The 57,671-nt window shown below is 40.1% G+C and carries 44 protein-coding genes and 2 pseudogenes (1 of these 46 running past the window's edge); 27 read left to right on the plus strand and 19 right to left on the minus strand.

Going from position 1 to position 57,671, the window contains the following annotated elements; translation table 11 throughout:
- Positions 1 to 28 precede the first annotated feature (28 nt).
- The 4 genes from H6G08_RS06525 to H6G08_RS38080 all read right to left on the minus strand — a co-directional run bounded on the left by H6G08_RS06525 (position 29) and on the right by H6G08_RS38080 (position 8,077).
- Entirely contained in the window at positions 29 to 403 is a 375-nt protein-coding gene (locus H6G08_RS06525; RefSeq protein WP_096647245.1) for a response regulator, read from the minus strand.
- The gene (locus H6G08_RS06530; RefSeq protein WP_190539805.1) at positions 375 to 5,777 is read right to left on the minus strand and encodes a response regulator; all 5,403 of its coding nucleotides are present in this window, start codon (positions 5,775 to 5,777) and stop codon (positions 375 to 377) included. The genes H6G08_RS06525 and H6G08_RS06530 overlap by 29 nt, the downstream gene beginning before the upstream one ends.
- Before the next feature lie 482 nt (positions 5,778 to 6,259).
- Positions 6,260 to 7,306 (minus strand): 1-acyl-sn-glycerol-3-phosphate acyltransferase, encoded by a 1,047-nt coding sequence (locus H6G08_RS06535; RefSeq protein WP_190539807.1) that lies wholly within the window; start codon positions 7,304 to 7,306, stop codon positions 6,260 to 6,262.
- A 648-nt stretch (positions 7,307 to 7,954) separates the two neighbouring features.
- Complete coding sequence (locus H6G08_RS38080; RefSeq protein ID WP_277878925.1) at positions 7,955 to 8,077, minus strand: hypothetical protein; 123 nt, start codon at positions 8,075 to 8,077, stop codon at positions 7,955 to 7,957.
- Between the two features lie 179 nt (positions 8,078 to 8,256).
- Between H6G08_RS38080 and H6G08_RS06540 the strand changes: the two genes are divergently transcribed.
- From H6G08_RS06540 to dcuC, 3 genes are all read left to right on the plus strand, one after another.
- Positions 8,257 to 8,763: a tetratricopeptide repeat protein gene (locus tag H6G08_RS06540; RefSeq protein WP_190538719.1), complete on the plus strand. Its 507-nt coding sequence runs from the start codon at positions 8,257 to 8,259 to the stop codon at positions 8,761 to 8,763.
- Positions 8,764 to 8,839: 76 nt separating this feature from the next.
- Positions 8,840 to 11,581 (plus strand): CHAT domain-containing tetratricopeptide repeat protein, encoded by a 2,742-nt coding sequence (locus H6G08_RS06545; RefSeq protein WP_190538720.1) that lies wholly within the window; start codon positions 8,840 to 8,842, stop codon positions 11,579 to 11,581.
- A gap of 79 nt (positions 11,582 to 11,660) precedes the next feature.
- On the plus strand, positions 11,661 to 12,968 hold the full coding sequence (gene dcuC, locus H6G08_RS06550; protein ID WP_190538721.1) for a C4-dicarboxylate transporter DcuC: 1,308 nt from the start codon (positions 11,661 to 11,663) through the stop codon (positions 12,966 to 12,968).
- 306 nt (positions 12,969 to 13,274) lie between these two features.
- Here dcuC and H6G08_RS06555 read toward each other — a convergent pair whose 3' ends face one another.
- Both H6G08_RS06555 and H6G08_RS06560 read right to left on the minus strand, forming a co-directional pair.
- Positions 13,275 to 13,478: a ChaB family protein gene (locus tag H6G08_RS06555; protein ID WP_190539810.1), complete on the minus strand. Its 204-nt coding sequence runs from the start codon at positions 13,476 to 13,478 to the stop codon at positions 13,275 to 13,277.
- 40 nt (positions 13,479 to 13,518) lie between these two features.
- On the minus strand, positions 13,519 to 13,962 hold the full coding sequence (locus H6G08_RS06560; protein WP_190539812.1) for a pyridoxamine 5'-phosphate oxidase family protein: 444 nt from the start codon (positions 13,960 to 13,962) through the stop codon (positions 13,519 to 13,521).
- A gap of 277 nt (positions 13,963 to 14,239) precedes the next feature.
- Between H6G08_RS06560 and H6G08_RS06565 the strand changes: the two genes are divergently transcribed.
- Positions 14,240 to 14,635 carry a CAAD domain-containing protein gene (locus tag H6G08_RS06565; protein WP_190539814.1) on the plus strand — a complete coding sequence of 132 codons (396 nt, stop codon included), beginning with the start codon at positions 14,240 to 14,242 and terminating at the stop codon, positions 14,633 to 14,635.
- A 266-nt stretch (positions 14,636 to 14,901) separates the two neighbouring features.
- Positions 14,902 to 15,093 carry a hypothetical protein gene (locus H6G08_RS06570; RefSeq protein WP_190539816.1) on the plus strand — a complete coding sequence of 64 codons (192 nt, stop codon included), beginning with the start codon at positions 14,902 to 14,904 and terminating at the stop codon, positions 15,091 to 15,093.
- Positions 15,094 to 15,158: 65 nt separating this feature from the next.
- Here the strand turns inward: H6G08_RS06570 and H6G08_RS06575 are convergent, their stop codons facing one another.
- Both H6G08_RS06575 and H6G08_RS38650 read right to left on the minus strand, forming a co-directional pair.
- Entirely contained in the window at positions 15,159 to 15,578 is a 420-nt protein-coding gene (locus tag H6G08_RS06575; protein WP_190539818.1) for a hypothetical protein, read from the minus strand.
- A 66-nt stretch (positions 15,579 to 15,644) separates the two neighbouring features.
- Positions 15,645 to 15,806, minus strand: a pseudogene (locus tag H6G08_RS38650) (tyrosine-type recombinase/integrase); the annotation flags it as partial.
- Positions 15,807 to 15,931: 125 nt separating this feature from the next.
- Here H6G08_RS38650 and H6G08_RS06580 point away from each other — a divergent pair.
- Both H6G08_RS06580 and H6G08_RS06585 read left to right on the plus strand, forming a co-directional pair.
- Entirely contained in the window at positions 15,932 to 16,609 is a 678-nt protein-coding gene (locus tag H6G08_RS06580) for a hypothetical protein (RefSeq protein ID WP_190539819.1), read from the plus strand.
- A gap of 250 nt (positions 16,610 to 16,859) precedes the next feature.
- Positions 16,860 to 16,994: pseudogene (locus H6G08_RS06585) on the plus strand (adenine deaminase C-terminal domain-containing protein); the annotation flags it as partial.
- Between the two features lie 3 nt (positions 16,995 to 16,997).
- Here H6G08_RS06585 and blaOXA read toward each other — a convergent pair.
- Both blaOXA and H6G08_RS06595 read right to left on the minus strand, forming a co-directional pair.
- A complete protein-coding gene (gene blaOXA, locus H6G08_RS06590; protein ID WP_199322407.1) occupies positions 16,998 to 17,858 on the minus strand; it encodes a class D beta-lactamase in 861 nt (286 codons plus the stop codon).
- A gap of 27 nt (positions 17,859 to 17,885) precedes the next feature.
- Complete coding sequence (locus H6G08_RS06595; protein ID WP_190539823.1) at positions 17,886 to 18,653, minus strand: nucleoside phosphorylase; 768 nt, start codon at positions 18,651 to 18,653, stop codon at positions 17,886 to 17,888.
- Between the two features lie 357 nt (positions 18,654 to 19,010).
- On the opposite strand from H6G08_RS06595, the gene H6G08_RS06600 reads away from it, so the two are divergent.
- Positions 19,011 to 19,244 (plus strand): Nif11-like leader peptide family natural product precursor, encoded by a 234-nt coding sequence (locus tag H6G08_RS06600; protein WP_190539824.1) that lies wholly within the window; start codon positions 19,011 to 19,013, stop codon positions 19,242 to 19,244.
- 476 nt (positions 19,245 to 19,720) lie between these two features.
- Here H6G08_RS06600 and H6G08_RS06605 read toward each other — a convergent pair whose 3' ends face one another.
- Positions 19,721 to 20,104, minus strand: coding sequence for a hypothetical protein (locus tag H6G08_RS06605; protein ID WP_190539825.1), 384 nt, complete (start codon positions 20,102 to 20,104; stop codon positions 19,721 to 19,723).
- A gap of 538 nt (positions 20,105 to 20,642) precedes the next feature.
- Between H6G08_RS06605 and H6G08_RS06610 the strand changes: the two genes are divergently transcribed.
- Together H6G08_RS06610 and H6G08_RS06615 are read left to right on the plus strand one after the other, a co-directional pair.
- The gene (locus H6G08_RS06610) at positions 20,643 to 21,344 is read left to right on the plus strand and encodes a M23 family metallopeptidase (RefSeq protein ID WP_190539827.1); all 702 of its coding nucleotides are present in this window, start codon (positions 20,643 to 20,645) and stop codon (positions 21,342 to 21,344) included.
- A gap of 480 nt (positions 21,345 to 21,824) precedes the next feature.
- Positions 21,825 to 22,412 carry an ankyrin repeat domain-containing protein gene (locus H6G08_RS06615; RefSeq protein WP_190539829.1) on the plus strand — a complete coding sequence of 196 codons (588 nt, stop codon included), beginning with the start codon at positions 21,825 to 21,827 and terminating at the stop codon, positions 22,410 to 22,412.
- Positions 22,413 to 22,657: 245 nt separating this feature from the next.
- On the opposite strand, the gene H6G08_RS06620 is transcribed toward H6G08_RS06615, so the two are convergent.
- Positions 22,658 to 23,173 (minus strand): hypothetical protein, encoded by a 516-nt coding sequence (locus H6G08_RS06620; protein ID WP_190539830.1) that lies wholly within the window; start codon positions 23,171 to 23,173, stop codon positions 22,658 to 22,660.
- An 843-nt stretch (positions 23,174 to 24,016) separates the two neighbouring features.
- Between H6G08_RS06620 and H6G08_RS06625 the strand changes: the two genes are divergently transcribed.
- Complete coding sequence (locus H6G08_RS06625; protein WP_277877819.1) at positions 24,017 to 25,060, plus strand: glutathione S-transferase family protein; 1,044 nt, start codon at positions 24,017 to 24,019, stop codon at positions 25,058 to 25,060.
- Between the two features lie 90 nt (positions 25,061 to 25,150).
- Here the strand turns inward: H6G08_RS06625 and H6G08_RS06630 are convergent, their stop codons facing one another.
- A complete protein-coding gene (locus H6G08_RS06630) occupies positions 25,151 to 25,732 on the minus strand; it encodes an HdeD family acid-resistance protein (protein ID WP_190539832.1) in 582 nt (193 codons plus the stop codon).
- A 641-nt stretch (positions 25,733 to 26,373) separates the two neighbouring features.
- On the opposite strand from H6G08_RS06630, the gene H6G08_RS06635 reads away from it, so the two are divergent.
- Positions 26,374 to 27,153 (plus strand): Uma2 family endonuclease, encoded by a 780-nt coding sequence (locus tag H6G08_RS06635; RefSeq protein ID WP_190539834.1) that lies wholly within the window; start codon positions 26,374 to 26,376, stop codon positions 27,151 to 27,153.
- A 297-nt stretch (positions 27,154 to 27,450) separates the two neighbouring features.
- On the opposite strand, the gene crtA is transcribed toward H6G08_RS06635, so the two are convergent.
- Positions 27,451 to 28,302 (minus strand): cyanoexosortase A, encoded by an 852-nt coding sequence (gene crtA / locus H6G08_RS06640; RefSeq protein ID WP_190539836.1) that lies wholly within the window; start codon positions 28,300 to 28,302, stop codon positions 27,451 to 27,453.
- 489 nt (positions 28,303 to 28,791) lie between these two features.
- Here crtA and H6G08_RS06645 point away from each other — a divergent pair, with 489 nt between their 5' ends.
- Complete coding sequence (locus H6G08_RS06645; protein ID WP_190539838.1) at positions 28,792 to 28,968, plus strand: hypothetical protein; 177 nt, start codon at positions 28,792 to 28,794, stop codon at positions 28,966 to 28,968.
- A gap of 377 nt (positions 28,969 to 29,345) precedes the next feature.
- Here H6G08_RS06645 and H6G08_RS06650 read toward each other — a convergent pair whose 3' ends face one another.
- Positions 29,346 to 31,523 (minus strand): recombinase family protein, encoded by a 2,178-nt coding sequence (locus H6G08_RS06650; protein ID WP_190539840.1) that lies wholly within the window; start codon positions 31,521 to 31,523, stop codon positions 29,346 to 29,348.
- Between the two features lie 78 nt (positions 31,524 to 31,601).
- Between H6G08_RS06650 and H6G08_RS06655 the strand changes: the two genes are divergently transcribed.
- The 4 genes from H6G08_RS06655 (at position 31,602) to H6G08_RS06670 (ending at position 38,606) form a co-directional block, all read left to right on the plus strand.
- The gene (locus tag H6G08_RS06655; RefSeq protein ID WP_190539842.1) at positions 31,602 to 32,921 is read left to right on the plus strand and encodes a proton extrusion protein PcxA; all 1,320 of its coding nucleotides are present in this window, start codon (positions 31,602 to 31,604) and stop codon (positions 32,919 to 32,921) included.
- 150 nt (positions 32,922 to 33,071) lie between these two features.
- Complete coding sequence (gene mltA, locus H6G08_RS06660) at positions 33,072 to 34,337, plus strand: murein transglycosylase A (RefSeq protein ID WP_190539844.1); 1,266 nt, start codon at positions 33,072 to 33,074, stop codon at positions 34,335 to 34,337.
- A gap of 443 nt (positions 34,338 to 34,780) precedes the next feature.
- Positions 34,781 to 35,236 carry a PIN domain-containing protein gene (locus H6G08_RS06665; protein ID WP_190539846.1) on the plus strand — a complete coding sequence of 152 codons (456 nt, stop codon included), beginning with the start codon at positions 34,781 to 34,783 and terminating at the stop codon, positions 35,234 to 35,236.
- A gap of 856 nt (positions 35,237 to 36,092) precedes the next feature.
- Positions 36,093 to 38,606 (plus strand): alkaline phosphatase D family protein, encoded by a 2,514-nt coding sequence (locus tag H6G08_RS06670; RefSeq protein WP_190539848.1) that lies wholly within the window; start codon positions 36,093 to 36,095, stop codon positions 38,604 to 38,606.
- Positions 38,607 to 38,614: 8 nt separating this feature from the next.
- Here the strand turns inward: H6G08_RS06670 and H6G08_RS06675 are convergent, their stop codons facing one another.
- The gene (locus H6G08_RS06675; protein WP_190539850.1) at positions 38,615 to 39,334 is read right to left on the minus strand and encodes a lipoate--protein ligase family protein; all 720 of its coding nucleotides are present in this window, start codon (positions 39,332 to 39,334) and stop codon (positions 38,615 to 38,617) included.
- 9 nt (positions 39,335 to 39,343) lie between these two features.
- Positions 39,344 to 39,820 (minus strand): YbjN domain-containing protein, encoded by a 477-nt coding sequence (locus H6G08_RS06680; RefSeq protein WP_190539852.1) that lies wholly within the window; start codon positions 39,818 to 39,820, stop codon positions 39,344 to 39,346.
- 143 nt (positions 39,821 to 39,963) lie between these two features.
- Here H6G08_RS06680 and H6G08_RS06685 point away from each other — a divergent pair, with 143 nt between their 5' ends.
- Positions 39,964 to 41,016 (plus strand): aromatic ring-hydroxylating dioxygenase subunit alpha, encoded by a 1,053-nt coding sequence (locus H6G08_RS06685; RefSeq protein WP_190539855.1) that lies wholly within the window; start codon positions 39,964 to 39,966, stop codon positions 41,014 to 41,016.
- 202 nt (positions 41,017 to 41,218) lie between these two features.
- A complete protein-coding gene (locus H6G08_RS06690; RefSeq protein WP_190555594.1) occupies positions 41,219 to 43,207 on the plus strand; it encodes a serine/threonine-protein kinase in 1,989 nt (662 codons plus the stop codon).
- 419 nt (positions 43,208 to 43,626) lie between these two features.
- Here H6G08_RS06690 and H6G08_RS06695 read toward each other — a convergent pair whose 3' ends face one another.
- The gene (locus H6G08_RS06695; protein ID WP_190539858.1) at positions 43,627 to 43,899 is read right to left on the minus strand and encodes a GlsB/YeaQ/YmgE family stress response membrane protein; all 273 of its coding nucleotides are present in this window, start codon (positions 43,897 to 43,899) and stop codon (positions 43,627 to 43,629) included.
- A 694-nt stretch (positions 43,900 to 44,593) separates the two neighbouring features.
- Between H6G08_RS06695 and H6G08_RS06700 the strand changes: the two genes are divergently transcribed.
- The 7 genes from H6G08_RS06700 (at position 44,594) to H6G08_RS06730 (ending at position 54,389) form a co-directional block, all read left to right on the plus strand.
- Entirely contained in the window at positions 44,594 to 45,805 is a 1,212-nt protein-coding gene (locus tag H6G08_RS06700; protein ID WP_190539861.1) for an RNA-guided endonuclease InsQ/TnpB family protein, read from the plus strand.
- A 122-nt stretch (positions 45,806 to 45,927) separates the two neighbouring features.
- Entirely contained in the window at positions 45,928 to 47,160 is a 1,233-nt protein-coding gene (locus H6G08_RS06705) for a DUF4336 domain-containing protein (protein WP_190539863.1), read from the plus strand.
- A 981-nt stretch (positions 47,161 to 48,141) separates the two neighbouring features.
- Positions 48,142 to 51,084, plus strand: coding sequence for a beta-phosphoglucomutase (pgmB, locus tag H6G08_RS06710; protein WP_190539865.1), 2,943 nt, complete (start codon positions 48,142 to 48,144; stop codon positions 51,082 to 51,084).
- Between the two features lie 272 nt (positions 51,085 to 51,356).
- The gene (locus H6G08_RS06715) at positions 51,357 to 51,710 is read left to right on the plus strand and encodes a slr0373 family blue light stress response protein (RefSeq protein ID WP_096642411.1); all 354 of its coding nucleotides are present in this window, start codon (positions 51,357 to 51,359) and stop codon (positions 51,708 to 51,710) included.
- 92 nt (positions 51,711 to 51,802) lie between these two features.
- Positions 51,803 to 53,326, plus strand: a complete 1,524-nt coding sequence (ycf46, locus tag H6G08_RS06720; RefSeq protein WP_190539867.1) for a stress-responsive protein Ycf46 — start codon at positions 51,803 to 51,805, stop codon at positions 53,324 to 53,326.
- 146 nt (positions 53,327 to 53,472) lie between these two features.
- Complete coding sequence (locus H6G08_RS06725) at positions 53,473 to 53,823, plus strand: DUF1257 domain-containing protein (RefSeq protein WP_015136553.1); 351 nt, start codon at positions 53,473 to 53,475, stop codon at positions 53,821 to 53,823.
- 167 nt (positions 53,824 to 53,990) lie between these two features.
- Entirely contained in the window at positions 53,991 to 54,389 is a 399-nt protein-coding gene (locus H6G08_RS06730; protein ID WP_190539869.1) for a hypothetical protein, read from the plus strand.
- Positions 54,390 to 54,410: 21 nt separating this feature from the next.
- Here H6G08_RS06730 and H6G08_RS06735 read toward each other — a convergent pair whose 3' ends face one another.
- Positions 54,411 to 55,286, minus strand: a complete 876-nt coding sequence (locus H6G08_RS06735) for a GNAT family N-acetyltransferase (protein WP_190539871.1) — start codon at positions 55,284 to 55,286, stop codon at positions 54,411 to 54,413.
- A gap of 158 nt (positions 55,287 to 55,444) precedes the next feature.
- Between H6G08_RS06735 and H6G08_RS06740 the strand changes: the two genes are divergently transcribed.
- Positions 55,445 to 57,671, plus strand: the 5' end (the start) of a protein-coding gene (locus H6G08_RS06740) for a two-partner secretion domain-containing protein (protein WP_190539872.1). The gene runs 2,651 nt beyond the window's last position; only the first 2,227 of its 4,878 coding nucleotides appear in the window; its start codon is at positions 55,445 to 55,447; the stop codon falls past the right edge of the window.

The raw sequence follows: 57,671 nt of genomic DNA on the forward strand, positions 1-57,671 counted from the left end.
TGCCCCCTGCCCCCTGCCCCCTGCCTCTTCACCATCCCAAAGCCGTGGAAATCTGCCCAGCTAATTCTAGCGGATTGAATGGTTTTGCGATCGCGGTTGCCATGCCCATCTGTGCGTAGCGGCGACGATCTGCAGCTTGGATTTTGGCGGTTAATAAAATTACGGGGATGTTTTTTGTGGCGGGATTTGCTTGTAATTTTTCAAAGGTGGCGATTCCATCCATATCGGGCATCATCACATCGAGTAAAATTACATCTGGTTGCCAAGCTTCGGCTTTGATGATGCCTTCTTTACCTGAACTGACTGTCATCACTTCCCAAGCGGCGACGGTTTCTAGGCAAATTTTGGCAACTTCTTGAATATATTCTTCGTTATCAACCACGAGAATTCGCTTCTGTGTCATTGCTACCACCTTCTTGTTGATTCTTGGTCATTCTTTGAAGTAGCTCTATTACGCGGTGTTCAAATTCTTGGGTTGTCACTCTTCCTTTGGTTAAAAATTCTGTGTGTCCTAATTTGAGTCTATTACGTTCTGACTCATCTAAATCTTTGGCTGAGTAAACTACTACAGGGGTGCTACAGAGTTGATTGTGTTTTTTTAACCAGTCTACTACAGCAAATCCATCGCTTTCTGGCAAAATTAAATCGAGAATTAATAAATCGGGATTTACTTGCTGGCTGAGGTGAATGGCTTCTCTGCCGGTTTGGGCGAGGAAGGTTTCAATATCGTGTCGCTCAAATACGGTAATTAGGAGTTGCGCTAAATCGCGATCGTCTTCGACAATTAATATGCGCACTCGTTTGGAAGATTTCGCTACTACTTGTCTGAGCGATTGCAATAAGTAATTTTCGGGGACTGGTTTACTTACCCAATCAGCAAAGTCTACATTAGATTGACTGTTAACGCTGGGTTTGTAAACGCTACAAATCACAATCGGAATATCTTTGGTATCTTGGCGTTCTTTTAATACTGCCATTGTTTCCCATCCATTCATTCCCGGCATTAATAAATCTAGTAAAATCACATCTGGATGTTCGCTAGCGGCTAAAGCGATCGCTTCTTCGCCTGTAGTAACTGTTACCACTCGGTAACCGCCTGTTTCTAGTAATTTTTGCAGTTCTTTACTAATTAAGGGATCGTCATCGCACACTAAAACCAATGGTGCGTAATGATTTATCACCTCTGAATGTTGATGTGGGGGGAATGTTTCGCTTGTTTCGGGCGATCGCTCTATGGGAATGGCAAAGTAAAATGTACTACCTTGCTCTAAGGTACTTTCCACCCAAATCCGCCCGCCATGCTGTTGGACGATGCTTTGGCAAATGGCTAAACCTAAGCCTGTACCGTCATGGTTGCGGGAATCGGAGGAGTCAACTTGTTGAAAGCGCTCAAAAATACTATCTAGTTTATCTTCGGGAATGCCCCGTCCGGTATCTTTGACGGTGAAAATCACTTCATTTTCTTCTTGGGTGGCTACTAACCACACCGTTGAGCCTGGGGTGGAGAATTTAATGGCGTTACTGAGTAAGTTGGTGAGGGTTTGCACAATTCTGTCGGGATCGATCCACAACTCCAAAGATAAGCTGGAAATCGACAATTTTACCCCGGCTCTCTCGGCTAAGGGTTGCATAATATTCACTGCTGACTCAATCAAATCTGCAATATTGCAGACTTCACGCTCCATTTTCACCCTCCCAGACTCGATGCGCTCAATATCTAAGATGTCGTTAATTAAGCGAACTAAACGATCCGTGCTGTCGGTAGCAATTTGTAGCAGGCGTTTTCCTTGCTCGGATGTGGGTGGGAGTAAACCACTGGTAAGCATTCCCAGGGAACCATGAATTGAAGTTAAGGGTGTACGCAGTTCGTGACTGACAACGGAGACGAATTCATCCTTCATCCGTTCGATTTGCTTGCGCTCTGTAATATCCCGGAGTATCACCGTATAATATACTTCGTCTCCATGCGCTAATTTAGATATGGAAGCTTCCGCCGGAAATTCCGTACCATCGCGCCGCCTGCCAAAGATTTCTCGCCGTTCTCCCATTCGCCGCGCTAAGTTGGGAGATGTACCAAAGTCAGCGACATGGTGACGATGAACTTGAGCAAAGCGTAAGGGTAAGAGTAAATCTAGAGGTTGTCCGATTGCATCTTGGGCTGTGTAGCCAAAAATCTTTTCGGCTCCTTGGTTAAATAAGGTGATTTTTTGCTGGGAATCGATGGAAATAATCGCATCGTCAGCAATATCTAAAATCCGCGCAAATTTGGCTTGGGAGATGCGCAATTGTTCTTGAATTTTTTGGCGTTCGTCTAATTCTGACTGTAATTTGCGATTTAAGCTAATTAACTCGGCGGTACGTTCGGCGACGCGCAATTCTAATTCGCTGTTGGCTTTATGTAAGAATTCTTCGGTTTGTTTGCGTTTGGTAATATCCCGGACGATAAATTGGGAAGCGCCTTGATTTTGGTAACTACAAGGAGCGGCGGCGATTTCTAAAGCGATCGCATTTCCATCTAACTGCACAAATTGCGCTTCATGTAAAGGAATTTCCTGTTTATATTCCTTCAACAAATGGAAACTTTCCCCTATTGCTTCTTGGGAATAGGGGTGAACAAAATCCAGAATTGATTTACCAACTAATTCTGTCGGTGCTTTAGCGCCAAATAACTTGACTGCGGCACTATTGGCAAAGATAAAATAACCGTCCCGTTCAATAAAAATCGCTTCCGGGCACAATTCTACTAGCTGTTGATAGCTGCGCTGACTTTGTTGCAAAGCAATTTGTGCTAATTGGCGATCGCGTTGGTTGCGTAATGCCATAATCCCATAAGCTACGTCTGTGGCTAGTGCTTCGAGTAATTGCACTTCATCGCTATCAAAGGAATCTGGTTCAGCAGCGTAAATGAGCAATACCCCAAATACTTGATTATCTGTAATTAATGGTAATGCGATCGCAGAAGCATAACCTTGTTTTGTTGCCTGACACCGCCACACTTCAAAATCGGGGTTTGTTAATATATTTTGAATAATCGTCGTCTGTCTAGTGCGAATCGCTGTACCTGCGGGGACTCTACCTTCGACTGTATCCGCCCAAGTTAAATTGAGCGATTGCAAATATCCAGCTTCATAACCAGCTTGGGCGACAGGGCGAATCGTTTTTTGAGCGTCATCTTCCGCAAAACCCACCCAAGCCAAACGATAACCGCCCACCTCCACAATCATTTGGCAAATTCTCTGCAGCAGTTCCAATTCATCCTTGGCACGTACCAGCACTTGCGAGCAATTAGTCAAAGCCTGTAACGTGCGATTTACCCGACGAATTTCTGTCTCGGTTTTTCTATACTCTGTAATGTCGCGGGTAATTGCTAGATGTAACATTTCTCCCGCAACTTCGCATTTACCCTCAGTTTCGCAAGGTAAAGGTACACCGTGAGTTTCCATCCAGCGCCGATTACCTTTACAAGTAACTATCTCAAATTGCAGAGTCCCTTTATTGCCTTGACAAATACTGTGATGAAATGAGCGAAATGCTACTGCATATTCTGGAGCTAACAGCGAATACACTGATTGCCCAATCAACGCTTCACTGCTTTCCGCCTCCAGCATCAAAATTCCTGCCGGGTTGATTTCCAATAAAGTGCCATCAACCGCAATAATTTTGACACATTCTGGCTCGGCTTCAAAAATCGCTCGCCAACGATTATCTGGTTTGGGATGAGATAAGGCAGAAGGAATTTCTTCTACCTTTGAGTGACTGCGGCTCTCTTCAACTGCGCTCAGGGTGCGCCCCTTACCTAAAACCTGCTTCCTACCTTCATGCAATTCTTCCCTTCTGCCATCTGCCTCCTGCCTTCTACCTTCATGCAATTCTTCCCTTCTGCCATCTGCCTCCTGCCTTCTGCCTTCATCAAAAATCTGGCTATTCGTTACCCGACGCAATAATTTAATCCGCTCTAAGCGATTGAGAATCCGCGTTACCAATTCTGGCCCTACAATTGGCTTACTGACAAAATCATCAGCCCCAACACTAAATACTTGGTTGACGATTTCCGCATCGCTGTGAACTGTGAGGAATAATATCGGTAACTCGCTCCATCGGGAATCGTTGCGCACGACTTTGCAGATTTCAATGCCATTGGTGTGGGGCATTTGTACATCCAGAATCAGCAAATCGGGGGATACTGTTTGCAACGTTGTCCAAAATTGTCGGGGATCTTCTAAACCGATAACTTTTAAACCCCAAGGACTAAGTAAAGTTTGCAACAATGCCAAAATTTTGGGATCGTCATCTACGGCTAAAATTTTTGCTTCTGTGAGGGGCGCTTGTTGTAATACTTGGGTAATTGCTTCTAACACTTGCGCCGCCAGCATGGGCTTTTGCAAAAAGGTGTGTCCGCCGTTGCGTGCTAGTTGCAAGCGGTTACTAAAATCGCTCTGCTCTGTCAAAACTAACACTGGTATGGGCGGTTGCTGGCGAGAAAGTTCTGCGAGTAAATTCAAACTTGCTTCTTGATTCGCAGACACGCTAGGGTCGAGTAGTACAACGCTGGGGCGATCGCGGTAAATTATATGTTGAGCATTTTCGATATTAGTGGTGTTGATAAATTTCACATTGCTGTTAGCAGATTCTGCTGTGAGATTAGCGACTAAAGACTGTTCTTTATCCACCACTAACACTAATGCCCTGTCATCAGCCGTTGTTGCAGGTGTGGGTTCTGTTTCCTGCTGTTTACTCTCAATTTCTTGGCGTAATTGCTGTACCCAAGTTTTTAATTTACTTGTATCTGCTTGAGTTAAGGTTTTATCAGATTTCAGCAGTTGTTCAATTTTCCGCGCTACCTTGGAACCTAAAGGTAAACCAAAGGTAGCCAAGGAACCTGCTAAGGTATGGGCTTCTTGGGTAGCTTGCTGACGTAATTCTGGACTTAAAGATTTGTAGTTAACAGCTGCTGCTTGCTCTAATACTCCCACCTGTTCCCTAACTCTTTCTTGGAAACGTTGCCAAATTTCGGCGACGGCGGCGATTGTTTGTTGCTGTGTTTTTTGGCTGGGTTGGGTGGCTTTGCTACGTTCTAATTCGCTTTTATGGGGTTCCTCAACCGCTTGGGGTTTGAGACGATAGCCAATTCCATAAACTGTTTCCACAAAATCGCTCGGCGCTCCCGCATTGCGTAATTTCATCCGCAAGCCTTTAATGTGGGTGCGTACAGCTTCTTCCCCTGGTGTATCTTCATAAGACCAGAGATGTTCTAAAATCATGCCACAACTAAATACGCGGCGGCTATTGCGCAAGAATAATTCTAAGAGGGCGTATTCTTTGGGAGTTAATGACAGCAACTCGCCATTATAACTAACTTCACAACTACTAGGATCGAGGTGTAAATTCCCCCATTCCAATACTGGTTGAGTTGTTTTTCCGCCACGACGCAATAAAGCACGAACCCGTGCTACTAATTCTTCTTGATCGAATGGTTTAACTACATAGTCATCTGCACCCGCATCTAGCCCAATTGCTTTTTCGTGACTGCTATCGCACCCTGTCAATAATAAGACTGGCATTTGTAAGCCACGGGAGCGGATATGACGGCAAAGACTGATACCATCTAGCTTCGGCAGTAGGACATCTAATAAAATTAAATCGTAATCGTAGGTTTCGATTAAATCTTTACCAGCAATACCATCACTCGCTAGTTCGACTGCATAGTTTTGGGTAGTGAGAATTTCCCTGAGTACTGCTGCGAGTAACTCGTCATCCTCGACAACTAAAATTTTCATATCAAACAATCGCTTAATATTCAGTGAAGTTTATAGATAACGAGCAGTAAAACCTTAAATTAAAATCAAAATTGCTGGTAATAATTTTTGACTTAAATGCATGTTAAATTATAAATCTTTAAATTTTGACTTAAATTTAACAAATATCAATATTGTTACAAGTCTGGGGAATAGAGGACTAGTAACAGGTTAATTTTAGACTATTTATTTGTGAAGCTGCATACAACACACCTTTCTTGAACGCAAAGGGACGCTAAAGTTAGCGCATAGGCGCTTCGCCTTCCCGCAGGGTAGATAGGCAGAGTTTTTTGAGTTCTCTAAAATAATTAAGGAAATCTTTAGATTACAGCAATTTTCAGGTAAATAGACCACGCTGTAGGGGCACGGCACCAGTAAAATTATTGTATGTACCACAAGATTTTCGATGCCGTGCCCCTACCACAGATGTGGTTCAAATAGGTGAAAACTCCTGTAAAACAGAATCAAGATGACTGATGATTTAGCAACTGATTGATTTGAATTTGTAATTTCTCCCGGAGTTTTTGCGCTTGTTGATATACGTTTGTGCGCTTTGTATGGGAATTAGCAAATTTATCTGTGGTTGCTAACGGTTCTAATGGTTGAATAAAGTAACGCAAGCGAGTTTTCATTGCCCATACACCCATTGAAGGAAAAAGAATTAATAGCAGCATCAATGGGGATAAAGGTAAAAATGGTAATTTAAATAAACGTTGCAATTTTTGCCAATTTATTGTTAAAGGATGTAAATATTCGTTACCAACACACAAGACTGGGAGAATGGGTACTTGATAGCGATCGCTCAATTGCATAAAGCTAACATCAAATTTCTGCAATTGATAGCGTCTGCGCCAACCTTTTAATGGCCCCCGTAACCCTTCTGGTGCATACAGCAGGATTTTTCGTTGCTGTATGGCTGTTTCAAAAGCTTTAAATTCAGCGCGAACCCCTCCTAATACATTAGACCAACCAGCCGGTAACCACCAAACCATCCAAGGATGCTCAAATAAAGATATTCCGGCTAGGGGTTGTACTGTCCATCCTCGCTCTTGACTTAATAATTCTGCTAAGGTTAAAAAATCCCAGGGAAAACTCATTCCTGCATGGTTCATCGCCACAATTAACGGCCCTGTTTGCGGTAAGTGTTCTAGTTGTTTTAACTCCCCTTGAAAATAATATTTCACAATGGGAGCAAGCACTTCTTTACTAAAGGCTTTTTGATATTCAGGATTGAATTCATCAATGTTTTGTTTGGGCGCGCGACAACCTAAACGCAGCCAACGGATTAACAGCGCTAGATAAAATCCCCCAGGTAATAAAAATAAGATATATTCCAGCCAGTTCCAGCCTTCTGGGTCTTGATGGTAATGTTGCCAATGACGGTTAAATAATATTAGCCAGCCTGGAGGATACCAGAGGCAAAACCAATCAAACCAGCTAAATTTATAGCCATTATCTGTGGCGATTTCTAGCGGTAAATTCAGTAAATTCTCAGAGCTTTGATTGGTCACAATAACTGGATATTTTATATATTACTTTACTTATTTATCTATTATATAACACCAATTTTTTTGACCATAATATCAGCACTAAGTTAGAGATTTATATGTTGGGCATGGGGCATGGGGCATTGGGGGAGCCTGTTGATACTAAAGCGGGGCTACAGCCGAAGGGAGCATCCCAAATGTGCAAAAACGCCCTCACCCTATAAGGGTGGGGCTAGAAATACGAAGCCTGCCTTCGCAGGCTATCAAACTTTTAGCCTGCGAAGGCAGGCTTTGTTGTTATAGCAATACCCTTATAGGGTATTGCGTCAAAATTGGGATGCTCCCCAGCCGAATTTCCCTTGATGATAAAGTGTAGAGATAAAATTAGCATTGGCGCGTGGGCATGAGCTAGCGAGTGAATTAATTATATAGATGTGCAAATTTATCTAAATTAGCTTGTTTATTAATTGTGATGCTTGCACAAGATTTCTATACTTGATTTACAATCTGTATACTTGATTCGCGAATTAGAAAACTTGATTTACAATCTGTATACTTGATTTACGATTCGTATACTTGATTCGCGAATTAGAAAACTTGATTTACGATTCATTTACTTGATTTACAAGTCGCAAAACTTAATTTGCAGTGGGATTTTCAATAAAAATGAAACTACTCTAGAATAGCGATCGCATTTGGGTTTTTAGCTAATTGTAAAGTTTTTACCCAAGTATTAATACTGAATTTTTGCGTTTTTATTAAACAGTTATTTTTCTCAATACCACGATAAATCATCAGTTATAGTCTACGTAAATATACTTAATTTGTATAAGTTTGTCTATTTAGCGCTAGTTGCAAGCTACAAGCGAGGGAAATTTTTGCATAACCTCCAGCAACTCAGAGATATATAGGGGTGAAGCAAGTAAATTAACTTTAGAACTAGTTAAAAACTTAGTACTTTAGGAGAAATAGCAATGAAAGGGTTAAAATTTGCCGTCGCTATAATTGCCTTAGCAACATTAACTCATGCTCCCAAAGCTGAAGCCACAAGCTTATTCAACAATCCCCAAACAGCAGCAGCAAAACTCATAGCACAAGTACCAGCAGAAAATAACGCTGAAGCTTCCCTCAAACGGGGAATTGAACGTTTAGACAAAGAAGACTATCAAGGTGCTGCAACTGAATTTAGCAATGTTTTGAAAATTGAACCGAACAATATTTATGCTTATGTTGGTAGAGGTGCGGCGAGGATGTATCTCAACGAATACCAATTAGCAAAATCTGACTTTGACAGTGCTTTAAAGATTACGCCTGATATTTCTTTAGCTTACTATTTTCGCGGTTTTACCAATTTGGCATTAAAAGATAAAGCCGCCGCACTCGCTGATTTACGCCAAGCATCTACTTTATTTAAACAAGAAAATAAATTAGATTTGGCGCAAAAAGCTGATAACGCCATTAAAGAAATTGAAGCTAGTTAAATGTTAACTGTTGACTGTTGACTGTTGACTGTTGACTGCATTTATTTAGGTTGTGGAGTATGCTGGAGAATTGGTGATGAACTACCGTTGGCAATATCATATTCTTGCTTTTGTAGTCCCCTTGCTAATTCTCCAGTCTGAAGCTGTTTGCTTTGTTCCTCTTCCTCTGATGGCGCAAACAAAAACCCCACAAGAACGCAATAGCGAAGCTATCAAGCTTTTTTATTTAGGGCTTGAGCAGTACAACCAAGGTAAATATCAAGAAGCATTAGAAACCTTACAACAAGCATTAATAATTGTTAGAGACATTCAAGCGCGTCAGGGTGAAAGCTTAATTCTTTATCAAATAGGACAAGTATATGAAAAATTGCGAGCTTACACCAAAGCAATCGAATTTTATCAGCAAGCATTAGCAATTGGTAAAGAAATTTATAATCAGGATTTAGTAGGAAAAATTCACAATCAAATAGGCGAAGTTTATCGCCAGATGCAAAACTATAATCAAGCTTTGCAAGCTTATCAGCAAGCTTTAAACTTTTACAAACAAATTAATAATCCTATCGGGCAAGGTTTAACTCTCAACTATATTGGTCAAATTTACAACGAATTAAAAGAAGATCAGAAAGCTTTAGATGCCTATCAACAAGCTTTAGCTATTCTGATAAAACTCAATGATAAATTAGGGTTAGTAGCTACTTACAAAAATCTGGGATTTACCTATGAAAACTTAGGGGAATATAGTAAAGCTTTAGATGCTTATCAACAAGCTTTAGCCTTAATTCCGCAAACTGAGTATCCCGTAGGCGCAGGAGCAATATTGGATAGTATTGCTAGTGTTTATACGATTATTGGAAAGTATACTAAAGCATTAGATATTTATCAGCAAGCTTTAGAAACTGCTAAAAAAGCAAATAATCAAGGGGGAGAAAGTTTAACTCTGCATAATATTGGTGGAGTTTACTACAGATTAGGACAATACCCACAAGCGTTAAAATTTTATCAACAAGCTTTAGCTCTTAGTAGACAAATTAGCGAAAAGGTAGCAGAAAGTAGTATTCTCAATAGTATTGGACTAGTTTATCAGCAAGAAGAAAAATATCAAGAAGCATTGCCTTTTTATCAAGCAGCTTTAAAAATTGTCCGCACAGATAATAATTTATCTACAGAAAAAGCAGCAGCAATTTTGAACAATATTGGCTTGGCTTACAGAGGTTTGGGGGAATATAATCAAGCTTTAGATGTTTATCAGCAATCTTTAGCAATTATTAACCGTGGTGGCTCGGAGATTGGTAAAGGAACAACTCTCAATAATATTGGAGTAGTTTACTTTCATTTAAAAGAATATGGTAAAGCATTAGAATTTTCTCAGCAAGCTTTGGCGATTCGTCAACGGATTGGCGATCGCGCTGGAGTAGGAGATACCCTAAATAATATTGGCGCAGTGTATCAAAGTTTAAAAGATTACGATAAAGCCGAGAAAACTTTACTCGCGGCTCTGGAAATTTGGGAATCTTTACGTCAAGGTTTAACTGATGCTCAGAAAATTTCTATTTTTGAAAATCAAGCTAAAAGCTATCGGTTGTTGCAAGAAGTATTAATTGCCCAGAATAAAATTAATTCTGCCTTAGAAGTGAGCGATCGCGCTAGAGCTAGAGCCTTTATTGAGTTACTAGCCGCTAAACAATCACAGACAGCAAACCCGCAGTTAGATATCAAACCTCTGACAATCGAGCAAATTCAAAATATCGCTAAAGTTGAGAATGCAACTATAGTTCAATATTCAATCATCGATGATAAATTACTTTATATTTGGCTAATCAAACCTACAGGTGAAATTACCTTTAAGCCAGTTGATTTATCAAAAGCTACTGATACTCCTCTCTCACAACTTGTGACTATTAGCCGTAAAGCTATGGGAGTATTAGATCGTGGGATTTTTCAACCCCAATCTAGCCTACAACCTAATCCAACTCAGCAGCTACAAAAACTCTACCAAATATTAATTAAACCAATTGTCCAAGATTTACCAACAGATGCTAACGCCCGTGTTATCTTTGTTCCTCAAGAATCGCTATTTGTAGTACCTTTTGCCGCACTACAAGATGAACAAGGCAAGTATTTAATCGATAAACATACTATTTTAACTGCACCAGCTATTCAAGTTTTAGAATTAACTCGCAAGCAAAAACAAAACCTTAACCAATCTCTGAAAGATGTGCTGGTGGTTGGGAATCCGATGATGCCAAAAATTCCCATTACAGAGGAAAAATTAGCACCGCTTCCTGGTGCAGAAAAAGAAGCAAAACAAATTGCTGAATTATTGAAAACCCAAGCGATTATTGGGAATAAAGCCACAGAAACAACCATTGTGAGCAAGATGAAGCAAGCCAGGATAATTCACTTTGCTACTCACGGCTTACTCGATGATTTTAAAGGATTGGGCGTACCTGGAGCGATCGCTCTCACAGCCAGCAATCAAGATGACGGCTTTCTCACCAGTAGCGAAATCCTTGATATGAAACTCAGCGCCGAACTCGTAGTTCTCAGCGCTTGTAACACTGGCGGCGGAAACATTACAGGCGATGGTGTCATTGGTTTATCCCGTTCTTTAATTACTGCTGGCGTACCCAGTGTCATTGTTTCTCTGTGGGCTGTAAATGATGATTCCACCGCCTTTTTAATGAGCGAATTTTATCGCCAACTCCAAAAGAATCCTGATAAAGCTGTGGCGTTACGTCAAGCAATACTGACTACCAAAAAACAATATTCCCATCCTTTCGACTGGGCTGCATTTACCCTAATTGGTGAAGCAGATTAAAGCTACACATCAATATATTCTAGAGGGCATGACATTGCCGTAGCCCTACTAACAAATTTACACTAGCCGGAGCCTTAAGATGTTGTCAATTATTGCACCATTAGCAATTATTGCGATCGCCATAATCTTTATGTTTAAGCGCATTGATGTGCGGTTAAGTTTAGGATTATGTGCAGCAGGTTTGTTTATCATTGCAGGTAAATTACCGCAACTTTTCGTCACAATTAGTCAACAAATGACAAATGAAAAGACGGTAGTTCCCATCTGTACAGCGATGGGGTTTGCCTATGTTTTAAAATTAACAGAATGCGATCGCCACTTGACGCACTTATTACTAGCACCTTTGCGTCAGGGAAAATGGTTGTTAATTCCTGGGGGAATTATTGCGGCTTACATTGTGAATATGGCACTCATTAGTCAGTCAAGCACAGCCGCAATTGTGGGAACCGTATTATTACCTTTACTACAAGCAGCAGGAATCGCCCCAGTTATCGGCGGTTCGCTGTTATTGCTGGGTTCTTCGATGGGTGGCGAGTTATTCAACCCAGGCGCAGTAGAAATCATCAAACTAGCGGATTTGACAAAACAATCAATCCCAATAATTGTAGGGCGGGTGTTACCTGTGAATCTTTTGGCAAGTATCACCGCCTTAATTGTATTTTGCATCTTGGTTTTCATCTTTTCTAAAAAAACAGCAGGCGAAATATCACCCACAACTTCCAGCGATGCCAATATGGAAGAATTAGATAAACCCTTTCGGGTGAATCTCATTAAAGCATTTATTCCCTTACTACCATTAACACTGTTGTTTATCGTTCCTGCGTTTGTAAAGCTTCCCCAGGAATTTGATAATAGCGTGTCTATCGCCGCCGCAATGTTAATTGCAGTTACAGCCGCCGGCTTAACTACTCCCAAAGAATCGCCAAATCTAGCAGCAGCGTTTTTTGAAGGTGCAGGTTTTGCTTACGCCAACATCATTTCTATCTTTGTTGTCGCTACAATTTTTACAGAAGGAATCAAAGTTAATGGATTAATTGAACATCTCACCAATGCATTAGCAAATCGTCCAGTTGTCGTAGAAATTGCCAGCTTAATTTTACCTTTTACCTTAGCAGGAATTACTGGTTCTGGCAGCGCCTCTGCCCTAGCTGTGATGAATATACTCGTACCAGTAGCCATAACAATGAATTTAGATGCCATTCATATTGGCGCACTCACATCAGTAGCAGCACAATTAGGGCGCACCTTAAGCCCTGTAGCCGCAGTTGTAATTATCAGTGCTACCATATCTCGACAAGCACCACTAAATTTAGTCAAATTAGTAGCAATCCCGCTTATTTGCGCCTTGGGAGTAACCCTAATAGCAACACTATGCAACTTGATGTGAGAAGAAATACCAATTCTGGCTCAAATTACACTACATGGGAGCATCCCAAATGTGCAAAAACGCCCTCACCCTATAAGGGTGGGGCTAGAAATACGAAGCCTGCCTTCGCAGGCTATCAAACTTTTAGCCTGCGAAGGCAGGCTTTGTTGGTATAGCAATACCCTAGAAGGGTATTGCGTCAAAATTGGGATGCTCCCGAGATAACTAGTTTCTCTAGGGCGAGAAATAGCCAAAAAGCGATCGCCCCTTATATCGTGTGAGGCGATCGCTAAATATTGCCATATGAGATTATAACTACAATCACAACTATTCTGACTTACGATGCCATTGCCCGTTATCGCCTTTTTCATAATCCCGTTTTACAGCACTCCAGGCAACACGAAATGCGGCTTCTTCTTCATTGTATTCTTTTAAAGCATTGTTAAATGCAGCCTTAAAAATCTCTTGGGCGTGTTTGGGTAAATGTTCTTTAACAGAATCGGGTAAATCATCAAGTTGTTGGTAAGGCATATATTTCATCAGGGTAAATTTGCCAAATCAACCCAAAAATCTATAAAGTAATTGTTTCCTGTTGAAACTGAGATTCACTATCCCAATAATCAGATCTAGTGATGTTGATTTTTAGCAAAGCAATATCAGGTTCATCTAATCCTTGGGGAAACCAAGCTTGGAGTTCTGGTTTCCAAAAATGTTGCATTTGCTGACGATCTTTGATTAATTCAGCAATACCTGAGATGGAAATATATCGCTGCGCGTCATCAGATTTGAAACTAATATTGACTTGTTGACTATTTTTAATTTCAAATACCTTGTGGGTACTAGCGTTAGTAAAAAACCAAATTGTACCATCAGCCTGAATATCGCTAGTTCTTTCCATCGGGCGACTGTGTAAACTACCATCTTCATCAATGGTGGTTAACATACCACAGTCAATATCTTGAATAAGTCTAGCCAACTGATAAATATTTGGATTTTGTTCAGTAGTAGTTGTCATGTACAGTACTCTGTTTTGTTTACAACTAATTAGCGCCGTTAATAATTTTCTATTTCCATATCAACATTTTCCCTAGTTAATTACTTGCGCCTAAAGGTATAATTTTGCTATATTTAAATTACGGTTGCTGCCGGAAGAGAAAATTATTCAATTAGAAAATATACTTGTTTTCCTCTGACCAGAGATGGTTTTTCAGCCAATTGGAAGATGAAATTATCCAAAAATCATGCCGGAATGGTAGTATCACATCTATACAGAAATTCTCTGAACCAAGCTTATGCAAGTTAAAGAACCACAATCAGAATATGTAGAAGCTACTTTACCGCAAAATATAGCCACAGTTGAAATTGCCGCACCAGGGCAGATTACAACAGTAGCAAATACCGAGCAATCTGATAATAAAGAATCGGAAATTGGCAGAACAATTTCTGAATTGATAGCAAGAGCTTCACAAAATATAGGCAATTTCGTCAATGAATATCCACTGCCAGTTTTTAGCTTTGCTGTGCTGGTTATAGGCGTTATTGTCTTGAGGATATTATTAGCAATTACAGAAGCATTAAATGGTATTCCATTAGTTGCTTCATTTTTTGAATTAATTGGCTTTGGTTATGTAACCTGGCTAGTATCTCGCTATGCAATCAAAGCAATAAATCGGCAAAAATTAACATAATAAAAAAAAGTCTGCGGAAAATGACGGAGAAAGCTACTAGTACAACAAGGCAAAAGTCAAAAGTCAAAAGTCAAAAGGTTAATATATCAAGGCTTGTGACTGTTTGAAATGGTAGCTTGATTTAGGTTGTATTGTGCTAGATAAATAGCTTTCAATATGAATAAATGTAAGGTGGGCAACGCTCATCTTACAATATCTAAAATATTTTCCAAATAAAATAGAATAACTATTTATAATATTTACAGCTAAATTTAAATTGATATTTCATGGATGATTCAATATTTATAATATTTCTGGCTTTTGGTTTTCTGTGGCTGCTGATGGGAGTTGGGGGGTGGATTGCATTTCTTAAATCGGAGGGAGAGGAAATTAAAGTTGGTAAATGGGGTTTGATAGTAGCTATCCCGATTTTAATTCCCATAATTATTGCCCTAATTATTGGGGCAGTTTATCGCTAATGAGAGCGATGAAATCTTACCCAAGCTGTCATTAACAATATGATTAATTGAGAATTTTGCATGATTTACTGTGGTTGTCTTTGCGCGTAAAGTCGATCGCAGTAAATAGCCCAAGCAACGCCAAATAAACCACTTAAAGAACCTGCGATCGCAGCTACTACACCCCAGCCTAATGGCCCCATCCAGTTAGAAATCTCTTTGAGGAGTGCTGTATTGACTTTACTGACTACATAAGCCGTACCAGCACCCGCAACAGTAACAAATCCTAACTCGGTCAAAATTTCCACCAGTTGTTTGCTAGATAAATCTTCTGCAAAATAAATTTTCCAAATGTTGGTATACATCAGAATATCAGAAGCAGTTAACAGAATTTGTTTAGGAATTTCTCCGCCAAAGGTGGGCGCAGCAGAAGCTGTAGCACTACCCACAGAATAAGTAGCGATCGCTAAAGCAGCATCTAATCTTTTTTGTCCGAGATTAGTCACAGTCTGATCTCCAATTATTATTTATATCTATTGTGACAATTTAATTGTGCGGCTTGTAATTTTTCCCTAAATCATCAACCTTCTAGGGTGAGCATAACGGCTCAACTTCTGCATCTTTCTAATATTCCCATCAGTTGCATCCAATGCCGCAGTAATCGCTGAATGTATCACCCTGAACTAACATCGGTTTCTTCACCCCGCCTTCTTAAAAGCCGCCTTCACTAGTTTCTAGATTGGATTTATCAGCTAACGAAATGCTGCAGTTTTTGATTGGGGTAGTTCACAAACACCAATGGATATGGCACACTATGTTTGTAGAATTAGAGTAATTTTTCCTACTTATTATCAAAGAAATGCCACTTCTACCCCGTTCGCACAGCTTGTGGTTACTTCCTATAGCGGTGACTTTGAGCAGCTTTACATTTAATACTACAAAAGCTATAGCTAAAACTACTTACCCATTTAGTGCTAACTACGATATATTTTCTACATCTATACCTATTACACAGAACGTCTCAGCTGCATCTCTCTCAGGAGAAAGTACTGACGCCCCGTATAAACTAAACACAATTAATGGTTTAACTTACGTTGAAGTTGACTTTGCTACAGGTTTTTTTCGTTTCAACACAGATCCAACTATTTTTGGCTTACAAGACTTACCAGTTGGGTCTATAGTATTCGGAAGTGGGATTAACAAGTTATTTGGAACAGATATTGCTGTTGGACAAATTGACTTTACAACCAATACAGCAAAAGCTTCTGGTACTTTCACTATTACTGGTGGTGAGGGCATATTTGCAGGAGCCACCGGCACACTGAGCTTTGTTGAGTTTGATACACTCAGTTTTGATCCTGCTATTCCAACCAAAGCTAGAGCTTCAGTCAATGGCTTCATTCAAACAGTTCCAGAACCTAAAACTAACAAAGCAATAATTGCTATGGGTGCGATTGGAGTTGGTGTCTTGCTCCGACATCGTCGTTGTTATAGAGAGCGAAAAATTCTCAGGGATATGACGGAGACAATGCGGTAAAATTGCTCAATGTTGGATTCTACTGAAAGAGCCATATTTCATTAAAAGCGACGCAGTTTGAAACCGCAGGTGCAGAAATTACCGCTGCAGAGATTCGCCAACTATTGCCAATTGTGGTGAATAATCTACAAGACTTTACCATGCAATCTACCGATTGCAAAGGTATTTTAGTAGCAAAAGCAGGTAAAGCACTGTATACCCTCTGTAGAGGTAACACCACTTAACCGCTTTGTGACTTTGGGTAAAACGCCTTGGTTGTAAGCTGTCAGCACCGTTTATGACCCTTGCATTTATGGCGCTGCTAGTAATTCCAAAGTTGAAAGTGAGCGATCAAGGATTGTTTAATAGTCAAGATTTTCAATTAGTACCATTGTGGATTGACTAATACTTATAACAAACCCAAATCCTGTAAACTGCGGCGTGTAATCTCAATTCTTAACGGTGCTGATTCTGGTTTTTGCAGGTTAATATTAGTAGCAAAAAAATAGACATTATTATTTTGTTCTAGATAACCAACAAACCAGCCAATTTCCGGTTTACTACTGGTTAACCATCCCGTCTTTCCTCGTAACGTGTATTTTGGAGTTTGTTCGCGGATCATGATATCTTTTACCAGTTCCATTTTTCGCTGAGAAAATGGTAAATTACCTTGATATAAGCGTTGCAAAAAATTAATTTGCTCTTTGGGTGTAATTTTTAATGGCCCTTGTAGCCAAAAGCGATCGATATCTGCATCTGTACCAATTTGACGGTTACCATACCCCACTTTATTAATGAATTCCTGCATCCGTTCATATCCCGCTTTACGCGCTAAAACTTGATAAAACCAGACTGTAGAATTCTTAAAAGCTTGACGCAAATTTGTATCTTGATTCCAAGTTTCTATCTCTCGGTGAATTCCATCCCAAGTGAGAACAGCCACATCATTAGCAATAACTCCCGTTTCTAACGCCACCAAGGAGTTAAAAATTTTGAATGTCGAAGCGGGAACCATTGCTGTAGCGTTGCGTTGCGGGTTATGTTCGTAGGTGCGATTGTTTTTTAAGTCGTAAATTACAATTGAACCTTCCACCCCTAATTGTTGAAAATGTCGCCCTAAATTTGGTGTTGCTGCAACTATTTTATTATCGTTAGCAATGGTAGAAGAATTAGCAACACCAGAAATTGCTGGGTAACTAATTGCGATCGCTAAAACAAGACTGGCAATAGCTGTGAAAATGAAAAATGGCACGCGCCATATAGAAAACAATATTTTTCTCCTTGTAAAATAATTATGTTAGCCACTGACTGCACGTACAGCAGTAGCGATCGCATTTTCTATAGCAATATCCTTCTGTGAATAGATGATATTTTCCGAAACAGTACGCTGGGCAACTACAGCACATACAGCCGCAGCCGCAAATTGATACACTCCCGCCATTTTAAACAGAGTGCCACATTCCATTTCATAGTTCAAGATATTCAATTGGCGATATTCGGCGGTAATTCCTTGGAGCGATCGCATTAAATAAGGATTAGCTGAATCTGTGCGTTCCTGTCCTTCGTAAAAGGTATCTACCGAAGCCGTAATTCCTAAATGATGCTCAACGCCTAACTCTTGCGCAGCTTTCACCAACGCCACCGTCAGAAACGGATCGGCTACGGCTGGATATTCCACAGGCGCAATATCATTAGCTGCACCTTGGCGACATAACGCCGCACTACTAATGACAATACTACCCACCGATACATGGCTTTGAATCGAACCGCAAGTACCAATACGAATAATTTGCCGGATACCTAACTGTATCAACTCATTGACAACAATACTTAAAGAAGGCGCACCCATCCCACTAGTAGCAGATAAAATAGGGCGATTATTAGCTAAATAGCCCAGATAGCTATTTAGTCCCCGATTTTCTGACAATAAGCGCACATCGCGGAAATGAGTTTGTGCAATCAAACGCGCCCGTTCCGGATCGCCAGATAATAAAGCTATTGTCGGTGGAGAATTACCCAAGTCTTCTTGTCCAAAACCAAGATGATAGAACTGTTTACCAGTCATAGATTGTCAAAATATTCGCTAGAAATTAATGGTTTATTGTCAGGATTTCAGCCCTCAAATTAGAAATAAAAAGAAAATCAGAAATATAAATCATTTTATTCCTGAATCTGATGACTAACCAAATTTAGGGTACAAACAGTTATCGAAAGTTATATTTTTTTGTCAAAATCAAATTCTTTTGTTTATTAGTTCTAAGATGGAATTTTATAACCTCAGCGAAAATATTTTCTACCCCGTGAAGCAAGAATCACCGCACTTATAGGGCGGTGAGTGTCAATAGGCTCATAGGCTAGGCAAAACGACAGGAGTCGAATTACTCAATTCAAATCTAATGTTTCAAACAGGAGATAGACTGTCATGCCGCAACAAAATGCTGCTCAACTTTTTAAAGCTGTAAAACAGGATCAAGCATTAAAGCAAAGACTAAAAGCCACATCCAATCCCGAAGCCTTTATCCAAATTGCTCAAGAACGTGGCTATAATTTCACAGTTGCAGAATTAGAAGCAGAAATTGCCAAATTATCTGAAGAAGATTTAGCAGCTATTATCAATCCCGGATGGGGCCCTAGACAGCACATTCATCCTAGATAATTTTGCATCTGGTACCGCTATGCGGAAGTCAACAGTCAAAAGTCAAAAGTCAAAACGTTAATATTAGGACTTACGCACCGAACACAAAAACCCTCACAAGGGTGGTCAAAAGTCAAAAGTCAATGGTCAAAATTCAGGTTTTTGGACTATGGACTATTGACCATTGACAAAAAGCATGAAAAATATCTGACACTGCGTAAGTCCTAAATATATCAAGGCTTGTGACTATTTGAAATAGTAGCTTTATTTACGCCGTGCTGTACTAATTAGTTACAAGATTGATTACTTTTTGTCTAAACTCATCCAATAAAAAACAAGCCCACAAAGGTGGGCTTTGTAACAATAGCCCCAGGCTTCTAGCCTGCGGGCGTTATTTTTGGCTATGAGAGAGACTTTTTCTCATGGAAAAATACTCAATGCCCAATGCCCCATGCCCCATGCCCAATGCCCAATGCCCCATGCCCCATGCCCATATCCTATTCCGAACTCCCATCTCTTCTACCGAGTTCGTAAATACCGGAACCGATGCAAGCAAGTATACCAGTACTTATGCCCCAACTCGGGCCTAAACTGATTTCTAGCCCCCAGTGGACTAAAGCACCGACTATCAAAAAAGGCACAATACTAAACAAAGAAGCGTAAAAAGCGTTTTGGGATTCTCTAGCTTTGCGCGTTTTTTCAAATTCTGTTTTACTAGTGTAGAGCGATCGCTCGGCAAAGTTAAACCAACGGTTAAGTTGCTCAATTACCCATTCACTCACCGAGGAAAAAGCTAAATATAACGCCAAAGACCACAAACTCGCTCCCGCGATCGCAATTGTGTCCAATTCAAACTGGAAGGGCCAAATATCTGTCAGCATAGTTTGTCGGAGTCTTGTAAAGGCACAATTTTAGCTGTAAAGCTTTGATGAACGTCAAATTAGTCTTTTAAGTACATTAACTTAACAGCCTTTTGCCGGATTAGCAACTATCTTGAGCGTATATTATTTCAGTCACCACTGCTTTTTTGACTCATAATGTATGAATTAGCATCATGGTTATGTCCGTAAAAACCAGTAGAAACATTAGATATTAAAAATTACTTAATCCGTAATTACTAGCTAAACACTATGCTAATTAAAGACTATACTTGTGTACTGAAATGCAATAAAAATACTGATAAGCTCTAATTTTGCAATTTTTGATTTGAATCTCTAATCATACAGACTTGACAGTTAAAAAAGCATGATATTGTAGGCTAGATAACTTGACATAGAAATATGTACTAGCCATATATTGTCATGTCAACCATATTGAGATATCAAGAATTAAATAGCTTTCATCGCAGCTTTTAGAACCCAATTAAATTGAATTTTCACAGCAATTTATTAAAAATTTTATTGGATTGAGGCAGAAAAAATGAATCAGCAGCGACAAAAAGTATTAGTATCGGGAGCTACTTTATTAATATTAGGATTGAGTATTGCCAGCGTCGTTACTCTATTACCTAAACCAGAGAGCGCCAGAGCTAGAGAAGTTAAGTCAACCAAAGTCAATAAAAGTAATGCTTGGCTAGCCGCTTCTTTTCCTGTAGAGAATTTTCAAGCTTACACTTCTGCTTTTGGTTATCGCCGTTCAGCGACTGGTGGTGATAACTGGGAATTTCATGGCGGCTTAGATATAGCTGCGCCCCAAGGTAGTTATATCCGCAATTGGTGGGCTGGTAAAGTCATTAAAGTAGGCGATCGCAATGCCTGTGGTACTCATATCGTCATCAAATCCGGAGCCTGGGAGCATACCTACTGTCACATGGAAGGACATGTTGAAAGCGTCTCTGGGCGGCGTTATTTAGTCGATCGCACAGGTGGAATTCAAATCGCTGAAGGTCAACAAATACCTACTGGTATCAGAATTGGCAGAGTCGGCATGACCGGACGCACCACCGGGCCTCACCTGCACTGGGGACTCAAGTATGATAGCAACTATGTAGATCCAGCAATGGTTCTGCGGGAAATGTTTTCTCAGCAACAAATCGCCAGAAAAACCGGCTCTACAGTTGATGCTCAACAATCACAAGTCATCATTGAAGAATCAAAATATACTCGCGATTCCGGTTATTAATGCCAAATTGTAGGGGCGGAGTAACCCCCACCTGTGTCAACTTAAGCTCAAACGCTTACCCCACAAGCCTTTTACCCCTCCCCTTAATCCCCTCCCCGTAAACGGGGAGGGGACGTTTTGGCTTTAGACAAAACTGGGGTGGGGTAACGCGGATATTGATGGTAGGCGATTTGATGCAAAATCGAGTCCTGATGAGGGTTTCGCGTTAAGTTGACACCAATGGGTAACCCTGCCCCTACAAGTTGTGGGTTTGGTAAGTTAATGATTGGAATATTTTTTTATTTGGAAGTACCTTAGAGTTAGTCCACGAGCATCTTTTGGATTCTAATCTAAAATCTAAAATCCAAAATCTAAAATTATTGCCAATGCCCAATGCCCCATGCCCAATACTTAATTTCCTACTTGATAAAAGTTTATACCTTCCGGAAAACATACTTCTTGGACTGAAGGTTGCCTCAAGATGCGTTATACACTTGAGATATGGTCATAAAACGATCGCATTGGCAGTTAGGATTGTTACTCCTATTTATGGTGCTGGGAACACCCTCAATTCCAGCAACACAAGCACAAACAAATAACCAAGAAGAAACATTAATAGAGGCTGTTACCGTAGATCAAGTTGATGTGTTGAAACAGTACTTAGATAACGGCGGCGATCCCGATAGATATTTTGCGCTGGCGGTAAGTAATGGTTCCATGCAGAGTGTAGAATTAATGCTGCAACGGGGAGCAAATGTGAATATTGCCGATCCAAATGGTATAACTCCGTTAATGGTTGCAGCTAGGTATACCTATCGTGCGGGAATAGAAATGACAAAATTTTTACTAGATAAAGGTGCTTTAGTGAATGCAAAAACTCAAAAAGATAGCACTGCACTAATGTTTGCTTGTTCGCCAGTAGCTCAACACTACGAAGATGATTATGTCAAAGTTGTGAAAATGCTACTTGCCAAGGGCGCACAGATAAATGTTAAAAACAAGCTGGGTGCAACACCGCTAAGTATCGCAACTCAAGGTAATTGGCAGAAGATCGTTGCTGTTCTTAAGAAGGCTGGGGCGAAAGTATAAATAGTCATTTGCCATTTGTCATTTGTCATTGGTTAGTTTAGTTATTCTCTGCGTTTCTTTGTTTCTTTGTCTGTTTTTATCTGACTACTCATTAATTTTGGTAACTATAATTAATTAAGGATAAATGTAGGTTGGGTTGAGGAAAGAAACCCAACATTTTCAGCGATTTGTTGGGTTTTTACACGGTAAACTCAACCTACGCGGGTTAAGGTTTTTGACGCTAAATGAACGGTATTGAACTACAGTTAGTTTACTAGACTAATAGATTTAGCAATAATTACGGGTTTTTTCAGATAACTTGTATAGTCTGCGTCTGGTAAATCTAAATTAAAATCTCGTTCGACATCAGGAATTACTAATCTCCGAACTTCACCTTTAATTTCTATTCTTTTATTGGTATTGGTAGGTAACTCAAAAATTACATTTGAGGCATTCACAACTAATAGAGATTCTTGGCTACTTCCTGGGCGATCGTTGATGAGAAAGGAATTAGAGTTTATTGTCTTAACTGGCTTGCTTCTGATGGTGATGGTTTCTCCAATAAATTCGCCAGTATTTGTAGTTACTTTTGATGTGCTACTCAGATTAGGAAATCGATTGCTACCCTGTCCATCGGTGTAGTCCCATTTTACAAAAGCAGCTATCATTACTAAAGTAGCTAACAATATTGCATCTTGTAGCCTTAATGTCCGAGGAGGACTTGTTACTCTAGAATCAGTATTAGTATTTTGCTGAGATTGACTGCGATCAAATATAGTCATAATAGTAGGCTTTTAAAAATGATTATTTGTGTAAAATGTTTTTTTTTGAGCAACTTAGATAATCACTAAGGAAGATATTAATAATCTCCCTTAGCGAATAGATATCACTACCTGCACCTATTCCTACAGCTACTGCGGTTATATTCTGTCAGCTAATGAATGGCTGAGTTACAGAACATTTGGCATTAGCTTGTTTACTAAAATCTAGAATTTGATATTAATAAAAAATCTCTATAAGTTTCTTCCTGCTTAAGTGATAAAATTGTTTTAAAATAACAATGGTTAGCACTACTTTAGATATAGGTAAAGTACAAATAATCGTTGATTGCAGGGTCATGACAATACCCATTGGTGTCAACTTACAGCAATTTTCAGGTAAATCGACCACACTGTAGGGGCACGGCATCCATAATCTTCTCGTATGTACAATAATCTTACTGTTGCCGTGCCCCTACTACGATTGTGGTTCAAATGTATGAAAACTGCTGTAACTTCAAAAGCTTACCCCACAAGTCTTTTACTCCTCCCCTAACCCCTCCCCTTGCCAAGGGGAGGGGAAGTTTTGGCTTTAGACAAAACTGGGGTGGGGTAACGCAGAGCTTGATGGTAGACGATGGAATCCGCTCATCACTTATTGGCAACGGTTTCACGTTAAGTTGACACCAATGGACAGTGCCATACCCCTATCGACTTACCTTATTTACCTGAAATACACTGTAGATAGAATGGTAGAGATAGGCGCGATCGCCATTTATTGCTATACAAAACTTAAGATATAAATCTTTATAAAATGCATAAATTAAATGTTAATCCAAGCTTTGAATTTATTCATAAAAATTAACTATGACTGAGGTTAAAAATTTTCAGGTTGAGTCTACTATCTCGACAAAAAAGAAAGGTAAATCACTACCGCCAAAGCTAATTATTCAGCTTGGTAGGTTTGTGTGGACAACTATGTGGCAAACTATGATGTCGAAAATTGCTCCGCGCAACAAGTCGGGAGAATATCTTCGTCCTAGCAGTCAATTTAGAAATTCTATTAGCGCACAGACAAATAGTCTCTATCCAGCAGCCACAGGACGGTATCATCTCTATGTAGGGTTGAGTTGTCCTTGGGCGCATCGTACCTTAATTTTACGGACTTTGAAGGGATTAGAAGATGCAATATCTGTAACTGTAGTTGTTCCTTCAGCGATCGCAGGTGGTTGGATATTTGATGAACCAGAATTAGATTGTGCTAGTCTGGCGCAATTATATCAACTAGCACAACCGGGTTATAGCGGTAGGGCTACAGTTCCCGTTTTATGGGACAAACAAACAAATACTATTGTTAATAACGAAAGTTCAGAAATTATCGTTATGCTGAACTCAGAATTTAATGAGTTCGCTGGTAATCCGACACTGAATTTGTATCCAGAAGCATTAAAAGAAAAGATTGATAGCTGGAATGAGAAGGTTTATCACAGTGTAAATAACGGTGTTTATCGTTGCGGTTTTGCTCAAACCCAACAAGCTTACAATCTAGCTATAGATGAATTATTCACGACATTAGATGAAATTGAAGCCGTACTAGACACCAATAGATATTTGTGTGGAAATAATCTCACCCTTGCAGATGTGCGGCTATTTACAACATTATTCCGCTTTGATGTCGCTTATTATGGAATTTTTAAATGTAACCGCCGACGAATTCAAGATTATCCCAACTTAGGAGCTTACTTAAGAGATATATATCAACTTCCTGGTGTGGCTGACACCTGTAATTTAGAAAGCGTGAAGCAAGATTATTATGGTAATTTATTTCCGTTAAATCCTGGCGGAATTATTCCTTCCGGGCCAGATATGTCATATTTGTTAACACCACACGATCGCGATCGCATCGGTTGAACAAGAAAATGAGATCGCCTTAATATTTGTAGTGCGGGCATCTTGCCCGCGCGAGCAAGATGCTCGCACTACTTATTTTTACTTGATGCCTTAAGCCGTACCAGCAGCTTGATCCGGTTTATTAAAGCCAGAGCCACCATTCCATGACAGCATTACCCGTGAGACGCCAGTGAAGAGAATGCTGACGCCGAGTAAAGTTCCAATCAACCAAGGTGCATTAAAAGGCCATTGAAACCAAATCATTGCACCCAAAATTAAAGTGATAATACCATCACCTAATACCCATGTCCAGTTTTGTTGGGGACGCAATCTAAATGCGAGAATTAACTCAAACACACCTTCAGTTAATAAGAAGCTACCCAGCAATAAAGTTAGTGTCAAAATACCTGTAGATGGGTAAATCAACAGCATTACACCAGTTGCAATGTAGAGTACGCCTAATAAAACTTTCCAAACTAAACCGCCTTCGTTACGGGTGTTATATGCATAGAAGAGTTTAGCGAATCCAGCAGAGGCGAGAATCACTGCTACCCAGGCTTCTGCGAAAATTGTCGAGATAGCCGGAAGTGCGATCGCAATAATTCCCAAGACAATCAAGAGAACACCAGTTAACAGAGATTTATTATCACTCTTGTTAATTTCATTAGAAACATTAGAAACATTGCCTGTCATAGCAATTTTATCCTTAAATACCTATTTATTGAACTCTCAATTTAGGCTAAGGAATTTTGCCTATGAAGACATCACCCTAAGGTAGACTAATCGGTTTAGCAACAGTTGATAAGTAGTAATCCTGAAGAAGTACAAAATAAATTATCCCAAATTTTAGGGGCGGGGTTACCCCCATTGGTGTCAACTTAACGCTAAATCCGGTTACCGCAAGGAACTGAAGTTCCTTGCTCATAGCCAAAGTCATCTCAAGATGACTAAATATCCTCAAAATCTTGATGTCTACTTTAGTAGGGGCGGGTTCACAAATATGCTCCAATAATTTACGACTATCTCGCTTAACCCGCCCCTACTTGGACTTTGTCCCTTGGAATTCATTCCAAGGCGTGTGAGAAAGCTAAGAGTGAGGCTATTTTTAGCTTACAGCTATTTTCAGGTAAATAGACCACGCTGTAGGGGCACGGCACCAGTAAAATTATTGTATGTACCAAAAGATTGTCAATGCCGTGCCCCTACCAAAGATGTGGTTTAAATAGGTGAAAACTGCTGTAAATTGACACCAATGGGTAACCCCGCCCCTACGAGTCACTAACAATTAACACGCCAAGCACAATAAAATTGAGATAAATCCTTGGTTAAAGCCTATGACTTTCCTATCGGCATTAACTATACCCGATCATAACCAGCTACCAGATTCCGATGGTTCGTTTGTGAAAAATCTTCAGGAGCATCCCCAAAGTATATTACTGACAGATTCAATTAAACCGATTTTAGAAAAACTTCATCCTGACGGACAATATTGTATTGGGCAAGATTCTGGTATTTATTGGCGATTAACCGATCCCCCAGAAAAAGGTGCAGAAGCACCGGATTGGTTTTATGTCCCCAATGTAACGCCAACTCTCGACGGTAAAATGCGGCGTTCCTACGTACTGTGGAAAGAATATATTGCACCGTTGATTGTGCTGGAATTTGTCTCAGGTGATGGTACAGAAGAACGAGACAAAACTCCGCCATCTCAAGGGGAAGGGGGAAATGTTGGTAAGTTTTGGGTTTACGAACAAGCAATTCGCGTTCCTTATTATGGAATTTATGAAGTAGCAAAAGCCCAGGTTGAAGTTTATCACCTCGTAGATAATGCTTATCAACTCATGACAGCCAACGATCGCGGACATTACCCAATTTCACCTTTAGGGGTAGAGTTAGGAATATGGCAGGGATTGTATCAAAATGCTGAATTACCTTGGTTGCGTTGGTGGGATGCAGAAGGAAATTTATTGTTAACAGGTGAGGAACGCGCCATAATTGAACAGCAAAAAGCTGAACTTGAGCGCCAGAAACGCGAGAGACTGGTGGAAAAGTTACGTAATCTTTCCCCAGAACAACTCAATGCTTTAGGTATCGATCCAGAAATGTTGGATTAGGTAGGCTATTCTGCTTTGAAGTTGCATAATCTATTGTAAAGGCTGTTGACAGTTGACAGTTGACAGTTGACAGTTGACAGTTGACAGTTGACAGTCAACAGCCCTGATTAGTAGTTATGCAATTGAGACGCGCATTAGCTTAAGGGAACTCCAAAAAATAAATTATTCCGTTAAACTTTGACTGTTGACTGTTGACGGTTGACTGTTAACTGTGAACCGTCAACAGTGAACAATAGCAATAGAATATTTTTTTACTTGGAAGTCCCTAATATCAATTCTCTTTGAGGTTGCACAACTTCACGATTTTTCCATTTTCTGTATTTGTCGCTCTTCTTGGCGCAAAATAAACATATAGAATGCACCAAAAATCAAGATACCAAATACACCAAAAGAATAGGAAGCATTACCACCATGCCAACTATGAAAAGCCGCTTCATTTGTACCTACCATTACGGCTAATATGGCAATTCTAATGGCATTGAGAAAAAAGCCTAAAAACATCGCAAATAGCGACACAAATAACCGCTTGTTTTTAGCTATGGGGAACATCACCAAGGCAATGATTGATATCCCTAAGAGATAATTTATCGTATCTATACCAGAACAACTAGGAACTACTTTGACGCTACCAGTAGGAAGATGAATATATACCCCATTCAGGGTGACATCAAAACCTAAATACCATAAAATTAGACTAGCAAATTTAGCACTATAAGGGGAAATATCTAAAAATAACTCAGCTAAAACGCTAGGTATTTCCAGGAAAAATAAAATAATCAATGCTTCCCAATATTGCTTTACACCCTTAAAGCCAGAGGCTAATAAACCTACACCAATAGCTGAAGCTAAGGGTAAAAGACGAATAATATATCCTAAATTATGAGTTGTACTTTGCCATAGTACCCAACTAATTATCAGCCAACCAACAACACTGGAGAAAACATCACTTTCAAAGTTGAATGTATGGCGTTTATCCCATAAAATCGAACCGATCGCAAAGAAAAATAACAGACTCATGCCTAAATGTCCGACATCATGAGCTTTCCAAACTAAGGTAAGACAAATGGCGGCTAGCCCAGCAGCAATGCTTGCAAGCCAGAATGGTTCTGTTTTCAGGATTTGAGATGGTTTGAGATGAGTAATATTCATTGTTAGAGTGAGTTTGCGAATATAGCTAGAAATACAAAAATATTCGCCCTAAGTTTGTAGCTTATGGGCGTTGTGAATGGTTGATGCTCCCGGAATAACTAACTGTAAATCTATGACTATTATTGAGTTTTGGTTATTTTAAATGTGATTTATATGTCTTAATGTAATCAAGATTTAAGTATAAGAACGGATATTAAATAAATTCTTTATAAAGAAGAGGTAGAAATATATGAATTTTTGGTGAAAGGATTTGGTATTGGGTATGGGGCATGGGGCATTGGGCATGGGGTAAAGGCTTGAAGTTAAGTTTTTTTGCTCAAATGCGCCAACTTTATCATTTACATATATTGAGGACTCATTTTTATATTTTTAGTAAAGAGAAATAGCGATCGCTTTCTCATTTATCGAAATCAAGTACTCATTTTCCTGTTTTAAGTAAGCAAAAAGCCATTTCACCTTCTCGTTAAGCCTTTTCGTCTACTCATTATTGTGTTTTCCGCAAGTGAAATACTATTTCACCTACTCAAAAAGCCTTATCGCTTACTCGTTTCGGTAAATCGCGTACTCGTTTTGGTGTTTTCCGCAGGTAAAAAGCCATATCGCTTACCCATTTTGGTGTTTTCCGCAGGTAAAAAGGTTTGGAAAAAAGAATTGGACAGATGGTAGGGGCATGGCATTGCCATGCCCTCTAGAATATATTGATATGCCGAAAATATTATTTAAATTGGTATGACACCTAAGTTTTTCACAGATTTGTTTAGGTTCTCATCCCATTTACAGCAGTTTTCACCTATTTGAACCACATCTGTCTTAGTAGGGAACATCGAAAATCTTTTGGTACATACAATAATTTTACTGGTGCCGTGCCCCTACAGCGTGGTCTATTTACTAATACATATAGATTTCGCTTCAGGGCACGGCAGTGCCGATGCCCCTACAATTAATTGGTGTGATTCTGGTTTCAGGGCACGGCAGTGCCGATGCCCCTACAATTAATGGGTGTGATTCTGGTTTCAGGGTATGGCAGTGCCAATGCCCTACAATTAAACTGTAACCGCAGCCTGAGAATTAACGGTGATACAAGCATGAACTAAGGGTAACAAGGGGCCGATTTGTTCTTGTCCATTCACAGCTAAATCGCTATGACATAAGTAAACTTTCTCGGATACGCGGGAAAGTAAATCGGTTAAAATTCTTTGTAATCTTTGTTCTTCGGCTAATTTCTCATCTTCTGCTGTCCAAGGCGTTCCTAATCTTGATTGTAAAAATAAGGGCGCACCATATAATGTGGCTGCACCACCTTTCGCCCAGAGTGGGGAACTCGCATCTAACCAAAAATGCCAACGATGAAATCTCCGGCTAGAACGGTATTGGAAGATGGTAGCTAATGTGACAGCTTTTCTGGCGGAGCCGATGGGGCGTAAAGGATAGGGGTTGGCGGTAATTGTACCCCGGCGCAGTAGTTGGATAAATTCGGCAATGGTGGATTCAACAGGGCTGAGTGCGGGTAATTTACTCTGGCTTTGGTGCAGTCTGGTGTTAATTTCCCAGTAATGTTGGGCGGTTTCTAATAATTCCCGTAAGGCTGCTAGTTGATCGTAGGGGGGGTTATTGTCTTTACAGAGAAAGTCTTGAATTGCTAGGTATAGTAGGGAAATTGGGCTAGGAATTAATCGCTGTTCTTGTTGCGATCGCTGTTTTTCAATCCATTGTAATATCTCGTTGTAGGCGGTAGTCGCTGCATAGCCAATGCGATCCCAGCGTTCAAAGGTGGTGACTGGTAGCAAATTTGGGCGTTCTGGGTGGGGTTCAAAGCAGTAATCGGCGATTAAGCCAGCGCGTACCGGATCGATGTCTGTGCTGAGTTCGCTGGAATCTATTGGTTTTTGTCTGCGACTTAATACCACTAGCATCTCGGCTACGGCATCTCGGTCTACTAAGCGTCCTAAACCGGGATAAACTAAAGCCAGCATGGTGAGTAATGCCCTAATTGCAGGCGAACTAATTAAAGGGCGTTGATCGTTGAGGGCTTCTACGGGGATATTTTGTTTGTTGAGGATTTCAATTAAAGTATAACGGGCGATCGCATCTAAACCAGGTGCAATTACAGCTACTTCTTCCGGTTCTACTTCCCCGGATTTAATCGCATTCACGATGATCTCCGCAGTTTGCCGCAATAAATGGGCGCGGGATGTGGTTTGAATTGACTGTACTGTTTCTGGTAAGCTCAACATTACCATCGGTTGCGTGGCTAATTCTACCATTGAGCTAGCCAAGTTCATGGCTAAGGATTCTCGCGGCGGGCTGATTAAAGATTCCACCTGACAACGCTCGGCTAATTCTGCTAAATATTCGGGATCTGCGCCTAATCCCAAGCGTACTGCACCTTCAGGATTGTAGCTAAACGCGCCGACAGCCCCTTGATTTAGTAAGAACTCAAATAAATTGCGGGCGATCGCGGGATAATCATCAACATCATCGGCTAATACTGCTTGGTAGCGCTTGGCTAAATGCTGTTGATATTGTGGATTGGGTAAGAGATGGTGATTGTAGAGTTCGCTAATAATCCCATAGGTGAGCAATCCTCTGTGTAAGCACCAATCGCGCCAATCTAGCAGCAAAGAGGCGAGAAATTCCGGTTCTAAATTAATTGGGTTATCTGCCAATCCCCTTGCTAAAATTTCGGATATGCGATCGCATTTTTCACCGCTATATGCTGCTAATTGCAATAAGTCGAGAATCCGCCGCACTAGTCGGTACTCACTCATTCCTGCCAATTTTAAAATTTCTGCGTCTAAATGCGATCGCCATAATTTAGTTGCTAGTTCCTGTTCGGTTTCTGGGCGTAACCTCACCGGAAATTGGGCGTTTAGCTGTAACGACTGTATCAGCAACGGCCAAAATAAAATCACTTCATCCTGAAAGAATCCTAAAGGTGTCTTCGCCCTTACCGGAAATTTACCCGATGTCGCAGTAACAATTCTATCTCCTAATTCTCTGCGGTTATCATCGTTAGCAGCTAACAGCAAAACTCCCGGTTCAGTTTGTCGAAGTTCCCAGCTTTTCTGTACAGAGTTGCCTTTTTTTTTATTTTTGTGGTTAGTATAAAATGAGTCAATAGCCTGATGATGATTTTGTAACCAGCTGCATAACTGCCCAACTAAACGAGCAGTTTTACCACTACGGCTACCACCAACAATCCAAAGCGAATCTAAAGCCACAAACCCTCTCCTTGTAGATTTGTTAGTATACTTCGTGCGTTAATTTAAGGTTAAGAATCACCAAATCATGCTGGATGATTGCCAACGATGAAAAACTCTGTTTTTGGTCAAAAAATTTACTCGTTTTTATTAGGGCTTTACCGATGGTACTTACGCACCCCAGAACGTTCCCTAGATGAGGCTTACAACGCAGCCTTAAAAATTAAAGCCTTAGAAGATAAACATTTTAATGGTAATAAAATAGAGCCATTATCAACCATGTACAGTAATAATGTCATGGATTATTTTCAAGCCGATCTGAAGCAGCAATTAAAAATTGCCAGAATGCGACTGACAGAGTTTAAAAGTAGCCGTTGGTTTTTAAACGAAGCTAATCAAAAAGCTGCTCAGGAAGCAGGTGTAGAATATCCAGAACTGTCATTAATTTTAGAAAAGCTCAGATTCATTGACCACATTACCTCCAAATATACCTTCAATGAAACCGAAGCAAGCTCTGTAGTTGTTGTCGATAAACCTCCCCAGAGTAAAACTGATTTAACAATTAATCAACCAGTAACGCCAAAGATAGCGAATAATGGTGCTAAGAAACCCCAGGGAAAAGCGAATACAACAGGTATATTACCCAGGTCAATTTTAAGTACCATCACTCGATTACAAGTTGAATTAGATCCCAATTCCGAACAAGATGTAGTTCAAAATTTTCGCCAAGCTCAACGCCGAACAATTATATCTATCAGGTTTCTTTTATTATTAGTAATTGTACCACTTTTAACTCACCAATTAGCAAAAGCTTTGGTGGTGGGGCCGCTAGTAGAAAAATTTAGAGATGCGGAAACAGTGCAAATTTTTCTAAATGCGGAAATGGAAGAAGAAGCATTAGTAGAGTTAGAAAGATTTGAAGAAAGAATTAAATTTCAAAGTTTGATTAGCAACGCACCACCCCTATCATCTGAGGAAGTAGAAACTCAGATGCATGAGAAAGCCGGCGAACTGGCTAAGGAATTCAAAGAAGAAAGCGCTAATGCGATAAAAAATGTATTTTCCGATATGTTTTCTGTAGGTGCTTTTATTTGGCTGTTGTTAGTCAGTAAACCTTCTATCGCCATTATCAAAGAATTTTTCGATAATGTAGTTTATGGTTTGAGTGATAGCGCCAAGGCATTTATTATCATTTTGTTTACCGATATATTTGTCGGGTTTCACTCCCCCCATGGTTGGGAAGTAATTTTAGAAGGTTTATCGCGTCATTGGGGATTACCAGCAAATCGTGATTTTATCTTCTTATTTATTGCCACATTTCCAGTGATTTTAGATACGATTTTCAAATACTGGATTTTCCGCTACTTGAACCGAATTTCACCTTCGGCGGTGGCAACATATCATAATATGAATGAGTAATTGGGCATTGGGCATGGGGCATGGGGCATTGGGCATGGGGCATTGGGACAAGGGGGACAAGGGAGACAAGGGGGAAAAATAACAAATGACTATTGACTATTGACTATTGACAACTCTTGCCAGTATTTTTGTTACGCCGACTTACTTTAAATGAAATTTAAATTTATTTATCTGACTAGTTTACCCGTTATAATTTTAATCTTATTAGTCAGAATTCCCTCGTTGGGGCATCTACCATTAAGTGCGCCAGAATGTCAACTTAAAAAGTGGCATTTACCAGGATTATTTAATAACAAAAATAACCAAAAAACGCCAGTATTAATAGCGCGATCGCCTGTTACTTGTTGTGTAGAGGATCGCTCTTGTATTGATGAGGCGATATATCAAGGCGAAAATGGTAAAATTGGGGATAAAAAGGCGCTGTTAACTTCTATCGATCGCAGTTTACGCTACCTGCAAACTGCTAGAGCAGATGCGGCTTATGAGAATTATCAAATACCGGGAATTACCCGCGATCGCGTTTACAAAAGTTTGCTGCGCTTTCGTCAATTGTTACTCACAGCAAAATCTCCAACCGAACTACATCAGGCGATCGCCAAAGAATTTGTCTATTATCAGTCAATTGGTAGAGATAGTAAAGGTTCTGTTTTATACACCGCATATTACGAACCACTGTACACTGCAAGTCGCGTACCCACAGCAGAATACCGCTATCCGGTTTACAAAGCACCTCCCGATTTAGCTTCCTGGAGTTTACCCCACCCAACGCGCTTAGAACTCGAAGGTGCAGATGGTTTACAAGGTTCTAAGGGGAAATTGCGGGGATTAGAGTTATTTTGGTTTCGCGATCGCCTCGAACCATACATGGTACAAATTCAAGGTTCAGCCAAACTGCAATTAACTGATGGTACAAAAACCAGCATCGGTTACGCAGGTAATATCGCCTATAACTACAAAAGCATAGGTAGAGAACTGGCGAATGATGGGAAATTACCCTTAGAAGGGATGACTATGCCCATAATTCTCGATTATTTTCATAAGTATCCCCAAGAATTAAACGTATATATTCCTCGCGATCCCAGCTTTGTCTTTTTTCAAGAAACAAAAGGCGCGCCAGCACAAGGTTCAATCGGACAACCAATCACCGCAGAACGTTCAATTGCTACAGATAAATCTTTAATGCCCCCCGGTGCTTTAGCATTAATTAGGGCTGATTTTCCCTTTGCTGATGAGAAAGGTAAATTAGAGCATCGAGTCGTCAGTCGTTACGTACTCGATCAAGATACAGGCGGTGCAATTAAAGGTGCTGGAAGGGTGGATTACTTTTTAGGTACAGGTAAATTAGCAGGCGATCGCGCTGGTGTCACAGTCGGTAATGGACAATTATTTTATTTACTACTGAAACCGCCAAATTAACAATTCAAAATTCAAAATTCAAAATTCTCTCTTGGAAAGTTCTGATCGGAGGAAACCTCCGCTCAGACTTTCCGCAAAATTAAAGACATTTTCAGACGGGGATTTAAACCCTGACCGAAAATGATACTAGGTAGAGACATAGGGGTCTTAAACCCTTTATATTTACGATAAATTTTTACTTGCATTTTAGCTGATTATATTGTATGTATTAGCCACAAAAATTTGCATACTAAGTATTTAAAAAAAATCACATAATCATCACAATAAGTATTTCTTGCTAATTTATTTATTCCCTAAACTTTGGAACCAAATAAATAATTTCGCGTCATACCAATTTAAACGCATTTGCAAAATCGCTCGCCAAAAAAGAGATGTATTTAACTAAATGCGTTGATTTTGCTTATGGTATTCATTATTTGATTATTCTATATTAGGGGTTAAAAGTGCTAAAAATTTTGGTGGATGCAGATTTAATTTTAGAAGCTTTAATGAATCGCCATGATTGTGTTGAAGATGTTGGTAAATTATTAGATATAATTCATCCTTTAATTCACGTATATATCACGGATGTTGGCTGGCAGAAAATCTATAACTATATTAGTTGTTTACAAAATCCAAAAGTGGCTAAATTAGTCGTGAATTGTTTGCAACAAAAAATCGAAATTTGCCCAATTGATAATCGCATTTTACAACAAGCTAGATCGTCAACTCTCAAAGATTTTGAATCTGCTGTTGAATTAGCCTGTGTTAGTCATCGTCACCTACATGCAATAGTCACCCATAAACGCGAAAACTTTGCCGATGCTCCCAATAAGTTTTACATTTGGTCAACAGCAGATTTATGGGTGAGAGCCAATTTAGAACTTAAATATACATCTACGGAAAAGTTGATTCAGTAATCAAAATTGCCAATTTGTTAATCCTCATTGTTGCTATAAGTTTATATAATTAGCCTGCATGAGCAGGCTTTTTTATTGAGCAATAGGCTTCTAAATTGCGGGCTGTAATACTAAATAATTCAAAATTATTAATTTACAGCTATTTTCAGCTAAATAGACCACGCTGTAGGGGCACGGCATCAGTAAAATTATTGTATGTACCAAAGGATTGTCGGTGCCGTGCCCCTACGATAGATGTGGTTCAAATAGGTGAAAACTGCTGTAAAATTAAGAATTCTAGATATCGCCATGCTTTGAGCATGTCTATCTGTAGCATTGTTTTTTAAACTATAATTTCTGAGCTTACAAAGCATCGGTATACCCTGATTAAGGTAGCATTGACAAAACATAGTGGAAACTAACCGACTCACACAATAAAGCGAATTCATTATTGAAATCAATCGCCTCAAGTAAGTGTTGCGGCAAACGCTCTCACTGATGGATCGCGTCAGGAAAACAGGCTGACAATATCGCTCTCTCCCCCGAAAAATAATTATCTTTATTTCCCCGGTTCCGATGATATGATACTTTTTAACTCCCTTGAACTCTTGCTTATAAATGTATTTTGGTGGGCAGCATCCCAATTTTGACGCAATACCCTAGAAGGGTATTGCTATACCAACAAAGCCTGCCTTCGCAGGCTATCAAACTTTTAGCCTGCGAAGGCAGGCTTCGTATTTCTAGCCCCACCCTTATAGGGTGAGGGCGTTTTTGCACATTTGGGATGCTCCCTTTTGGTGATTAAAGATTTTTTGCCTTAATTTGCCTTAAATAGTTTTGGCAACACAACTTTGTAATTAACCAGGAGAACATTATCATGGCTTCTCAAAATGTCGTTAAATTTGGTGACACCTTTTATCTGAAACACGAGAGTAGCGGACAATACCTTGCTAATGTTGATCGTGGACGACACAATTGGCCGCAGTTGAGCAATACAAAAAAAGTAGAACTTCAACTAGTTGGCGGTAAGGGAGATGTTGATACTAACAGTTACATTAAAATCAGAACGACAGAGCAGGTAACATTCAATAATGATATTTTGGGAGCTTTTGCAGATAGCCGTGATTGTTACTATTATAAAGATGAATATGATAACGCTAAACAGGGCTGGCGAATTACCAAAGCTTCTGGTGATGCAGGTAAAATTTATTATGGCGATCGCGTTCGCATTACCAATATCTTCTATAGTAATCAAAGACTAGCTCTCGATAACAAGCATCCCGGTTATATAACTACCGTAGAAAATGCTGGTGATTGTTGGATATTAGAGCCGGTTTTCGTGCAATCTGTTGTCGAGCCGCCTTCTTCTACTAATGTTCAACCTATTAGCTCTAAGTCTCTGAGTGTATTTAGTTGGTCGGTTGCTTCCGGCGATCCAACTACAACTGGTGTCATTCTCTGGACTCGTGTAAATCCAAAAGAATATGACAAAAATATTCCTCTTGAATATGAAGTTGCTAAGGATGAGTCTTTTCAAAAAATTATCTGTAAAAACAATATTTCTGCCTCAGATTTTGATGAGAAAACAGACTATACAGTTCATATAAATCTTCACGATCTGCTTGAACCTGATAATTATTATTTCTATCGTTTTATATACAAGGGCATAACTAGTCCAATTGGTCGTTGCAGAACATTACCGCCTCCTGATAAAAAACTGAACAAACTTACTTTGGCAGTTTTAACCTGCAACGATTACAGCACAGGCTACTTTAATGCTTTCTATAAATTAGCCGAAGAAAAAGTAGATTTTGTCATTCATTTAGGTGACTTTATTTACGAGTATCCACAATATCCACCTGGTTATGGCGATATTGTTCGTAAAGACCTGACTCTAGAAAATCAGCAATATCCATATAAAGATCCAGCCAATTGTGACAGAGCAACCTCACTGCAACATTTCCGGCATATTTATCAGACATACCGTCAAGATCCCGCGCTCCAAAAAGCAATGGAACAACATACTTGGATCGTGGCTCTCGACGATCACGAAATTGCCGACAATTGCTATTGGGATTACGAAAATAACACGATGGGTATAAGTGCGGGGGAGTCACAGCCACTCCATCCTATTTATGAGAATCTTGGGAAAGACACCCCGGCGGCAAGGTCAGCTATGCTTGAACTGTATAAAAATGCAACTCAAGCTTGGCGAGAATATGTTCCAGCTCTATTCCCAAAAGTAGATGATTCTAAATCCGACGAGTACCGTTACAAGCTTTATAGAAAATTCCATTTTGGTTCATTAATAGATTTCTTCTTAACTGACAGCCGTAGCTTTAGGAATAAACCGAGTATAGAACCTAATTCTAAAGCAAGTATGTTGGGTAAAAAGCAAAAAAAATGGTTGTTCGATAATATCAAGGATTCAACAGCTTCTTGGAGAGTATGGGGTAATCAGACCTTCCTAGCTACAGCATTGGCAAATGAGTTAATCGGAGAAATTGACGATTGGCATGGGTTTAAGGCGGAACGCTATGAAATATTAAAGTTTATCAAAGATAAAGAAACTTTAAAAAATGGAACAGATCGCAACAGTCGGTTTGTGGTTTTTACAGGAGATATGCACACATCTCTCGTCGCCTATTTAAAAACTGAAACTGAATCATTGCAGAGTACTTTGGTATCTGGAATTCTGAATACACTTCAGCCTGGGGTTTCGGATTTAAAATCAGGCACCTCAAACCTAGCGTCAGGAGCTTCTAATTTACTATCAGGAGATTTAAAAGGAGCGGTGACAGACGCGGGTGAAGGAGTGTTCAATTTAGGTAAAGGCGCATTAAATTTGGGACTAGGAGGGTTGAAAGCAGGAGCAGAGGTACTTTCAGAGATAGGATCGGGAATTATAAATCCCAAAGAAACAGCACAGAATGTTGTCGGGACAGTAACAAATAGTTTTAATTATGACTACAGCAAATTAGTTGGTGTAGAATTCATGACTCCCTCAGTAACTTCACCAGGAATCTCAGAAGGTATTCTTAAACAATTGGAAAGCAGTCTACCTGTTGATATTCTGGGAATTTTGGAAAAATTATCTCTTTCCACAGACAACAGCGTGCATCAGCAACATAGTTGGCAGCATAAGTTTGTTACAGGCAGTTTAATTAAGAGTTTAAGCCCACACATTGAACATTATGATTCACGAGTCAATGGATATGCAATTGCTGAATTTACTCCTGAACAATTAACTTGGAAAGTCTACAGGGTTGACAGGACAGACCACGATAAAATTCAAGGACGTAATGTATCTACAAACCGTGCAAAAAAAGAGCTTGTTCAATCAGTGAAGTACGATCCAAATGGGATTAAACTAACAGATTCTCTTGGATAAAATCGAGATTACCTCAAAATCTCCTCCCACTCTAATTGAGATAGGGGTTCGACAATTAACTCGATATCAAAACAATGACTAGCAGCAGCCATTAAAGCTGTCATAATTACCTCCTCAGTTAAACTGGGAGGTAATTGCACTTGTGTCCAAGATTCTGCATCAAATATTTGGCTAAACAGTTCCGCATCTTGGTGTAAGCGAATAGAACCATGTTGTAAAATTGCTCCACCACGCCGCAGTTGAGCGCTACCAATGAGTTTTGCACCGTTAGGTAAGATTAAATCTGCACCTGTAGCGGTACCAAAACAGTTAGGGTTGTGAATATAACCGCGTCCAGCCGTACCATATTGCAATTCTACGCCGAGCGATCGCCAACCATGAATCAAAAACTGACAAATTTTTTGGTATGCTTGCAGGCGATCGCCATTTAATCCCGATGTGACGACAGCATAAGTTAAATCACCTTGGTGTAAAACTGCTCTCCCACCAGTAGGGCGACGGATTATATCTAGTTTTTCACCTTGGCAAATGATATTATCCCAAAATTGGGGATATTCGCGTTGATGATAGCCCAAAGAAATAGCAGCTGGCGACCAAGTGTAAAATCGCAGAGTTGGAGGGTGTTTTCCTGACTGGTGCTGTGCTAACAACCAAGAATCAATAGCCATTTGCACGTTACCAGCAGCTTTGAGCAAAGGAATTAGTCGCCAAACCTGCTTGCTATACATCAGAATTCTTTAAAGGGCAGCAAATTTAGATTGTAAAGCTTCGTCGTTATCATCCGCGAGCGTGGCGACAATCGTAATTAATCGCGAGACTTCTCCAGGAGAAATTTCTGCTAAGGTACGAGTAGAAATTACCACTACTTGGCTTTCAATAATCCCAAAACGCGCTTCTAGAGTGCTTGTACAGTTTAATTCTAATAAATACCGTAATAATTGCGGTTCATCTTTCACAGGTAACTTCAGCACCGCCGACCAGACAGTTATGGTATCTTCATCACTAGTACCACTGAGTTGGACAAATACTTCCACACTGCCGTATTTAAACTTCCACAGATAATTACCATCTGGGTTACGGCTAACCATTGCGCTGTCATCTTGTTCCAAGCTATCGATGACATTTTCAATTACTTCTACGTGGTTAATCGTCGCCGTTTCCACAATCAAATCATTAACTTCGTTGCTGGTTAAGGTTTCTTGGTAGCTTGTCATACAGATTTTTTCCTGAAAATGGTTACTGTGTTATTTCCACCTACTTTATAGCGCCAAAAGCAGCTATTTAGAGCTTCCGAAAGTGATAGTCTGGTTTTCAGCCAGATCAAATTTGACTAGAGACACCTAGAAAAAGCGAGTCTATGTCCTCCATTTCCCAAACTGTGCAAAATCGCGACATTCGTCAGTTAGGTATTAATCCCAATCACTGGTATGTAGTTGCTCGCAGTAGTGAAGTAACAAATAAACCTATAGGTGTGGTACTTTGGCAACAGGCGATCGCACTTTATCGAGATAATCAGGGCACAGTCCACGCTTTAGAAGACCGTTGCCCCCATCGCCAAGTTAAACTCAGTCATGGGCAGGTTGTTGGTAGTGACTTAGAATGTGCCTATCATGGATGGCGCTTTGACTCATCCGGTGAATGTGCAGCAGTTCCCTACCTCGCAGAGAATCAAAAACTACCCAGTTGTAAAATTCGTTCCTACCCAGTCAAAGAACAAGACGGTTTTATTTGGCTATTTCTGGGAGATAAAACACCAACAGTAGAACCCCTGGGTTTACCAGAGTGGGATCATCTTAATTATATTGCCACCGTTTCAATTATTAATTGTCAAGCTCATTATTCTTATTTAATTGAAAACCTGATGGATATGTATCACGGACATTTACATCAGGATTTACAAGCCTGGGCAGAAGCAGCTTTACAAGACATCGATGAAGATAATCATCGCGTAGACGCCCATTATACAGCCCAGAGTTATTATAAAATCAATAAAATTTGGTCTATCTCCCAATTATTTTTTCCCGCTTTACGCCGCTTACATCCCGAACCCTTAGATGTGAGTTATATTTATCCTCACTGGGCGTCAAAACTAGGGCAAGATTTTAAAATTTACTGCTTACTTTGTCCCATCAACGAAACCCAAACCAAAGCTTATTTAGTACATTTCACATCATTGAATGCTTTTTGGCGGTTACACAAATTACCAATTTGGTTTCGCCGTTTTGTTAAAGATAGCTTATTTGGTGCAGCCCAAAAACTACTTGATGGTTTAGTAGTTCAAGATGTCAAAATGATTGAAGAAGAACAACAAGCATATTTACAACATCCCGATAGACGCAACTATGAGTTAAACCGAGCTTTAGTCAGCGTGCAAAAATTGATGCGCAGCCAGTTTGAGACTTCCAACTAAAAAAATATTCCATAGCTTTGTCAGCAGAGGAAGCAGAGGGAGCAGAGGAAGCAGAGGAAGCAGGGGAGAACTCAATAGCCCAATGCCCAATGCCCAATGCCCCATGCCCACTTTAAGATTAATGATTATTTTCCGATAAAAACCTGGCTGGTACTGTTTAATTAGAGGCAAAATAGTTACTAGTATGCCCCCAAACACCAGTATGAGCTATTGCCTCAATCCCGATTGCCAAAACCCGACTTTTAACCCAGAGGATACAAAATTTTGCCTAATTTGCGGTACTAGTCTCCTGTTGGATAATCGCTATCGAGCGACTAAATTACTTGGTGCTGGCGGAATGGGGCGAAATTTCTTAGCGGTGGATGAACGTACCCCATCGAAAAAGCGCTGTGTAATTAAGCAGTTCTTTCCAGCAGTACAGATTGTTAATAACCCCACTGCATACCAAAAAGCGGTGGAATTGTTTAACCGGGAAGCTGCAACCTTAGATACACTGGGGGATAAATCTAGTAAAATTCCGCGACTGTTAGCAAACATCGAACAAGACAAACGTTTGTATTTTGTCCAGGAATTTATTGACGGACAGAATTTGCTTCAGGAGTTACAACAACAGGGAACTTATACTGAAGAGCAAATTTGGCAACTATTGACAGAATTGCTACCTACTTTAAAGTTTATCCACGAGCATGATGTCATACACCGAGATATTAAACCAGAGAATATCATGCGTCGGCGCGATCGCGAACTGATATTGATTGACTTTGGTATCTCTAAAGAACTTAGCGGTACAGTCATGTCTATCGGTACCACAGTTGGAACTGTAGGATATGCGCCACCAGAACAAATGACCTATGGCGAATCTTATTCAGCAAGTGATATTTATGCTTTAGGTGCAACTTGTATTCATCTGCTCACTGGTACTTTTCCCAATTTACTTTACAATCCTCAACAGCAACGCTGGACATGGCGAGATGTGATGGCTGCGCAAGGAAAAACTGTCAGTCATCAACTAGGGCAGATTTTAGATAAAATGCTGCAACAAGATATTCGCCAACGCTATCCAACAGCAGACGCAGTTTTAGCGGATTTACAAGTAAATCCCACCATCACAGTTACAACTCCAATCAATATAGAACCCCCACTTCCATCAGCAAAAAACAATTACAAGTTGCTAACAGGAATTGGGATTTTGATAACTCTCGTGCTGGGTGTTATCGGTTATAAGTTATTGCAACTTTCCAGCCAGCCACAATTAACAAATACTCCCCCATTAGAAACTTCAAATTCTTCTTCTCCTGCTACTAGCTCACTCACTACAGCAACTCAATACTATGAGCGCGGTAACGAACTACGTAAAGAAGGCAATAATGAAGGAGCCTTAGAACAATATAACAAAGCAATTGAGCTTGACCCTAAATATCTTGCTGCTTACAACAATCGCGGTAACGTCCGCGATGATTTAGGTGATAAACCAGGGGCTATAGAAGACTACAATAAATCCCTTGAACTTAACCCTAAATATGCACTTGCATACTACAATCGAGCCAGAGTTCGCAATGACTTAGGCGAAAAGCAAAATGCTTTACAAGATTATAATCAATCAATCGAGCTTGACCCAAAATATGGTTTTGCATATTACGGTCGGGGTTTAGTTTACAATAACTTAGGCGATAAAAAAAGTGCGCTTAAAGATTATGATAAAGCCATTGAACTCAACCCCAAATATTCTGCTGCTTACTATGCTAGGGGTAATGTACGCGATGATTTAGGTGATAAAAAAGGCGCAATTTTAGATTATAATCAAGCAATTGAGCTTAATCCTGAATATACTTTCGCTTATTATACCAGGGCGAATGTGCGTAATGACGTAGGCGATAAAAAAAGCGCTCTCCTAGACTACGATAAAGCTCTGGAACTTAACCCTAAATATGTAGATGCATATAACAATCGCGGGATAGTCCGTGAAGACTTAGGAGATAAGTCAGGCGCTTTCCAGGACTATAACAAAGCGATTGAGCTTGATAATAAATATGCTAATGCTTACTACAATCGAGCTAATCTTTATAAAAAGTCAGACGACAAACAAAATGCGATTAAAGATTACAACTTAGCAGCTAGCCTCTATCAAGCACAGGGCAATACCAAATATTATCAATACTCTCTCGATCACATCAAAAAATTATCACAGTAACTTAAGTAAGTCGGTAATTACAGCAACCCATATTACTCAATATCAATCAACTTTAAACCCTTACCAATGACTAATAGACTTCTTGCATAAATATTTTGGCTTTGTTGAGTATGAGTGTGAAAAGCTCACGCATTCGACGTTCGCGCAGCGTCTCGTAGAGAAGTCGTTCCCGAAGGGTAGGCGCAAAGAAGAAGGAAAGAACAAAGACTTTTGCACGAAGTCTAATAAAAAATGACTAATGACTAATGACTAATGACTAATGACTAATGACTATTAAATTATTAATAGCACCTACCTCTATTTAGGTAGGTGCTATATCTTGCATATAATTCCAGGGATAAATAATATCTAAATATCTAGCTAACTAGATTCCCTGGGGGTTACTAATAATCAATTCACAATCTAAGGTTATATGGTTGCTATGCAGCGCTGCTGCGGTTCAACAAGTTCCACAAGAAAACGGCGATAATTGCGCCAAGAACTGCAACTATGATACCAGGAATGCTGAGACTTGAAGCGGCTAATGCCAACCTTCCCGTAGTAAAGAATACAGCCAAACTACCACCAATAAATGCACCGATGATTCCCAGTATGATAGTTCCGAGGACTCCACCACCTTGATGACCGGGATAAATAGCTTTTGCGATCGCACCAGCAATCAGTCCTAAAAGTAGCCAAGCAATAATGTTCATTGTTTTGATTGAATAACGTTTGTTTACCAACAATCAAACATTAACAATTTTCCTACTAGTAACTAATCTGCCATTAGCCTTATTTATCGATATATCTAAAGAATCAGAAAATCCTTGCTGGATCTTGTCTATATCTCGGCTATATCTTTCGACATAAGCCTTAAATTCACTAGAGAAAAATTTTAAGAAAAAGCTCCTAGTAGGTCTAAGACTAGGGGCTTATAAAATTATTGCTTGGTAATAGTAGTATATGTATTTATGGTTACGCCTCTCCTCTACTTTAAGAATTAAGCTCTTGTATTTCTAAAGTATTGTTAACCTGCTTTACCAATCTAAATTCAATAAATATATCTTGACAGATAAAATCTCATGTTAATGTTCTTAAGCATTACCTATACATTTAACTATAAATTCAGTTTCTACCTCTGGAGAGAGGTTTATTGATTTTATAGTCATAACAATTTATCTTTAATACTTCATATTATTGAGCTTTTAATCTGTGCCTAGTTAAAACCGAATTGCTGGTGAAATTTAAATTTAAAATCCCAGTATAGGAAATTAAATCACTCAACCCTAGTGATGCTGATTTTAAAACCAAAATTAAACAACTGAAAAAAGCAGTACAACACCATATATAAGAGGGGACGGCTTTAATTTATGTTATACTAGTTGCCGTCAAATTTTTCCACGTAAAATGATTGTTTTCGAGTTTAAGGCAAAAGGGAAAACAACTCAATATGCAGCGATAGATGAGGCGATAAAAACTGCTCAATTTGTGCGCAACAAGTGTATCCGTTTTTGGATGGATAACCCAGGTGTAGGACAAAAAGACCTATATCGCTACAACACGGCATTAAGGGCTGAATACTCTTTTGTCAAAGACTTAAACTCTCATGCAACTCAGGTAGGGGTAGAAAGAGCATATAGCTCTATAGCTAGGTTCTACAACAACTGCAAAAAAGGTATTCCGGGAAAGAAAGGTTATCCTAAATTTCAGAAAAATAACCGTTCGGTGGAATACAAAACATCTGGATGGAAGCTGTCTCAAACGAGAAAACAAATCACCTTTACTGATAAAAAAGGTATCGGCAACCTGAAACTAAAAGGAACGTGGGATTTAAACTTCTATCAATTAGAGCAGATAAAACGGGTGAGGTTAGTACGTCGAGCCGACGGTTATTATGTTCAATTTTTGGTGAGTGTAGACAACAAGGTCGAAATACCTCCAACAGGTAAAACAATTGGTTTGGATGTAGGACTTAAGGAATTCTACACAGACAGCAATGGACATAGTGAACCTAACCCACGATTTTATCGCACAGGCGAGAAACGACTAAAATTTAAACAACGTCTTGTTCAGAGAAAGAAAAAAGGCTCTATCAACCGTAACAAAGCTATTCATAAATTAGGGCGAGTACACCTCAAAATAAGTAGGCAACGTCAAGAACACGCTAAGAGAATAGCGCGTTGCGTCATCCAATCTCACGATTTGGTCGCTTACGAAGATTTGAGGATTAAGAATTTAGTGAAAAATAATTGTCTCGCCAAATCGATTAATGATGCTGGTTGGTATCAATTCAGAAAATGGTTAGAGTATTTTGGGGTGAAGTTTGGCAGGATAACTGTTGCGGTTAATCCTGCCTACACATCCCAACAATGCTCTAACTGTGGTGCAATAGTTAAGAAATCTCTATCAACAAGAACCCATGTTTGTGAATGTGGCTTTGTATTGGATAGAGATTGGAATGCTGCTATCAATATTCTGAAATTAGCCTTGAGTACGGTAGGGCATACCGGAACTTGGGTCATAGACCCGAACGCTTCAGGAGATTCGACCTCTACTCATGCTGGAGAAGTCTTGTATGAGCAAGCTGGGTCTATGATTGAAGAATCTTTGCCCTTATAGGGCGGAGAGTGTCAACATCAGAGACTAGAATTTTTATTAAAGGTAAATTAATGGCTCAACAATTTGCTAAACTCCAATTTTTGGAGAGCAAATAGCGCATTGGGAATGGGGGGATTGGCAAAGTGGCTCAAAAGGAACGTGTAAGTAACATTGAACAAATTGATCCTCATGACTTTTCTTGGTTCTATTGGTTTACCTTGCCAATCTACCCATTTGGTAATCGTCGGACAATCGGTAAAGAAGTTGTTAAGGATACAGTCTGGACTTTTGACCAAATACAGGGCATCTTCTATGTAGTTGTACCCATTCGCATGACTGTGGTAAAGCTAGAAGCTGGGGGACTTCTGGTATATGCTCCTGTTGCACCTACCGCCGAATGTATCCGGTTAGTAAATGAGTTGGTTGCAGAACATGGAGAAGTTAAGTATATTATTCTGCCAACTATCTCTGGATTAGAACATAAGGTTTTTGTCGGCCCTTTTGCCAGATGCTTTCCGCAAGCACAGGTGTTTGTTGCTCCCAGTCAGTGGAGTTTTCCTGTAAATTTACCGTTGAGTTGGCTGGGGTTACCTGCAAAAAGAACCCAAATACTACCAGCAGATAGCCAAAAAACACCCTTTGCTGATGAGTTTGATTATGCTATTCTCGGCCCGATTCATTTAGGCCCAGGAAAATTTGCGGAGGTGGCATTCTTCCACAAGCGATCGCACACTTTATTACTTACAGATACTATACTATCTGTACCCGAAGAACCGCCTGCGATCGTCCAATTAGATCCCTATCCTTTACTCTTCCATGCTAAAGACAGCGCGGGGGATATTGTTGTCGATAATCAAGCTAACCGTCGTAAAGGTTGGCAACGGATATCGTTATTTGCTTTATACTTTCAACCAAGCGTGCTGCATGTCATTAGCTTTGCTCAAACATTGCGCGATGCCATAAAAGCCCCAGAACGTTCTCAAAAAGCTTATTTTGGCTTATATCCCTTTAAATGGCAGCCAGATTGGCAACGCTCATTTGCTGCTTTACGCGGTGATGGTAGGTTATTTGTAGCGCCTATATTACAGACTCTCATTCTCAACCGCGCACCCAAAGAAACGATTAATTGGGCGAATAAAGTCGCTAGTTGGGATTTTCACTGGATTATTCCCTGTCACTTTGATTCACCCATCAAAGCTAAACCATATCAGTTCCGTCAAGCATTTTCTTTCTTAGAACAGCAACCAGCTGTCAGTGCAGGCTTATTTAACAGTAATAGTTACCCCTTACCTCAAGAAGATTTTAAAATACTTCAGGAGATTGACATCAGTCTCAACAAGTTGAAAATCGTTCCTCCACCCCAAGATAAGGTGTAGAGACAACTCCCCGGGTTTTGCTGATATTTATCTGACTTCTCCGCAAAAATTATGAGCCATAAATTATTTTTGCGTCGGAGTGAGTAATTTTCTGGGGAATTTTGTCAGCATCCTCACTCTATGCCAATACGGTTCAGTTAAGGATAAATGTAGGTTGGGTTGAACGAAGTGAAACCCAACAAAGCGCCGAAAATGTTGGGTTTCGTCCCTCAACCCAACCTACACCAAATCAGTTTTTTGAGGCTAACTGAACCGTATTGCACTCTATGCTCTAAATTCCATCAGGAAGCCATATTGCTGCTTGAGTATGTTCGCCAAACGTCTCTAGAATATTCCTGACAGGAAATTACCTCAAGTCGAGGATTTATTAAATCATCAACTATTGATTATATAGTCATGTTTATCTGACATGTTTACTGATCGTTCATGAAGGCAAGCACAATTATAATTTTCCATATATTGAATAAATTGGCATAAATTTGATTTTTGATAAATTAAATAAATGACTCATTTTTTGAGTAGCCGAACTGATGCAAAATGCCTATAATAGCTAGCATTTTCCACCAATAGCTCAGGCTGTAAGAAGATTTCCCAATTTCCCCGTCAGCCAGTATTTCAAAAAATTAATAATTATTTAATTTTATGAGAGTAAAGCAGCTTCTGGATTATGGATTCATTGATATGTAGTGAGTATATAAGGAGTGCAATTTACAGATAATTATCCTGATGTAACACAGTTAAACCATATATATATATTCGTAAATTTTCTAATATTAATAGTCTTGCATGTGAGTTATTAATAAAATCTATCTATAGACTGATGAAAATCGGAACATTAATATTAGCAAGTAGGTCAAAGTTTTCCTGTTGAGACTGTATTGAAGTTGCAGAATATGCACAATAGCGCTTTGTGCCTTGAAGTCCTATAAATAGGATTTCATTCTAACTCAAACTAGCCGCAAAATATAGGTATGTATACTCATGGTCAATTTATCCGTTCGCAATTCTCACAACAATCAAGCACTGAATGAAGCTACAGACTGGAACGTTATTGAAACAGAATTCAATCCCGCGCAGCTACACCATAAAGAAACCGTTTTTACCCTGAGTAATGGTTACTTAGGAACGCGGGGTAGTTTTGAAGAAGGTTATCCTCAAGATTCCGCCGCCACACTCATACATGGTTTATATGACAAGGTAGCGATCGCCTATACTGAACTAGTGAATTGTCCGAGCTGGTTGCCATTAACGATAAAAGTGGCAGGCGATCGCTTTACAATGGACAGTGGCGAAATTATCTACTACGAACGGCGGCTCGACTTACGTTTAGGCATACTCAGCCGCGATGTCCGTTGGCGTTCTCCCCAAGGACATACATTAGACTTTCATTTTGAGCGCTTCGCTAGTTTAGCCGATAGACATGTATTAGCAATTCGCGCTCAAGTTACATCCTTAGACTTTGAAGGCGAAGTTTCCTTTGAAACCAGTTTCGATTCCACACCCCAAACCCAAGGCGTACCCCATTGGAAAACCCTAAATCAAGGTGGTGTAGATCGGATTATTTGGCTGTACAACCAAACTATCCATTCGGAAATTCAGTTAGGGATGGCAGCTAAATTGGTAGTGGAGGGTGAAAATGCGCCACCGATTAATTTAGCAAATGCTGATACTGCTCCCACTCTCAGCACCACTTTCCAAGTCGTACCCGGAAAAAGTGTAAGTGTAGAAAAAATTATTACCCTATTTACCTCACGGGAAATTGAAACTCCCATCGCCGCAGCGCTGCAAAGATTAGCCGACGAACCGCGTTACTCAACCTTGCTAGCGGCTCACATTGCTGCTTGGGAACAGGTATGGCAAGACAGTGACATTATTATAGAAGGCGATCGCCAAGCGCAGTTAAGCGTCCGTTACAACTTATTTCAATTATTAGCTGTAGCACCGCGTCAAGATGATCGCGTAAGTATTCCGCCCAAAACCCTCTCCGGTTTTGCTTATCGCGGACATATATTTTGGGATACAGAAATTTTTATACTTCCCTTCCTCACCTTAACTCAACCAGCTTTGGCGCGGAACTTGCTCACCTATCGCTACCACACCTTACCAGGAGCCAGACGCAAAGCCCAAGAAGCCGGCTATCAAGGAGCCATGTTTGCTTGGGAAAGCGCCGATACTGGTGATGAAGTTACACCCCGTTGGGTTCCCCATGCTAGCGGTAACGGCGAACTCGTGAGAATTTGGTGCGGTGATATCGAAGTTCATATCAACACCGATGTTGCTTATGCTGCTTGGCATTATTGGCAAACTACAGGCGATGACGATTGGATGCGGGATTATGGCGCAGAAATTATTTTAGATACCGCAGTTTTCTGGCAAAGTCGCGCGATTTGGAATGCAGAGCGGCAAAGCTACGATATTTTAGATGTAATTGGCCCCGATGAAAACCACGATCGCGTCAATAATAATGCCTTTACCAATGTCATGGTACAGTGGCACTTACAATCAGCTTTGGCGCTTTGGGACTGGCTCAAGCAAGCCTATCCAGAAAAATCTAGTCAATTAGCCCAACAATTGCAATTAACCATAGAGCGTCTGCATCAATGGACAGAAATTCAAGAACTTCTATATGTAAATCAAGACGAATTTACTGGTTTAATTGAACAGTTTGAAGGCTTTTACCAGCTAGAAGATGTAAATTTGGCAGATTACGAACCCCGCACTCAATCTTTACAAGGTTTATTGGGAATCGAGGCGACAAATCAAAAGCAGATTCTCAAACAGCCAGATGTATTAATGCTGCTGTATTTACTCAGAGAGCGTTACAACTACAAAACCTTAGCGATTAACTGGGATTATTACAGCAAACGCACCGACCACAGCTATGGTTCATCTCTCGGCCCCGCTATCCATGCTATATTAGCCTGCGATTTAAACCAACCCACCCACGCTTATACACATTTTCTCCGTTCAGCCTTGGTAGACTTAGAAGATGTAAGGCGTAATGCAGCCGAAGGAATTCACGCCGCCAGTGCTGGAGGTGTATGGCAAGCAGTGGTATTTGGGTTTGGCGGCATTCGCATGACAAAATTAGGCCCTGTCGCCTGTCCTAATTTGCCTCCAACTTGGAAACGGTTGAAATTCCGGCTGCAATGGCGCAACGAGTGGTATGACTTCGACTTGCGACAAAATACAGACATGGAAATTGACAATCCACCAGCAGAAGTCAATCTGCAACCCGCACACCCCCAAATTAAAGGTGTCATCTTTGACTTAGATGGAGTGTTAACCGATACATCTGAGTTGCACTATTTAGGGTGGAAGCGAGTAGCCGACGAAGAAGGCATTCCTTTTAATCGAGAAGCCAACGACGCTATCAGAGGATTACCCAGACGAGAAACCCTCATGCAAATTTTAGGCGATCGCACCGCTACAGAAGCGCAAATTCAAGACATGATGGAGCGCAAAAACGGCTATTTCTTGGAATTAATCGAGACAATTACCGCAGATGATTTACTCCCAGGAGTCGCCAATCTCCTGCAAGAACTGCGAGATGCAGGAATTAAAATCGCTTTAGGTTCATCTAGCAAAAATGCTCAGACAGTAATTCAACGTCTAGGCGTCCAAGATAAATTTGACGCCATAGCCGATGGTTACAGCGTCACCCAACCCAAACCTGCACCAGATTTATTCTTATTTGCAGCCCAACAAATTGGCATTTCTCCATCACAATGTATTGTCATCGAAGATGCGATCGCAGGAGTAGAAGCCGCCAAAGCAGCAGGTATGTGGTCTGTAGGACTAGGGCCAATTGAGCGATTAGGTAAAGCTAATGTTGTATTACCCAGTTTAGACAGAGTAACTTGGTCAAACCTACACCAGCGCATAGCCAACAGCCAAGAACTAGCTGTCTTAAGTAGAAGCTAAGATTTAAAGATTCGCTTTTCTCCAATTTTCCCATCCTGTATGTCAGGGTGGGATTTTTTTATTTTTGGAAATGCAGGAAGACAAGGGAAGGGAAGGGGGACAAGGAAGACAAGGAAGACAAATGCCCAATGCCCAATGCCCCATGCCCCATGCCCAATGCCCAATTATTAACAAATGTAACAATATTGCCATCAAAACGTTTTACCGTCTTGACAAGCCAGAAGAGAGCCGATAACGTAATATACATACCCGGGTAAGGCCGTTAAAGAAATATGCAAACGCAAACTAAGCAAAAAGTTACTTTGTATCTATCGCCTGAATTGCACAGGAGGCTGAAAATTCGTTCAGCAGTTGATTCTGAACCCATGTCAGATCTGGCAGAACGCGCATTATTTTTCTACCTTTCTAATTCAGAATTAGTAGAAGAAATAGAAGCTTCTGTATATGGCAGAACTCATAGAGTATATTCCTGCCCCGAATGTGCAAGTTCATTGGTATTAAGAGAAGGAGAACTAATTACCTTAAATAATCAACCAGGGGTAATTGGTCAAGATGATATTTCCATTGATGAAATGGATAAAGAAAAAACCCATCTTTTGGGTGAGGAAGAACTAGTTCCTTGTTAGTTATGAATTATGAAGAATTAAATTCATAATTCTATTTTCATCACCAGCAAAACGATGTCTGTACTGTACTAAGGTCTCAAGTAGGTCGATGTATGAAAGAAGAGCTCAATATTCTAATTCAAGCTCAATACCCTTTAATCTACCTTGTGACCTCCGAGGAAGAGCGGGCTGAGCAGGCAATTTCCACCATCGCCCAGTTACTAAAGCCCCAACGCCGAGTATTTGTTTGGACAGTAACTCACGGCATCGTGGAGTATGGTCAACCTCGGAATGTCACCCAACATAACACTGTTTCACCAGAAGCAGCAATTGAGTGGATTATCCGTCATAAAGAACCTGGTTTATTTATACTTAAAGATTTACATCCATTTATAGATGCACCTGCGACAACTAGATCGTTACGTGATGCGATCGCTAATTTTAAACTTTCGTCGCATGGTTCGCCAAAAAACATTATATTAATGTCGCCGGTTCAACAAGTACCTATCGAACTGGAAAAAGAAGTTGTAGTTCTAGACTTCCAACTACCTGATATGGCTGAGTTAAATAAAGTATTAACTCACCATTTAGATCAAAATCGTGGGCGGAGGTTGACAACCGAAGCCAGAGAAAAACTTCTCAGAGCCGCCTTGGGTTTAACCAAAGATGAAGCTGAAAAAGTCTATCGCAAGGCACAGGTAACTACAGGGCGTTTGACGGAAGATGAAGTAGATATAGTTTTATCTGAGAAAAAGCAGCTAATCAGACGCAATGGTATCTTAGAATACATTGAAGAAGATGAAACTATTGATGCTGTAGGTGGCTTAGAAGAATTGAAAAAGTGGCTCAAGCAACGCTCTAATGCTTTTACAGAAAAAGCGAGAGAGTATGGGCTACCCCAACCAAAAGGGATGTTAATTCTGGGAGTTCCAGGTTGTGGTAAATCCCTCATAGCGAAAACTACCTCTCGTCTTTGGGGGTTACCAATTTTACGCTTAGATATGGGTAGAGTTTATGACGGCTCAATGGTGGGTCGAAGTGAAGCCAATCTGCGTAATGCCTTGAAAACAGCAGAATCGATTTCTCCGACAATATTATTCATCGATGAATTAGATAAATCTTTTGCTGGTAGTGCTGGTTCTGGTGATTCAGATGGCGGTACCTCCAGCCGGATTTTCGGCTCTTTCCTCACCTGGATGCAAGAAAAGAAATCTCCTGTATTCGTAATGGCAACAGCTAACAGAGTAGAGCGTTTGCCGGGAGAATTCTTAAGGAAAGGTCGTTTTGATGAAATCTTCTTTGTGGATCTGCCCACACCCGAAGAACGTCAGGATATATTTAACATTCACCTGACGAAGCGTCGTGAAGACATCTCACGATTCGATTTAGGACAACTAGCGAAAATGTCCGATGGCTTCTCTGGGGCAGAAATTGAACAAGCGATCGTGGCGGCGATGTATGAAGCTTTCGCCCAAGAACGCGAGTTCACCCAACTAGATATTATTGCTGCACTGAAGGCAACTTTACCGCTGTCTCGAACGATGCAAGAACAGGTCACAGCTTTAAGAGACTGGGCCAGACAGCGTGCCAGACCCGCAGCATCCTCCGTTGCTGAATATCAGCGAATGGAGTTCTAAAAGCTTTCCCTTGCTAATCCCAGGGGGAAAGGCTAGCAGTCCCTGCTAGCAGCGCTCGAAACAAGCCGCTTTAAATTTAAGCGCGGCTTCCCCAAAAAACAAACCGTTGTCGTTCTTTCTCAATCTTCTCTTTGGAGGAAACCCAAATGTCTCACTTTAGCACTCTGCGCACCAAAATCACCGATGCAGAAATCCTCAAAGCATCCTTGCGTGACCTGGGCATCAGCGTGAAGACTGAAGCTGATGTCCGTGGTTATAATGGTCAGCGCGTACGTTCTGACATCGTTGCTGTGTTGGAAGGCGAATATGACCTGGGTTGGTCTCGCAACAGTGATGGTTCCTTTGACCTCATTGCTGACCTTTGGGGCGTAGCTAAAAAGCATAATCAAACTGAGTTGATCAACTCCATCAACCAAAAATATGCAGTTAACAAAACCTTAGCTGAAGTAAAACAGCGCGGTTTACAAAACGCCAATGTGAAATTGGTATTGCAATAGTAATTTCTCTGCGCGTTCCCAAAGCTGCACGGGCTAACCAAGTAACTAGCGGTTAGCCCGCTTTTTTTGGGGTTAGTTAATTAATAGTCTTTTGTCAAACCGTCAACTTTCAGCACGAATTCCCCTGACTCATTAAGTACAGGGGATTTTTGTATGTTTTTTACAGTATGCAGACAAAAATTTTCTGGTTTATTGTCGGAATATTGCTCTGGTCAAGCTTTGGTGCTTTAATTGCTGGTTGGGGAGCCATGATAGTCAGCTATACCTGGGTTATCTCAGTTGCTGCTTATGGGGCTGGAATTGGGGCTATGTCAGGATTTATTATTACCTCGCTGGGGCTATTAATTTCCGCCAGAGTGCGATCGCAAGATACGATACTGTGGGTGCTACTTGGCTCTATTGTTGGTGCAACTATTGGATTCATCAGTACAATCGTCTTTGGTGGTTACCCTAAAAGAACTCAAGCTGATTTAAGTTTTCTGACTTTAGCTCCGACAGGTTTGCTAATAGGCGCAGTTGTCGGAATTATTGTGGCTGTAGGAATCTGGAAATCTCGTCATAGTTAATTAACTGTCCGCTTGTTTTGTTTAACAACGCGCCGAACGTGGTAGCATAAATTTTTCCTTTTCTGCAGCAAATTTACCGCGCACCATTAAAACAGTTTCTTCAATCACACCGGGAAATGCTTGCACATTTTCCGTATTGAGAAGTTCGGGACTAAAGTAAATTACTACCTCTTCAATGAATTGAGGTATTCTCACTAGGATTTCTGACAACGGATGTATATTTGTGCTGACTATATCAAACAGATGCAATCGAGTATCTTCTATTTCCATACAGGCGATCGCATCTAAATCTGCTGCATAATATAAAGGACGGCTTCCTTCATTCACAAAGAACACGGCTTTTTCCTGGACTACCCCGACTACATTAGAGACTGGTACTCGTGTTTCTAACAGTCTGTGCAGTAATCTTAAATCTTTGTCAGTTGTCAAATCTAGTTGTCTCCAGCCATCTGTGCTACCTGTAGAATTACATTGAACTTTGAAGATATGTTCTGCGACGACACGAAAGCCAAAAGGTAGATAAAATTCTGGCTGCGATGTGGACAATACAAGAGTTTCATAAAGCTTGTCGCAATATTCCAGCACTTCATTCATGACAGCGCGGTAATAACCTTTTCTGCGAAACTCTGGACGGGTAGCGACTGCATGAATTCCGCCCACAGTGACTCTTTTTCCCATGATGTAGAAGGGAATTTCGACTACTCCCACATGGCTAATCGCTATACCTTCATGAAAATAAATAAAAGGAGTGGAAGCAGCTTCCCAAGATGCACCTAGCTTTCGTCCACATTCAGCTAAACTACTGAGTCCGGGAAATGTGATTTCTAACAAGTCAAACAGCTTACCGCTAAGAGAAGGGTCTACTGCAAAGGATTGTTGAAAGCGATCGCAGTTCATAGTGCTAATTTTACTACGGGAATAATAAAATCATAAACCTCGCCACTTCTATGAAGAGATGAGTAAAATATTGGATATTTTTATCCAAAAATATACTTAGTTAAAATCTGGTTTTGTGTATAAACTAAACCCGCGATTTCTACACGGGCAATAATCCCATGATTTCATTTCTTCGCCAAAATTTAGGGAAATTAAAGCTGCTGATTCTCTTAGCCGCTAGCTTGGCTACTACTTCAATTAATTCTGTACAGGCGCAAATTGTCCCAGATAATACATTAGGTGCAGAAAGTATAAAACTGACACCAAATACCAACATTCAGGGATTACCGACAACCTTAATTGAAGGTGGTGCTACTAGAGGTGTTAACTTATTTCAGAGTTTCTTACAATTTAATGTTGGTGAAGGACAACGAGTATATTTTGCTAATCCCACAGGAATTGAAAATATCTTTACTCGCGTCACGGGAAGCGATATCTCTAGAATTTTCGGGACATTGGGCGTAGATGGGAGAGCAAATTTATATTTTCTCAATCCCAATGGCATAATATTTGGTGCTAACGCGCGTTTAGATGTTCCTGGTTCATTTTTGGCGACGACAGCTAATAGTTTTGTTTTTGATAATGGGTTGAAATTTAGCGCCAATCATCCTGAAGCAGCGCCGCTACTGACAGTTAATTTACGTCCTGGTTTGCAATTTGCGGCTAATTCATCGGGGATGATTAGCGATCGCGGAAATTTAAGCGTCGGGCAAGATTTGAGCCTAATTGCTGCTAATCTAGATTTACAAGGTAAGTTACAAGCTAGTCGAGATTTAACCCTAATTGCTCAAGATACAGTTAAAGTTAGAGATACAGCTAGCAATCCTGTAATTGTTTCCGCAGGCGAAAAGTTAACTCTCCAAAGTAATCAAAGTATAGATATATTTGCTTTAAACCACCCTGAAAGTGGTTTATATTCTGGTGCAGATATGGTTTTACGCAGTCCTAACACTATAGCTGGAGATGCTCGCTATTGGGCTGGGGGGAATTTTCAGATTGAAAAATTAGATGGAACTTTGGGGAATCTGTTTAGCCCTGATGACCCAATTATACATGCTAGTGGCGATGTTAATTTTCATAGTTACCAAGGCGCTTCTTTGCATATTTTGGCGGGCGGTGCAGTGAATATTGATAGTATTAAAATCATCGGTGCAGATAAAAGTAATCCGGGAAATTCAATTGTAGAAAATGTACCTTTATCAATCAGTCTTGCTAATGGGACAAATTCTGTAGCTATTAATGGTGCAAAAGAACCAACATTAGATATTCGCGCGGGAACTACTGCATTTGCAACTCCCCGCCTGACATCAAATCCGATTACTGGCGTAATTGGCATAGTTAATCCTACTGCCCTAAGTTCAAGTGCAAACATTACTATTGGCAGTATTATCAATCTCAATTATGCACCCACTGGTGAAGCAATCAAAGGCAAAATTCTTTTAACAAATCAGTACGCACCTAATGGATTACCGGGTAATATTACAACAAATTTGATTCAAACATTTGGCGATGTCACCGTTGATTCGCGAGGTGACATTAATAGTAACAGTGTTATTGATATTTCTTTTGGATTGGATAGCAACAATAATATTCAACTGATTGCTAATAAAAATATTAATGTTGTTGGCAGTTTACTGTCCGATTTAAGCGGTTTAGGTAATGGAAATGGCGGAAATATTACTCTTGTTAGTAAAAGTTCTGGCATTGATACAAGATTTGCAGAGATAAGTTCCAAAACACCCAATGGATTAGCTGGGGATGTAATTATAGAATCTCCAGGAGATATTTATCTAGGTGATATAGAAGCCTCTAGTAATTTTGATACTGTTGACAGTAGTTATCCTGGCAAAATAGTGAGTAGTATCAATATCAAATCTAGCAATGGTTCTGTATATCTAAATAACTCTCATTTAGATACTACCAATACTGGTAGCGGCTATGCAGGAAATATAAATCTTACTGCTTTACAAGAATTAAAAATTGAGAATAATACTAATATTTCTAGTCTTGGTAATAACGGTCAAATTTCTCTGGGTAAATCCAGTTATGCTAATTTATCTCCACAAATCTTGAATATTTTTGATTCCCACTTAAATAGTGATAATCCTGGCGAACAAGGTAGTGCTGGCAATATTAGAATTACATCTGTGAACGACATATCTATTGCTAATAGTAATATCTATAGTAATGCTTCTATTGATGCCAGTAAAACTAATGCGGGTAATATTTATCTGGAATCTTTAGGTTCAATTTCTTTGACTAATAGTCAAATTGTTAGTGATGTTACGGACGGTACAGGTAATGCTGGAAATCTCAGGCTAGATTCTGGTGGAATATCATTGCTAG

Origin of the sequence: Calothrix anomala FACHB-343, from assembly GCF_014696435.1 — a bacterium.
Lineage (GTDB): Bacteria > Cyanobacteriota > Cyanobacteriia > Cyanobacteriales > Nostocaceae > Aulosira > Aulosira anomala_A.

Excerpts from the sequence above, each read along its gene's own strand:
- H6G08_RS06620 (WP_190539830.1), bottom strand. The coding sequence starts at position 23,173 with ATGACTATATTTGATCGCAGTCAATCTCAGCAAAATACTAATACTGAT.
- H6G08_RS06725 (WP_015136553.1), top strand. The coding sequence starts at position 53,473 with ATGTCTCACTTTAGCACTCTGCGCACCAAAATCACCGATGCAGAAATC.
- H6G08_RS06695 (WP_190539858.1), bottom strand. The coding sequence starts at position 43,899 with ATGAACATTATTGCTTGGCTACTTTTAGGACTGATTGCTGGTGCGATC.
- H6G08_RS06635 (WP_190539834.1), top strand. The coding sequence starts at position 26,374 with ATGACTTTCCTATCGGCATTAACTATACCCGATCATAACCAGCTACCA.
- H6G08_RS06715 (WP_096642411.1), top strand. The coding sequence starts at position 51,357 with ATGCAAACGCAAACTAAGCAAAAAGTTACTTTGTATCTATCGCCTGAA.
- H6G08_RS06680 (WP_190539852.1), bottom strand. The coding sequence starts at position 39,820 with ATGACAAGCTACCAAGAAACCTTAACCAGCAACGAAGTTAATGATTTG.
- H6G08_RS06685 (WP_190539855.1), top strand. The coding sequence starts at position 39,964 with ATGTCCTCCATTTCCCAAACTGTGCAAAATCGCGACATTCGTCAGTTA.
- H6G08_RS06690 (WP_190555594.1), top strand. The coding sequence starts at position 41,219 with ATGAGCTATTGCCTCAATCCCGATTGCCAAAACCCGACTTTTAACCCA.
- H6G08_RS06630 (WP_190539832.1), bottom strand. The coding sequence starts at position 25,732 with ATGACAGGCAATGTTTCTAATGTTTCTAATGAAATTAACAAGAGTGAT.
- mltA (WP_190539844.1), top strand. The coding sequence starts at position 33,072 with ATGAAATTTAAATTTATTTATCTGACTAGTTTACCCGTTATAATTTTA.
- ycf46 (WP_190539867.1), top strand. The coding sequence starts at position 51,803 with ATGAAAGAAGAGCTCAATATTCTAATTCAAGCTCAATACCCTTTAATC.
- H6G08_RS06600 (WP_190539824.1), top strand. The coding sequence starts at position 19,011 with ATGCCGCAACAAAATGCTGCTCAACTTTTTAAAGCTGTAAAACAGGAT.
- H6G08_RS06605 (WP_190539825.1), bottom strand. The coding sequence starts at position 20,104 with ATGCTGACAGATATTTGGCCCTTCCAGTTTGAATTGGACACAATTGCG.
- H6G08_RS06625 (WP_277877819.1), top strand. The coding sequence starts at position 24,017 with ATGACTGAGGTTAAAAATTTTCAGGTTGAGTCTACTATCTCGACAAAA.
- H6G08_RS06615 (WP_190539829.1), top strand. The coding sequence starts at position 21,825 with ATGGTCATAAAACGATCGCATTGGCAGTTAGGATTGTTACTCCTATTT.
- H6G08_RS06730 (WP_190539869.1), top strand. The coding sequence starts at position 53,991 with ATGCAGACAAAAATTTTCTGGTTTATTGTCGGAATATTGCTCTGGTCA.
- H6G08_RS06540 (WP_190538719.1), top strand. The coding sequence starts at position 8,257 with ATGAAAGGGTTAAAATTTGCCGTCGCTATAATTGCCTTAGCAACATTA.
- dcuC (WP_190538721.1), top strand. The coding sequence starts at position 11,661 with ATGTTGTCAATTATTGCACCATTAGCAATTATTGCGATCGCCATAATC.
- H6G08_RS06700 (WP_190539861.1), top strand. The coding sequence starts at position 44,594 with ATGATTGTTTTCGAGTTTAAGGCAAAAGGGAAAACAACTCAATATGCA.
- H6G08_RS06565 (WP_190539814.1), top strand. The coding sequence starts at position 14,240 with ATGCAAGTTAAAGAACCACAATCAGAATATGTAGAAGCTACTTTACCG.
- H6G08_RS06610 (WP_190539827.1), top strand. The coding sequence starts at position 20,643 with ATGAATCAGCAGCGACAAAAAGTATTAGTATCGGGAGCTACTTTATTA.
- H6G08_RS06595 (WP_190539823.1), bottom strand. The coding sequence starts at position 18,653 with ATGACTGGTAAACAGTTCTATCATCTTGGTTTTGGACAAGAAGACTTG.
- H6G08_RS06545 (WP_190538720.1), top strand. The coding sequence starts at position 8,840 with ATGAACTACCGTTGGCAATATCATATTCTTGCTTTTGTAGTCCCCTTG.
- H6G08_RS06735 (WP_190539871.1), bottom strand. The coding sequence starts at position 55,286 with ATGAACTGCGATCGCTTTCAACAATCCTTTGCAGTAGACCCTTCTCTT.
- pgmB (WP_190539865.1), top strand. The coding sequence starts at position 48,142 with ATGGTCAATTTATCCGTTCGCAATTCTCACAACAATCAAGCACTGAAT.
- H6G08_RS06670 (WP_190539848.1), top strand. The coding sequence starts at position 36,093 with ATGGCTTCTCAAAATGTCGTTAAATTTGGTGACACCTTTTATCTGAAA.
- H6G08_RS06580 (WP_190539819.1), top strand. The coding sequence starts at position 15,932 with ATGCCACTTCTACCCCGTTCGCACAGCTTGTGGTTACTTCCTATAGCG.
- H6G08_RS06530 (WP_190539805.1), bottom strand. The coding sequence starts at position 5,777 with ATGAAAATTTTAGTTGTCGAGGATGACGAGTTACTCGCAGCAGTACTC.
- H6G08_RS38080 (WP_277878925.1), bottom strand. The coding sequence starts at position 8,077 with ATGATTTATCGTGGTATTGAGAAAAATAACTGTTTAATAAAAACGCAA.
- H6G08_RS06560 (WP_190539812.1), bottom strand. The coding sequence starts at position 13,962 with ATGACAACTACTACTGAACAAAATCCAAATATTTATCAGTTGGCTAGA.
- H6G08_RS06555 (WP_190539810.1), bottom strand. The coding sequence starts at position 13,478 with ATGCCTTACCAACAACTTGATGATTTACCCGATTCTGTTAAAGAACAT.
- H6G08_RS06570 (WP_190539816.1), top strand. The coding sequence starts at position 14,902 with ATGGATGATTCAATATTTATAATATTTCTGGCTTTTGGTTTTCTGTGG.
- H6G08_RS06525 (WP_096647245.1), bottom strand. The coding sequence starts at position 403 with ATGACACAGAAGCGAATTCTCGTGGTTGATAACGAAGAATATATTCAA.
- H6G08_RS06675 (WP_190539850.1), bottom strand. The coding sequence starts at position 39,334 with ATGTATAGCAAGCAGGTTTGGCGACTAATTCCTTTGCTCAAAGCTGCT.
- crtA (WP_190539836.1), bottom strand. The coding sequence starts at position 28,302 with ATGAATATTACTCATCTCAAACCATCTCAAATCCTGAAAACAGAACCA.